General features: G+C 25.6%; 52 protein-coding genes and 4 tRNA genes (2 of these 56 only partly in view). 37 read left to right on the top strand and 19 right to left on the bottom strand.

The window, feature by feature from the left end; translation table 11 throughout:
* The 15 genes from H0H71_RS03060 to H0H71_RS02990 form a co-directional block, all read left to right on the top strand.
* Positions 1-957 carry the 3' portion of a mechanosensitive ion channel family protein gene (locus tag H0H71_RS03060; protein WP_185856058.1) on the top strand. The gene continues 288 nt to the left of window position 1, outside the view, so only the last 957 of its 1,245 coding nucleotides appear in the window; the start codon falls outside the window, past its left edge; it ends in the stop codon at positions 955-957.
* A gap of 41 nt (positions 958-998) precedes the next feature.
* Positions 999-1,724: a pyridoxine 5'-phosphate synthase gene (locus H0H71_RS03055; protein ID WP_185856057.1), complete on the top strand. Its 726-nt coding sequence runs from the start codon at positions 999-1,001 to the stop codon at positions 1,722-1,724.
* Between the two features lie 29 nt (positions 1,725-1,753).
* Positions 1,754-2,536 carry an alpha/beta fold hydrolase gene (locus H0H71_RS03050; RefSeq protein WP_185856056.1) on the top strand — a complete coding sequence of 261 codons (783 nt, stop codon included), beginning with the start codon at positions 1,754-1,756 and terminating at the stop codon, positions 2,534-2,536.
* Positions 2,537-2,623: 87 nt separating this feature from the next.
* Positions 2,624-4,882, top strand: coding sequence for an aconitate hydratase (locus tag H0H71_RS03045; RefSeq protein WP_185856055.1), 2,259 nt, complete (start codon positions 2,624-2,626; stop codon positions 4,880-4,882).
* A gap of 3 nt (positions 4,883-4,885) precedes the next feature.
* The gene (yidD, locus tag H0H71_RS03040) at positions 4,886-5,119 is read left to right on the top strand and encodes a membrane protein insertion efficiency factor YidD (RefSeq protein ID WP_185856054.1); all 234 of its coding nucleotides are present in this window, start codon (positions 4,886-4,888) and stop codon (positions 5,117-5,119) included.
* A 38-nt stretch (positions 5,120-5,157) separates the two neighbouring features.
* Complete coding sequence (gene lgt / locus H0H71_RS03035; protein WP_185856053.1) at positions 5,158-6,036, top strand: prolipoprotein diacylglyceryl transferase; 879 nt, start codon at positions 5,158-5,160, stop codon at positions 6,034-6,036.
* Complete coding sequence (locus H0H71_RS03030; RefSeq protein WP_185856052.1) at positions 6,033-6,590, top strand: DUF192 domain-containing protein; 558 nt, start codon at positions 6,033-6,035, stop codon at positions 6,588-6,590. Before lgt ends, H0H71_RS03030 begins: the two co-directional genes overlap by 4 nt.
* A gap of 63 nt (positions 6,591-6,653) precedes the next feature.
* Positions 6,654-7,004, top strand: a complete 351-nt coding sequence (locus tag H0H71_RS03025) for a HesB/IscA family protein (RefSeq protein ID WP_185856051.1) — start codon at positions 6,654-6,656, stop codon at positions 7,002-7,004.
* The gene (sufB, locus tag H0H71_RS03020) at positions 7,001-8,425 is read left to right on the top strand and encodes a Fe-S cluster assembly protein SufB (protein ID WP_185856050.1); all 1,425 of its coding nucleotides are present in this window, start codon (positions 7,001-7,003) and stop codon (positions 8,423-8,425) included. Before H0H71_RS03025 ends, sufB begins: the two co-directional genes overlap by 4 nt.
* A gap of 8 nt (positions 8,426-8,433) precedes the next feature.
* Positions 8,434-9,180: a Fe-S cluster assembly ATPase SufC gene (sufC, locus tag H0H71_RS03015; RefSeq protein WP_185856049.1), complete on the top strand. Its 747-nt coding sequence runs from the start codon at positions 8,434-8,436 to the stop codon at positions 9,178-9,180.
* A gap of 28 nt (positions 9,181-9,208) precedes the next feature.
* A complete protein-coding gene (locus H0H71_RS03010; protein WP_185856048.1) occupies positions 9,209-10,549 on the top strand; it encodes a SufB/SufD family protein in 1,341 nt (446 codons plus the stop codon).
* Positions 10,550-10,569: 20 nt separating this feature from the next.
* A complete protein-coding gene (locus H0H71_RS03005; protein ID WP_185856047.1) occupies positions 10,570-11,808 on the top strand; it encodes an aminotransferase class V-fold PLP-dependent enzyme in 1,239 nt (412 codons plus the stop codon).
* Positions 11,809-11,818: 10 nt separating this feature from the next.
* Positions 11,819-12,139, top strand: coding sequence for a 50S ribosomal protein L21 (gene rplU, locus H0H71_RS03000; RefSeq protein WP_185856046.1), 321 nt, complete (start codon positions 11,819-11,821; stop codon positions 12,137-12,139).
* A 16-nt stretch (positions 12,140-12,155) separates the two neighbouring features.
* Positions 12,156-12,437 carry a 50S ribosomal protein L27 gene (gene rpmA / locus H0H71_RS02995; protein WP_185856045.1) on the top strand — a complete coding sequence of 94 codons (282 nt, stop codon included), beginning with the start codon at positions 12,156-12,158 and terminating at the stop codon, positions 12,435-12,437.
* A 15-nt stretch (positions 12,438-12,452) separates the two neighbouring features.
* Positions 12,453-12,527 (top strand) — tRNA-Arg (locus H0H71_RS02990).
* Between the two features lie 27 nt (positions 12,528-12,554).
* Here the strand turns inward: H0H71_RS02990 and H0H71_RS02985 are convergent.
* A tRNA-Ile gene (locus tag H0H71_RS02985) sits at positions 12,555-12,628 on the bottom strand.
* Between the two features lie 74 nt (positions 12,629-12,702).
* Here H0H71_RS02985 and H0H71_RS02980 point away from each other — a divergent pair.
* The gene (locus tag H0H71_RS02980) at positions 12,703-13,014 is read left to right on the top strand and encodes a ribosome-binding factor A (protein WP_185856044.1); all 312 of its coding nucleotides are present in this window, start codon (positions 12,703-12,705) and stop codon (positions 13,012-13,014) included.
* A gap of 47 nt (positions 13,015-13,061) precedes the next feature.
* Positions 13,062-14,291 carry an ABC transporter permease gene (locus H0H71_RS02975; RefSeq protein ID WP_185856043.1) on the top strand — a complete coding sequence of 410 codons (1,230 nt, stop codon included), beginning with the start codon at positions 13,062-13,064 and terminating at the stop codon, positions 14,289-14,291.
* Here the strand turns inward: H0H71_RS02975 and H0H71_RS02970 are convergent, their stop codons facing one another.
* The gene (locus H0H71_RS02970; protein ID WP_185856042.1) at positions 14,292-15,215 is read right to left on the bottom strand and encodes a ribonuclease Z; all 924 of its coding nucleotides are present in this window, start codon (positions 15,213-15,215) and stop codon (positions 14,292-14,294) included. It lies immediately after the preceding gene.
* 115 nt (positions 15,216-15,330) lie between these two features.
* The gene (locus tag H0H71_RS02965; protein ID WP_238784452.1) at positions 15,331-15,891 is read right to left on the bottom strand and encodes a CPBP family glutamic-type intramembrane protease; all 561 of its coding nucleotides are present in this window, start codon (positions 15,889-15,891) and stop codon (positions 15,331-15,333) included.
* Between the two features lie 669 nt (positions 15,892-16,560).
* Between H0H71_RS02965 and H0H71_RS02960 the strand changes: the two genes are divergently transcribed.
* The gene (locus H0H71_RS02960; protein WP_238784451.1) at positions 16,561-17,625 is read left to right on the top strand and encodes a M14 family zinc carboxypeptidase; all 1,065 of its coding nucleotides are present in this window, start codon (positions 16,561-16,563) and stop codon (positions 17,623-17,625) included.
* 7 nt (positions 17,626-17,632) lie between these two features.
* On the opposite strand, the gene rpmH is transcribed toward H0H71_RS02960, so the two are convergent.
* Entirely contained in the window at positions 17,633-17,782 is a 150-nt protein-coding gene (gene rpmH / locus H0H71_RS02955; protein WP_185856039.1) for a 50S ribosomal protein L34, read from the bottom strand.
* A 513-nt stretch (positions 17,783-18,295) separates the two neighbouring features.
* On the opposite strand from rpmH, the gene fabZ reads away from it, so the two are divergent.
* The 7 genes from fabZ to gap all read left to right on the top strand — a co-directional run bounded on the left by fabZ (position 18,296) and on the right by gap (position 24,231).
* Positions 18,296-19,609 carry a 3-hydroxyacyl-ACP dehydratase FabZ gene (fabZ, locus tag H0H71_RS02950; RefSeq protein WP_185856503.1) on the top strand — a complete coding sequence of 438 codons (1,314 nt, stop codon included), beginning with the start codon at positions 18,296-18,298 and terminating at the stop codon, positions 19,607-19,609.
* A gap of 202 nt (positions 19,610-19,811) precedes the next feature.
* Entirely contained in the window at positions 19,812-20,699 is an 888-nt protein-coding gene (gene sucD / locus H0H71_RS02945; RefSeq protein ID WP_185856038.1) for a succinate--CoA ligase subunit alpha, read from the top strand.
* Positions 20,700-20,703: 4 nt separating this feature from the next.
* Positions 20,704-20,883: a hypothetical protein gene (locus tag H0H71_RS03120; RefSeq protein WP_317168080.1), complete on the top strand. Its 180-nt coding sequence runs from the start codon at positions 20,704-20,706 to the stop codon at positions 20,881-20,883.
* Positions 20,884-20,897: 14 nt separating this feature from the next.
* A complete protein-coding gene (locus H0H71_RS02940) occupies positions 20,898-21,275 on the top strand; it encodes an aminoacyl-tRNA hydrolase (RefSeq protein WP_317168079.1) in 378 nt (125 codons plus the stop codon).
* A gap of 7 nt (positions 21,276-21,282) precedes the next feature.
* A tRNA-Arg gene (locus tag H0H71_RS02935) sits at positions 21,283-21,355 on the top strand.
* 22 nt (positions 21,356-21,377) lie between these two features.
* Positions 21,378-23,180 carry a translation elongation factor 4 gene (lepA, locus tag H0H71_RS02930; RefSeq protein WP_317168093.1) on the top strand — a complete coding sequence of 601 codons (1,803 nt, stop codon included), beginning with the start codon at positions 21,378-21,380 and terminating at the stop codon, positions 23,178-23,180.
* Positions 23,181-23,208: 28 nt separating this feature from the next.
* Complete coding sequence (gene gap / locus H0H71_RS02925) at positions 23,209-24,231, top strand: type I glyceraldehyde-3-phosphate dehydrogenase (RefSeq protein ID WP_185856036.1); 1,023 nt, start codon at positions 23,209-23,211, stop codon at positions 24,229-24,231.
* A gap of 47 nt (positions 24,232-24,278) precedes the next feature.
* On the opposite strand, the gene H0H71_RS02920 is transcribed toward gap, so the two are convergent.
* A complete protein-coding gene (locus tag H0H71_RS02920; protein ID WP_185856035.1) occupies positions 24,279-24,710 on the bottom strand; it encodes a type I restriction enzyme HsdR N-terminal domain-containing protein in 432 nt (143 codons plus the stop codon).
* A gap of 78 nt (positions 24,711-24,788) precedes the next feature.
* On the opposite strand from H0H71_RS02920, the gene trxB reads away from it, so the two are divergent.
* Together trxB and H0H71_RS02910 are read left to right on the top strand one after the other, a co-directional pair.
* Complete coding sequence (trxB, locus tag H0H71_RS02915) at positions 24,789-25,730, top strand: thioredoxin-disulfide reductase (RefSeq protein ID WP_185856034.1); 942 nt, start codon at positions 24,789-24,791, stop codon at positions 25,728-25,730.
* 40 nt (positions 25,731-25,770) lie between these two features.
* Complete coding sequence (locus tag H0H71_RS02910) at positions 25,771-27,222, top strand: glycine--tRNA ligase (RefSeq protein ID WP_185856033.1); 1,452 nt, start codon at positions 25,771-25,773, stop codon at positions 27,220-27,222.
* On the opposite strand, the gene pheT is transcribed toward H0H71_RS02910, so the two are convergent.
* The 3 genes from pheT to H0H71_RS02895 all read right to left on the bottom strand — a co-directional run bounded on the left by pheT (position 27,214) and on the right by H0H71_RS02895 (position 30,602).
* On the bottom strand, positions 27,214-29,331 hold the full coding sequence (gene pheT, locus H0H71_RS02905; protein ID WP_185856032.1) for a phenylalanine--tRNA ligase subunit beta: 2,118 nt from the start codon (positions 29,329-29,331) through the stop codon (positions 27,214-27,216). The two genes, H0H71_RS02910 and pheT, sit on opposite strands and share 9 nt — an antisense overlap.
* A gap of 7 nt (positions 29,332-29,338) precedes the next feature.
* The gene (locus tag H0H71_RS02900) at positions 29,339-30,502 is read right to left on the bottom strand and encodes a DNA polymerase III subunit beta (RefSeq protein WP_185856031.1); all 1,164 of its coding nucleotides are present in this window, start codon (positions 30,500-30,502) and stop codon (positions 29,339-29,341) included.
* A gap of 26 nt (positions 30,503-30,528) precedes the next feature.
* Positions 30,529-30,602, bottom strand: a tRNA-Met gene (locus H0H71_RS02895).
* Positions 30,603-30,662: 60 nt separating this feature from the next.
* Here H0H71_RS02895 and pdxH point away from each other — a divergent pair.
* Entirely contained in the window at positions 30,663-31,316 is a 654-nt protein-coding gene (gene pdxH / locus H0H71_RS02890) for a pyridoxamine 5'-phosphate oxidase (protein ID WP_185856030.1), read from the top strand.
* Positions 31,317-31,514: 198 nt separating this feature from the next.
* Here the strand turns inward: pdxH and H0H71_RS02885 are convergent, their stop codons facing one another.
* A complete protein-coding gene (locus H0H71_RS02885; protein WP_185856029.1) occupies positions 31,515-31,781 on the bottom strand; it encodes an HU family DNA-binding protein in 267 nt (88 codons plus the stop codon).
* 208 nt (positions 31,782-31,989) lie between these two features.
* Positions 31,990-32,961, bottom strand: coding sequence for a methionyl-tRNA formyltransferase (gene fmt / locus H0H71_RS02880; protein ID WP_185856028.1), 972 nt, complete (start codon positions 32,959-32,961; stop codon positions 31,990-31,992).
* Between the two features lie 147 nt (positions 32,962-33,108).
* On the opposite strand from fmt, the gene H0H71_RS02875 reads away from it, so the two are divergent.
* From H0H71_RS02875 to H0H71_RS02865, 3 genes are read left to right on the top strand one after another with little or no spacing between them, the layout of a single operon-like run.
* Positions 33,109-33,342, top strand: coding sequence for a DUF2795 domain-containing protein (locus H0H71_RS02875; RefSeq protein ID WP_012821710.1), 234 nt, complete (start codon positions 33,109-33,111; stop codon positions 33,340-33,342).
* A gap of 53 nt (positions 33,343-33,395) precedes the next feature.
* Positions 33,396-36,698, top strand: coding sequence for a preprotein translocase subunit SecA (gene secA / locus H0H71_RS02870; protein WP_185856027.1), 3,303 nt, complete (start codon positions 33,396-33,398; stop codon positions 36,696-36,698).
* A 42-nt stretch (positions 36,699-36,740) separates the two neighbouring features.
* The gene (locus H0H71_RS02865) at positions 36,741-37,325 is read left to right on the top strand and encodes a SanA/YdcF family protein (RefSeq protein WP_317168092.1); all 585 of its coding nucleotides are present in this window, start codon (positions 36,741-36,743) and stop codon (positions 37,323-37,325) included.
* Position 37,326: 1 nt separating this feature from the next.
* On the opposite strand, the gene menD is transcribed toward H0H71_RS02865, so the two are convergent.
* The 6 genes from menD to prfB are packed head-to-tail and all read right to left on the bottom strand — an operon-like array spanning position 37,327 to position 43,950.
* Positions 37,327-39,081: a 2-succinyl-5-enolpyruvyl-6-hydroxy-3-cyclohexene-1-carboxylic-acid synthase gene (menD, locus tag H0H71_RS02860; RefSeq protein WP_185856026.1), complete on the bottom strand. Its 1,755-nt coding sequence runs from the start codon at positions 39,079-39,081 to the stop codon at positions 37,327-37,329.
* An 18-nt stretch (positions 39,082-39,099) separates the two neighbouring features.
* Entirely contained in the window at positions 39,100-39,837 is a 738-nt protein-coding gene (locus H0H71_RS02855) for a beta-ketoacyl-ACP reductase (protein ID WP_185856025.1), read from the bottom strand.
* Entirely contained in the window at positions 39,837-40,574 is a 738-nt protein-coding gene (cmk, locus tag H0H71_RS02850; protein ID WP_185856024.1) for a (d)CMP kinase, read from the bottom strand. The genes H0H71_RS02855 and cmk overlap by 1 nt, the downstream gene beginning before the upstream one ends.
* Positions 40,571-41,437: an agmatinase gene (speB, locus tag H0H71_RS02845; protein ID WP_185856023.1), complete on the bottom strand. Its 867-nt coding sequence runs from the start codon at positions 41,435-41,437 to the stop codon at positions 40,571-40,573. The genes cmk and speB overlap by 4 nt, the downstream gene beginning before the upstream one ends.
* A gap of 15 nt (positions 41,438-41,452) precedes the next feature.
* Positions 41,453-42,844, bottom strand: coding sequence for a type III PLP-dependent enzyme domain-containing protein (locus H0H71_RS02840; protein ID WP_185856022.1), 1,392 nt, complete (start codon positions 42,842-42,844; stop codon positions 41,453-41,455).
* A 20-nt stretch (positions 42,845-42,864) separates the two neighbouring features.
* Positions 42,865-43,950, bottom strand: a complete 1,086-nt coding sequence (gene prfB, locus H0H71_RS02835) for a peptide chain release factor 2 (protein ID WP_185856021.1) — start codon at positions 43,948-43,950, stop codon at positions 42,865-42,867.
* A gap of 283 nt (positions 43,951-44,233) precedes the next feature.
* On the opposite strand from prfB, the gene clpB reads away from it, so the two are divergent.
* Positions 44,234-46,888, top strand: coding sequence for an ATP-dependent chaperone ClpB (clpB, locus tag H0H71_RS02830; RefSeq protein ID WP_185856020.1), 2,655 nt, complete (start codon positions 44,234-44,236; stop codon positions 46,886-46,888).
* A 2-nt stretch (positions 46,889-46,890) separates the two neighbouring features.
* A complete protein-coding gene (era, locus tag H0H71_RS02825; RefSeq protein WP_185856501.1) occupies positions 46,891-47,814 on the top strand; it encodes a GTPase Era in 924 nt (307 codons plus the stop codon).
* On the opposite strand, the gene tyrS is transcribed toward era, so the two are convergent.
* Together tyrS and H0H71_RS02815 are read right to left on the bottom strand one after the other, a co-directional pair.
* Complete coding sequence (gene tyrS / locus H0H71_RS02820; RefSeq protein WP_185856019.1) at positions 47,811-49,088, bottom strand: tyrosine--tRNA ligase; 1,278 nt, start codon at positions 49,086-49,088, stop codon at positions 47,811-47,813. The two genes, era and tyrS, sit on opposite strands and share 4 nt — an antisense overlap.
* Before the next feature lie 444 nt (positions 49,089-49,532).
* On the bottom strand, positions 49,533-51,098 hold the full coding sequence (locus tag H0H71_RS02815; protein WP_185856018.1) for a hypothetical protein: 1,566 nt from the start codon (positions 51,096-51,098) through the stop codon (positions 49,533-49,535).
* Between the two features lie 144 nt (positions 51,099-51,242).
* Between H0H71_RS02815 and H0H71_RS02810 the strand changes: the two genes are divergently transcribed.
* The 4 genes from H0H71_RS02810 to leuB are packed head-to-tail and all read left to right on the top strand — an operon-like array spanning position 51,243 to position 55,482.
* Entirely contained in the window at positions 51,243-52,436 is a 1,194-nt protein-coding gene (locus H0H71_RS02810; RefSeq protein WP_185856017.1) for a 2-isopropylmalate synthase, read from the top strand.
* Between the two features lie 11 nt (positions 52,437-52,447).
* A complete protein-coding gene (gene leuC / locus H0H71_RS02805; protein ID WP_185856016.1) occupies positions 52,448-53,821 on the top strand; it encodes a 3-isopropylmalate dehydratase large subunit in 1,374 nt (457 codons plus the stop codon).
* The gene (leuD, locus tag H0H71_RS02800) at positions 53,818-54,423 is read left to right on the top strand and encodes a 3-isopropylmalate dehydratase small subunit (RefSeq protein ID WP_185856015.1); all 606 of its coding nucleotides are present in this window, start codon (positions 53,818-53,820) and stop codon (positions 54,421-54,423) included. The genes leuC and leuD overlap by 4 nt, the downstream gene beginning before the upstream one ends.
* Before the next feature lie 3 nt (positions 54,424-54,426).
* Positions 54,427-55,482, top strand: coding sequence for a 3-isopropylmalate dehydrogenase (gene leuB / locus H0H71_RS02795; RefSeq protein ID WP_185856014.1), 1,056 nt, complete (start codon positions 54,427-54,429; stop codon positions 55,480-55,482).
* A 38-nt stretch (positions 55,483-55,520) separates the two neighbouring features.
* Here leuB and H0H71_RS02790 read toward each other — a convergent pair whose 3' ends face one another.
* Positions 55,521-57,671 carry the 3' portion of a PD-(D/E)XK nuclease family protein gene (locus H0H71_RS02790; RefSeq protein WP_238784450.1) on the bottom strand. The gene runs 294 nt beyond the window's last position, so only the last 2,151 of its 2,445 coding nucleotides appear in the window; its start codon lies off the right edge, out of view; it ends in the stop codon at positions 55,521-55,523.

The raw sequence follows: 57,671 nt of genomic DNA, 5'->3' as shown, positions 1-57,671 counted from the left end.
AGAGATCATCACACAACTATTCTGTATTTGGAAAAGGTATTTAATATTTTATTTGTTCTGATTGTTTTACAATTTTTAATTAGAGTTATTAACTCAATTATGAGTATTTCTACTAGTGAAAATAATCATCAAACAATTGCAGTTCGTTCTTTTTCTCAATTATTAAAAATTGTTTCTAGTATATTTTGCGTTTTAATTATTATTTCTATTTTAACAAAAAATGATCTTCTTTCTGTTATCACTAGTTTAGGAGCTATTACTGCTATTGTGATTTTAGTTTTTAGGGATACAATACTAGGATTTGTATCTGGAGTACAAATGGCTTCTACAAAAATGATAAAAGTAGGTGATTGGATAGGAATTTCTAAATACAGTATAGAAGGAACCGTTATAGAAATTAATTTAATTTCCGCAAAAATAGAAAATTTTGATAAAACTATTACAAGTATTCCTACTTATGATTTAATATCCACTGCTGTTACAAATTTTGAAGTGATGCGTCAAAAAAATATACGTAGAATCAAAAGATCTATTTTATTTAATATTCAATCTTTTCATTTTTGTAATTCATCTAAATTAGAAAAATTTCAACATTTTTATTTAATAAAAAATTACATTCAAAAAAAACAAAAAGAAATAGATCTTTTTAATCAAAAGAAAAACATAGACGTAAGTATGGATATTAATGGAAGAAGGTTGACTAATATTGGTCTTTTCCGTCAATATGCATTAGAGTATTTACATCAACATCCTAGAATATCTCAATCAGAAACTTTGATGGTTAGACATTTAGAACCGACTCCTTACGGACTTCCTATAGAATTATATTGTTTTACAAAAACTTCTGAATCTGTCAAATATGAACAAATACAAGCTAGTGTTTTTGATCATTTGTTAACAGCAGCAAAAGAATTTAACTTAAAAGTAACACAGGTGACTACAAACGTTTCTCATTGATTGATTGATTGGAAAGTTCAAAAAATATATAAAAAAAATAAATGATAAAATTGAGCGTTAATTTAAATAAAATCGCAACATTGAGAAATGCAAGAGGAGGAAATATTCCCAATCTTTTGCAAGTAGCAATAGATGTACAAAAATTTGGGGCACATGGTATTACAGTCCACCCACGTCCTGATGAAAGACATATTACATATCAAGATGTTTATGATTTAAATTCTATCATTACGAAAGAATTAAATATTGAAGGAAAACCTATTAAAAAATTCATGAAATTAGTATTAGATATATGTCCTGATCAAGTTACTTTAGTTCCTGATTCTAAAAACGTTATAACTTCCAATTCAGGATGGAATACGATGTTTTATCAGAATTTATTAACTGAAAAAATTTCTCAATTGAAAGATCATGGAATTAGAACTTCTATTTTTCTAGATCCAAATCCAGAATTAGTTCCATATGCTGCAAAAACAGGTGCTGATCGAATAGAGTTATATACGGGATCTTTTGCTATAGGATATAATAAAAAAAAATGGGATTGTATTAATCCTTATATTTTAACTGCCAAAGCAGCTCTTAAGAATCATATGTTAGTAAACGCTGGGCATGATTTAAATTTAGATAATGTTTCTTTTTTAATTCAGAAAATTCCAAATCTTGTTGAAGTATCCATTGGCCACTCTTTAATTAGTGATTCGTTATATATGGGATTAGAAAACGCAATTCAAACTTATTTAAAAAAAATTCTATCATCATATCTATGATGATTTTACAGTATAAAAAAAAACCTATTATGATTTTACATTCGAAAATTTTAGGGAATGGATTTCCTCTATTAGTTTTTCATGGTTTATTTGGAAATGGAGAAAACTGGATGTCCTTTGCAAAGGAATTTTATAAATATTGTCAAGTTCATTTATTGGATATTAGAAATCATGGAAAAAGTTTTTCTTCAAAAGAAATGGATTATGAACTTATATCAAAGGATATCCTTGAATACATAAATCATCATGATTTATCACATCCTATATTAATCGGTCATTCTATGGGTGGAAGAGCGGTTATGAAATTTTCTATGAAATATCCATTAATTCCTAAAAAGATTATTATTGTGGATATCACTCATAAAGCTTATTCTCCTGAAATAGGTCACAAAAATAAAAATATTATTCAAATATTAAAAAACGTTAATTTTGATATTATTCAAACAAGAAAAGATCTTGACATTTTTCTCAAACCGTTGATTCATAACAAAGAAAAAAGAATTTTTTTTTCAAAGTGTACTTATAGAAAAAAAAATGGAAAACTAGCATTTCGTTTTTCTTTGTTTGAAATTGAAAAAAATTACGATTCATTAATTCATGAAGAAATCAAACAAAATGGAGTTTATAATGGCCCCGCACTTTTTTTACGGGGAGAAAATTCCAATTTTATTCTTTCTCAAGATTATATATCAATTAAAAAATTATTTCCAAATTCAAAAATTGTCACTATTAAAAAAGCAAAACACTGGATTCATGTAGAAAATCCAATAGATTTTTATAAAGAAGTTTCTAATTTTTTATCTATTTTTTAATTTTATTAATGAAATATTTTTTTTCAAAAATCATTGTCTAAGTTTCTAACTTTATTAACTTTAGAAATCATTTTATTTTTTATTATTATGATCTTTGATTTTGACATAATCCGAAATTTTTATTCAAATTTGAAATGTAAACTTGGTAAAGTTAGAAATAGGATAGCTTATCCAATGACTTATTCTGAAAAGGTGTTGTTTTCTCATTTATTAATAGAAGAAAATACGAATTATATCCGACATGAATCCTATTTAAATTTTTTTCCCGATCGTTTAGCTATGCAAGATGCTACTGCTCAAATGACGTTACTTCAATTTATGCAAACTGGAATACAAAAAACAGAAATTCCTACTACTGTTCATTGTGATCATTTAATAAAAGCTGAAAACGGGTTTGATCTAGACTTAGAAAAGTCTATTCAAGAAAATCAAGAAATTTATAGTTTTTTAAAATCTGCATCTAATAAATATGGAATTGGATTTTGGAAACCGGGATCAGGAATTATTCATCAAGTAATTTTGGAAAATTATGCATTTCCAGGTGGGATGATAATTGGAACGGATTCTCATACTCCTAATTCTGGTGGACTGGGGATGTTAGGGATAGGAATAGGAGGAGCAGATGCTGTAGAAGTAATGTCTGGATCCTTTTTAGAATTAAAACTTCCTAAAATTATTGGAGTTGATTTAAAAGGAAAATTAAGTGGATGGGCTTCTCCAAAGGATATTATATTAAAGTTATCTGGAATTCTGGGAGTAACAGGCGCAACAAATTCTATTATTGAGTATTTTGGAGATGGGGTAGAAAGTATTTCCTGCACAGGAAAGGCTACTATATGCAATATGGGAGCAGAAATAGGTGCAACATCTTCATTATTTCCATATGATATAAAAATGAAAGATTTTTTATATAGAAGCGGAAGAAATAAGATAGCTAAAATAGCTGATGAAATGAAAGATTTTTTGAAGGCAGATAAAGAAGTTTATCAAAATCCATGTGTTTATTATGATAAAGTTATAAGAATAGATTTAACTTCATTAGAACCACATATTAATGGACCTTTTACACCTGATCGTTCCATTCCAATTTCTAATATGAAAGAAGAAGTTTACAAGAACAATTGGCCTTCTAAAATAGAAGTTGGACTTATTGGTTCTTGTGCTAACTCTTCATATGAAGATATATCAAAAGTTGTATCTATAATTGAACAAGCAAAAAAAAAAAAATTAAAGATTGTTTCTGAATTTTTAATTACACCAGGATCCAATAGGATCTATCAGATTTTAGAAAAACAGGGGTTAATCTCTATTTTTCATAGTATTGGAGCGAAAGTTTTTTCTAATGCATGTGGACCTTGTATTGGCCAATGGAAGAGAAAAGGAAGTCATAATAATCTAAGAAATACAATTATTCATTCTTTTAATAGAAATTTTTCATCTCGAAATGATGGAAATCCTAAAACGCATGCTTTTATAGCTTCTCCTGAAATTGTTACAGCTTTTATTTTTTCCGGATATTTGACCTTTGATCCCAGAAAGGATTTCATAAAAAATGAAATGGGGGAATATGTTAAATTTGATGAACCTATATCTACAAATATGCCTCTTTTTAAGAGTCCTAAAAATATGGTATTAGAATATGAACCACCTCAAAAAAACAATGTAGAAAATATTAAAATTGATTTTAATTCAGATCGTTTACAAATTTTATCACCATTTCCATGTTGGGATGGTGATAATTTGTTAAATCTAAAACTTTTAATTAAAATAAAAGGAAAATGCACCACTGATCATATCTCCATGGCAGGTCCATGGTTAAAATATAGAGGACATATTGAAAATATTTCTGAAAACTTATTAATTGGTGCTGTAAATTCTTTTAATGAAAAAACTAATAGAATAAAAAATGTTATAACTGGAAATTATGGTCTAGTTCCTGAAATCGCAAAATTTTATAAGTTAAAAAAAATCTCCACTTTAATTGTGGGGGATGAAAATTATGGAGAAGGATCTTCAAGGGAACATGCAGCTATGGAACCTCGTTTTTTAGGAGTTCGTGTCATTCTTGTAAAATCTTTTTCTAGAATACATGAAATCAATTTAAAAAGACAAGGAATTTTAGCTTTAACTTTTTTTGATCCTTTAGATTATAAAAAAATTCAAGAAGAGGATACTTTTCATTTTTATATAAAGGATTTTCGGCCTAAAAAAAATATTAATGTAAAATTAATTCATAAAAACGGAGTTCAAGAGAACATAATAGTTAAACATTCTTATAATGGAAAACAAATTCAATGGTTCAGGGCAGGTTCTTTTTTAAATTTTCTGAAAAGTATTTCACAATAAATAATGAAAATAAAAGTAATTTTTTTTATTAAAAATTTTCTATTAAAAAGTATAAAGTTTTATCAAATAGGAATATCTCCATGGATAGGAAAAAACTGTAGATATTTTCCAACTTGTTCAGATTATATGATTCAAGCTTTGAAAAAATATAGTATTTTTTTGGCTTTATTCATTGTTTTTAAAAGAATTATTCGATGTCAACCATGGGGCAAATCAGGATATGATCCTATCAAATAAATTATATATAAAACTATAAAACCATAAGATAACAGGAAATGTTAGAATATATCAATTGGAATCCGATAACTAAATTTTCTTTTTGGGAAGGAGTATTTTCTATTCATATTTATAGTCTCATGTTTGTTTTTTCTTTTATAACTGGATGGTATGTTATGACCTATATTTATAGGATTGATCATGTAAATCAAAAATATTTAGATCCTTTATTGGTATATACTGTTTTAGGAACTTTTATAGGGGCTAGATTAGGACAAGTTTTTTTTTATGACTTTTTATACTTTTCAGATAATCATTGGATAGAAGCTTTTTTTCCTATAGTAGAAAATCCTAAAAAAAGTTTTTTATTAGGAATGATAAAAGGTTATGAATTTGTTGGATATAGAGGATTGTCTAGTCATGGAGCAACTATAGGAATTAGTTTATCTAGTTTTCTCTATAGCAGAAAGATACTAAAAAGAAATTTTTTTTGGTTATGTGATCGATTATGTATTATATCGGCATTATCTTCAGTTTTTATAAGAATAGGAAATTTTTTCAACTCTGAAATTGTAGGGACTCCATCTAATTTACCTTGGGCAGTAAAATTTGTACAAATGGATACAGAATATGGAGAAATAATTCCTAGACATCCCACACAAATATATGAATCTATCAGTTATTTATTCATTTTTTTATTCTTATGGTTCTTCTATAGAAAAAGAAATACAAAAAAACCAACAGGATATATATCAGGAGTGTTTTTTATTTTTCTTTGGGGGGCTCGTTTTCTTTTAGAATTTCTAAAAGAACCACAAGGAGATGAGATGATTCATCTATTGTTTATGAACACGGGACAGTGTTTAAGTATTCCGTATATTATTTTTGGAGTTTTTATACTTTTTTTTTCTCAAAAAAAGAAATCTTTTTTTTCATGAAAAAAGTCTGTTTATCTTTTTTATTCTTTCTCATCTTTCTCATTTTTGTCTCTTCTGAAAGAGAAGAAAATGATTTTATTTTATCAGATTTATCAGAAAGTATATCAGATCAGTTAGAAATTGAATTTATTAAACATGGAGAACTATATATAAAAAATGAAAATTTTTTCAAAAAAATTGACATAGAATTTGCAAGTAGTGATATAGAAAAAAAAAATGGATTGACATATAGATCCTTTTTAAAAGAAGATAGAGGAATGTTGTTTCTTTTAAAGGATAGAGAGGAATCTCTACAAATGAAAATGAATATGAAAAATATGAGAATTCCTTTAGATATTCTTTATATAGATGATTCGAATACAGTTGTCTTTATAGATAAATATGTTCATCCAATGATGAATAATAATAAAGAAGAAGTAGACTATTATTTTCCAAATAATAATATAAGATATGTTTTGGAAATAAATGCGGGGATGTCAGACAAATGGGGAGTTAAAAAAGGAATCACTAAAATAATTTATGTATTGAAAAAGGATTTTATTTTTAATGAATAAAAAAAAAGATATTGAAATTCTTTTTTTTACTTATTTTTATTAATAATTAAATTATTAAATATTATGGTTTTTATATCTGATCAAGCTAAAAAAAAATTGATTTCTCTTATGAAAGAAGAAGGTATTTCTAATGATGTTTCTTTTGTTAGATTTGGGGTAAAAAGTGGTGGATGTTCTGGATTATCTTATGAACTTACTTTTGATAAAAAACAAAAAAAAGAAGACAAACTGTTTCAACACGAAAATATGAAAATACTAATAGATCAAAATAGTATTCCTTATTTGTCAGAAACTACGTTAGAATATTCAGGCGGACTCAATGGAAAAGGATTTTATTTTAAAAATCCTAATGCAAAACATACTTGTGGGTGTGGAAAAAGTTTTTCATCATCATATCATAACAAAACTGAATGAAAAAAAATAAAAAAATACTAGAAAATTTTACTAATTCTGAATATAAATATGGATTTTATACCCCAATAAAATCTGACAGAATTCCGTTTGGATTAAATGAAAAAGTTATTCAAAAAATATCAGAAAAAAAAAACGAACCAATATGGATGTTAAATTGGAGGATGGAATCTTATGCTATATGGAAAAAAATGTCTCATCCAAAATGGGCAAATATAATATTTAAAGTTCCTGATTTTCAAAAAATCAGTTACTATTCTGCACCTAAAAAAAAACTGGACGAAAAAAATACAGAATTGTTAAACACATTTAAAAAATTAGGTGTTTCTATAGAAGAGAAATCTTTTTCTGGAATTGCAACAGATATTGTTTTAGATTCTGTTTCTTTAATAACTACATTTCAGAAAAAATTGAAAGATCAGGGAATTATATTTTGTTCTATCAATGAGGCTTTAATCCAATATCCAGATCTTGTAAAAAGATACTTAGGTTCAGTTGTTTCAAAAAAAGATAATTTTTATGCAGCTTTAAATTCAGCTGTATTTTCAGATGGATCATTTTGTTACATTCCAAAAGGAATTCGGTGTCCTATGGAGTTGTCAACATATTTTCGTATTAACGAAAATAGAACCGGACAATTTGAAAGAACTTTAATTATTGCAGATAAAGGTTCTTATGTCAGCTATTTAGAAGGGTGTACGGCACCACAAAGAAAAGAAAATCAATTGCATGCAGCTGTAGTAGAAATTGTTGCTTTAGAAAATTCTGAAATAAAATATTCTACGGTACAAAATTGGTACCCCGGAAACAAAAAAGGCGAAGGAGGAATTTTTAATTTTGTTACAAAACGTGGATTATGTAAAAATAATGCTAAAATATCTTGGATTCAAGTGGAAACTGGATCTTCAATTACTTGGAAATATCCGTCTTGTATTCTACAAGGAGATTTTTCTAGAGGAGAATTTTATTCTTTGGCATTAACTAAAGATTTTCAACAAGCGGATACAGGAACTAAGATGATTCATCTAGGAAAGCAAACTAAGAGTGTAATTATATCAAAAGGAATATCTACTGGAAAAGCTCAAAATAATTATAGAGGATTAGTAAAAATTTCATCTAGAGCTGTAAAATCACGTAATTTTTCTCAATGTGATTCTTTATTGATAGGAAATCAATGTGGAGCTCATACTTTTCCTTATATCAGTGTTTATAATTCTAATTCTCAAGTAGAACATGAAGCAACTACTTCAAAAATTGGAGAAAACCAAATTTTTTATTGTAATCAACGGGGGATTGATACAGAAAAAGCTGTTTCTCTTATTGTAAATGGTTTTAGTAATGAAATATTAAAAAAATTACCTATGGAATTTGCTGTGGAAGCTCAAAAACTTTTGGAAATTTCTTTGGAGGGATCTGTTGGTTGAATCTCATTATGTTGATTATTAACAATTTACATGTTTCTATAGAAGGAAAAGAAATTTTGAAAGGAATAAATTTGGAAATCCATTCGGGGGAGATTCATGTCATTATGGGGCCAAATGGATCTGGTAAAAGCACACTTGCTTACGTTATTTCTGGAAAAAAAGAATATAATATCACTAAAGGAAATCTTTTTTTTATGAAAAAAGATTTAAAAAATTTTTCTACAGAAGAACGTGCACATTTAGGCATTTTTCTTTCTTTTCAACATCCAGTAGAAATACCTGGTATTTCTGTGATTAACTTTATTAAAACTGCAATTAATGAATCTCGTAAAGCTAGAGGAATGGAAAAAATGTCTGCTAAAGAAATACTTATTAAAAGTAAAGAAAAATCTGTTCTTTTAAATATAGAAAAAGATTTTCTTTATCGTTCTTTAAACGAGGGATTTTCAGGAGGAGAGAAAAAACGTAATGAAATATTTCAAATGGCAATGTTAGATCCTTTATTATCCATTTTGGATGAAATTGATTCAGGATTGGATATAGATGCATTACGTATTGTTGCAAAAGGAATTAATTGTTTAAAAAAAGAGACAAATTCTATTTTAATTATTACTCATTATAAAAGATTGTTAGATTATCTACTTTCAGATTATATTATACACATTTTATATGATGGAAAAATAGTTCAATCAGGAAACAAAGAGTTATCTGAAAAATTGGAAAAAGAAGGATATGATTGGATCAAAAAAAAGTGAAAGTAAAAATTTTAATCGTTTTTAATTAATGTTAAAAGATAAAATTATTTCCAGTTTTTCAGATTTTGATAAAGATTTTTATGAAAAAAGTCCATACAGATCCATGTTACGACGTGAATCAATTGATCTATTTAGAAAAATGGGGTTTCCATCATCTACTGATGAAAATTGGAGATATACGAATATTAATTCTGTTTTTAATCAATACAAGAATGAGAATATTTTTTTTTCAGAAAAAATTATCGATTTAGAAGATTTTAATATTGAAAAATACCTTTATCTAAATGAAGAAGATTCTTTTCTCATTATTTTTGTAAATGGACAATATAAATATAATTCATTTTTTCTTGAAAAAGAAACGTTTAATACTACTAAGAAAAAGGGTCTTATTATATCAAATATAGCTTCACAAGAAGAAGAAAAAATTAATAATTTCTATGGAAAATTATCATATAAATATGATGCTTTTAATACATTAAATACAATTTTTTCAAAAGACGGTGTTTATATTTATATTCCTGATAATGTTTTTTTGAAAAAAACTATAGAAATATTACACATTTTTACAGAAACAAAAACGAAATCAAAAGTAATGTTTCATCATGCAAGAAACTTGATTATAGTAGGAAAATATTCTTCTGTGAGAATAGTAGAACATCATAAATGTTTAAAAAAACATTTAGGATTCATTAATTCAGTTAGTGAAATTTATGCTTTTCATAATAGTAATATAGAATATTATAAAATTCAAGATGATTTAGAAGAAGATTCTTCTATTATGATAGATAACACTTTTTTAAAACAGAAACTCAATAGTAAATGTTCCGTTTATACTTTTTCTTTTCAAGGAAAATTTATTAGAAACAATTTAAACTTATATTCTCATGGAGAATTTTCTTCTTCCCATTTGTATGGAGTTTCTCTTTTATCAGGAACCCAATTGGTAGATCATCATACTTTAGTAGATCATTTATATTCTAATTCTATTAGTTTTCAATTGTACAAAAATATTTTATGTGAAAAGTCTATAGGAATTTTTGATGGAAAAATTGTTGTTGATAAATGGATAAAAGGAATCAATGCATTTCAGAGAAATAATAATATTCTTCTTTCCGATGAATCTTGTATATACACTAATCCTCAATTAAAAATTTTTTCTGATTATGTAAAATGTTCACATGGTTGTACTGTTGGAAATCTTAATGAATCTGATTTATTTTATTTTCAATCAAGAGGTATTTCAGAAACAGAAAGTAGAGTTTTATTATTGTTCTCTTTTTTAGAAGAAGTGTTGAGGACTATTAATATTTTAAAATTGAAAAATTTATTATATAGAAAAATAAAGAGAAAATTAGGTATATATTTGTAATTGATTTTTGATTGCATAATATGCTTTCACAAGAAAGAATTCAAAAAATTAGAGATCAATTTCCAATTTTAAATCAAAAAGTTTATTCAAAGCCTTTGGTTTATATAGATAATGCAGCGACTACTCAGAAACCTTTACAAGTAATTTTGGCTTCTAATAATTATTATTCCACAATGAATTCTAATATTCATCGGGGATATCATTTTTTAAGTCAAAAATCCACTACATATGTAGAAAAAGTAAGAAAAAAAATTCAAAAATTTATTCATGCAAAATATCCATCAGAAATTATCTTTACTAAAGGAACTACAGAATCTATTAATTTAGTAGCATCTAGTATAACTTCTTCAATAAAAAAAGGAGATGAAATAATTATTTCTTATCTTGAACATCATTCTAATATTGTCCCTTGGCAAATTCTTTGTGAAAGAAAAGAAGCGGCATTAAAAGTTATTCCCATTAATAAAGATGGATTTTTGAAATTTGAAAATTTTGAACTTTTAATTTCAGAAAAAACAAAAATTGTAGCAATTAATCATATATCTAATGTTTTAGGAATCATCAATTCTGTGAAAAAAATTATTGATAAATCCCATGAGTATGGGGCTTTAGTTTTGATTGATGGAGCACAAGCTATTTCCAATTTATGTTTGAATGTACAAAATCTAAATACTGATTTTTATGTTTTTTCTGCACATAAAATGTATGGTCCTACTGGAATTGGAGTTTTATATGGGAAAGAAAAGATATTAGAGAAACTTTCTCCTTATCAAGTAGGTGGAGAAATGATTAAGAAAGTAAGTTTTAAAAAAACTACTTATTCAGAGTTACCATTTAAATTTGAAGCTGGAACTCCAAATATAGAAGGAATTATTGTATGGGGGGCAGCTATAGATTTTGTGGAAAAAATAGGGATAAAGAATATTAAATCTTATAAAAAAGAGCTTTTAATTTACGCTACAAAACGTTTAAATACTATAGACGGAATTCAATTATATGGAAATAATGATCCTAAAAATAAATCTGGTATTATTTCGTTTAATTTAAGTAAATTGCATTGTTTCGATGTGGGAAGTATTTTAGATCGTTTTGGTATTGCTGTTAGAACGGGCCATCTTTGCGCTCATCCTTTAATGAGTTTTTTTAATGTTACAGGAATGATTCGTGTGAGTTTTTCTGTGTATAATACTTTTAAAGAAATAGATTACCTGTTTGATAGTCTTTTGAAAACAAAGAAATTTCTGTTAAAATCTCAATAAAGAAATTGTTATGGTATATGCTATTGTTTTTTTTCTAGGAAAACAATTAAAACTTATTGAAAATAAATATGTTTATGTCCCTCATCTTCATGAAGATTTAGGAAAAAATATTTTTTTAAATAAAGTTTTTTTATTTTATAAAAATGGTTATTCTCAAATAGGAACTCCTTTTTTGAAAAATATAAATGTCCAAGTAGAAATTCTACAACATTTAAAGGGAAATAAGATAATTATTTTTAAAAAAAAAAGAAGAAAAGGATATAAAATAAAGAATGGATTTAGACCTTTGTTTACAAAAATTAAAGTAATTTCTTTTTTGCAAAAAGAATAAAAAAAAATAATAGTAAATGGCTCATAAAAAAGGTTCAGGAAGTTCTAGGAATGGAAGAGATTCAAAAGGAAGAAGATTAGGAATAAAAATATATGGAAATCAATATGTAAAATCTGGAGAAATAATACTTCGTCAACGGGGGACAAAACATCATCCTGGAAAAAACGTAGAAATGGGAAAAGATCATACTTTATATTCTGTAAAAAATGGGTTTGTTCTTTTCAAAAAAAAAAGAAAAAACAGATCATTTGTATCCGTTACATCAGAAAATAAAAAGAAAAGATCTAATATAAAATGATTTTTTTTATTATTAGACTGGGTAGTTCAAATAGGATAGAGCGACAGTTTCCTAAACTGTAAGTTGTGGGTTCGAGTCCCTCCCCGGTCTCTGTCTGTAGTCTCTAATCTTATACAATGGTCTCAGCTGGATTTGAACCAGCGACCCCCTGATTATGAGTCAGATGCTCTAACCAACTGAGCTATGAGACCTTATAAATAAATACAATGTTACAACAATATTTGACCTATTACAAATTTTTTGAAATAAAATATAATAAATAGGGATGAATACTATTCAAAAAAAAAAATTCTCCTCTATATTTTACGTAGAAATTGCAGAAATTTTGCAAAAGGAATTTAATAGTACTTCCAATACTATAAATAAAGAAGGTATTTTAGTGACTTTAATTAAAGTTTCTGTTTCTTCTGATATGAGTTTAATAATAGTATATTTATCTATTTATCCTTTTTTAGATAGAAAAATTTTAAAAAAAATTCGTTTAAAATCTGGATTTTATAGAAAACTACTTTCCAAAAGACTTAGATATTGTGTGAAGAAAATTCCAGAATTAGATTTTCGTGTTATAAATTTTTAGATTTTATAATCAATATATGAAAAAATAAAAAAAACTTTATCTGATTTTTGAAAACTTCTTTTGATATAGCGATACGCTATTTTTTTTCTAAAAAAAAAGTGAATGTTGTAAACATAATTCTTTTTTTATCTACTGTCTCTCTCAGTGTATCTACATTTGTTTTATCTATAATTTTATCTGTCTTTTCGGGATTAGAAGATTTGAATAAAAAATTTTATCAGACTCATTATTCTGATATTACTATATCTTCTTTTCATGGAAAAGAAATTGATATGAATGAAAATTTTTTAAGGAAAAAAATGAAATCTGTGAAAGGGATTATGTCATTTTCTAAAACTATAGAAAAAAAAGTTTTTTTCCATTACAAAAATACTGTATTTTTTTTTCCTTTAAAAGGTGTAGATAATGAATATGAAAAAGTTATGAAAAATTTTAAGATATTTTTTTTGGAAAAAAAAAATAGAAAAACGACAGAAGAAAAAAATAAAATAAATCTATATATAGGTCTTTCTTCACCTATCATTCATTATTTTCCATTCTTTTTTTTTAGAGAAAGAGAAAAACAGTTTTTTCCTTCTGTAACAATTCAACTTCTTACTTTTATAAAAAAAAGTCATAAAATTTCAATTCCATTTTTTATACAAAAAAAGGCAATAATAAAAGGATTTTTTCAATTCAATCAAAATACTGATAAGAAATATTTATTTTGTAATTTATCTGATATTCAGAATATAATAAATAAAAATGTATTTCACACATTGGAGATAAAAATTTGTCAAAATGAAAATATTTCTACAATAAAAAAAATTCTGAAAAAGAAATTTGGATCTCAATTTATGATAAAAACACGTGAAGAAGAAGAAAAAGCTTTTTATAAAGTCGTTAATTCCGAAAAATTATTCATTTATTTTCTATTCAGTTTAATTACATTAATTACTGGATTCAATTTAATTAGTGCGATTTATATACTAAAATTAGATAAGGAAAATCAACTTTTTGTACTATGGAGTTTGGGGTATTCTTTATCTAAAATAAAAAGAATTTTTTTATCTATAGGAATTCTTATTACTATTTTTGGATGGATGTTTGGAATATTTATATCCTATATTGTTTCTTTTTTACAAAAAAAATATCATTTACTGAAAATTGTAGAGGATATTCCTTTTCCAGTTAAATTCACAATAGAAAATTTTTGTGTCATAACATGTGTTATTTTTACAGTGGGAGTTATTGTATCTTTTTTTTCCTGTAGAAAAATAGGAATTAGAATTATTTAGTTAATAATCTAAATAATATGTTTTCAAAGGTTCCGATGCTTCTACATTAAAAAATATTTCTTTTGCTTCTTTTTCAAATGCTTTAATGTTTGGAAATCTATTAGAAAAATGTCCTAAAAGTAATTTTTTAACTTTAGCTTTTTTTGCTATACAAGCGGCTTCATTTGCTGTAGAATGCCCTGTATTAATTGCTCTATTTTTTTCTTCTTTTAAAAAAGTAGACTCATGATATAATAAATCTACTGATTTGATATGTTCTATAATAGGAGAATGATAAGAAGTATCTGAACAAAAAGCATAAGATAATATTTTAGGAGGATCAAATGTTAATTGATAATTAGGAATAATTTTTCCTTTTTTTGTCATAAAGTCTTTTCCGAGTTTTAGATTTTTATAATCTACAATTTTTATATCAGGAATTTTTTTTATTTCTTTCATATTTAATTTTCTATTGCTTGGTTTTTCTTTAAAAAGAAACCCATTTGTATAAATTCTATGTTTTAATGGAATAGTGTATACTTCTATTTTTTCATTTTCCATAATTTTTTCCAATTTTTTAGAAGACAATTCTATATGATCAATACAATATTTAAGTCTGGTGTAAGACCATTTAAAATGAGTATCAATAATTTCTTTTAATCCTTTTGGAGCGTATATATTTACTGATTTCTCTCTCCCTAATAAATGAAAAGTAGATAACAATCCTATGAGCCCAAAAAAATGATCTCCATGAAGATGAGATATGAATATATGTGCTATTTTATTAAATTTTATTTTTGCTTTTCTTAATTGGACTTGAGTTCCTTCTCCACAATCAATAAGAAAAGAATCCCCTTTCATCTCTAGTATTTGAGCGGTTGGATAAAATTTATCTGTTGGAATTGAAGAATGACAGCCCAATATAGTTAATGAAGGTTTTTTCATCTAAAAATTTTCTTAGAGAAGAGAATCTTCAATCCTCCTATTTTAGAATTAGAAATAATGTTTCTCTTTGTATTCTTTTTTGTATTTGTAAAAGAATGATAACATGTCTTATCTCTTATCTTATGTTTTTCTTATTTTCTTCTTTTTTTTTAAAAAAAAGAAAAACACAACCAGATGGAATAACTAAACAACTAGTTATTAACAAAATAAACAAAAAATTAAAATTTTCCTGTTCTGAAAAAATTTTTTCAAGTTTCATGTTCATGAAAAAAAACATAGAAAAGACAGCAATAGCATTATTAAATACATGTAATAATATGCAATCTATTATGGAATTTGTAATAAAATAAACGAATCCTATGAAACTTCCAATGAGCATCCCACCTATGAATTGCCAAGGATTCATATGAGTTAATCCAAATAAAAAAGAGGAAAATAGAATCGCTTTTATTGGATGTATTTTATTTTTTAACATTCCATTTAAAATAATTCCTCTAAAAAGAACCTCTTCACATATAGGGGCTAGCAAAACAGTAGTAGAAAAAAAGGAGATTGTATTTTTAGATTCTTCTTTCAAAAAATCCTCCATTTCCTTATACATATTTCCTAATAGAGGTCCTTCTTTTGGAAGAAATGAAGTGATGCAGTCATTCAGTATTATCACGACAAACATCATACAAAAAATTATAATATAAGTATACCAGGGAGAAATTTTGAATGACAATTCAATGGATAGATTTTTTTTTTGAGCTTGATGAGATATGAATATGAATAAAAATATAAAAGGAATAGTATATGATATAGAAAATATCATATTTTCAGGTAAATTGATTGCGATCAACAATTTTCTGAAAATTACATGAAATAAATTTAAAGTAGTAAAAGCTAAAATCAATAGAAATGACTCAATATAATTTATTTTAAAATAATTCTTCATAATAAAAAAATAAAAATTCGTTCGTTATAGTAAGATCTTATTTTTTTTTAGTTTTAAAAAAAAAAGAAAACATTTTTATACTAGCTTTATTAGAGAAATAATGTAGGAATACTTCTATCCGATGATGTATTTATGTATCAATTTAGTGAAATTGACAATTCATTTTATACATAAAATTTTTGTTTAGTCAATCTATCTATTTTTTTATGTTAATCATTTTTCACTTATATTTTTGTAATAAGTGAAAGATAAAACAATTTTTTTTAAAAAAAATTGTTTTATCTATTAAATTATAAAAATGTAATGTTAAATTTTGATCTCTATTCTTTAGAGAAAGATTATGATACATATTTTAGGGATAAAAGTTTAAATAATTCTAGAATTTTAAGGTATTCTCAACTCTTAAGAATGATAAGAAAATATAAAAATATATGTTCTATTATTCCAGTAGGATTTTCTATAGAAGGGAGAAAAATTTTTAAAATTAAATGGGGGGAAGGAAAGATAAAAGTTTTTATTTGGTCTCAAATGCATGGAAATGAAACAACTGGAACAAGATCAATGTTTGATCTATTTCATTTTTTCTTTAAAAAAGAAAATCATGATTTAGTTAAATTATTAAGAAAAAATTTAACTATTTTCTTTATTCCTATGTTAAATCCTGATGGATCCGAAAAATTTCAAAGACGGAATTCTGTTAATATTGATTTAAATAGAGATGTTATTCGTTTACAATCTCCAGAAATTAGAATTTTGTTATATGAAATTGAAAAAAGTTATCCTCATATTTTATTTAATCTACATGATCAAAGAAGTATTTATAATATTGGAGATAAATTTTTTAATCCAGCCCTTTTATCTTTTTTATCCCCTTCTGTAAAAGGAATTGTTAAAGTAACTTCAGAAAGAAAAAAAGCTATGGGATTGATCTCTTCTATTGCAAAAAAAATGAAAAAAGTATTACCTAAAATAGGTTCAATAGGAAGATATTCTGATGCACCATTTCCTACAGCTACTGGAGATAATTTGCAGAAAAATGGTTATCCTTGTATTCTTCTTGAGGCGGGGGTTTATCCTAATGACCAGCAAAAAGAAATTATCAGAAAATATAACGCATTATCTATTCTTACAGGATTTTATTTCCTTTCTACTAAAGAAAAATATCTTGAAAAAAATTATAAATCTTATTTTCATATTCCTGAAAATAAAAAAAATCTATTTGATAAGATTTATAGAGAAGTTCAAATTCAGAAAGGAAATAAAAAGTTCTTAGTTGATTTAGGAATAATGAAATATGAAGAATTTGATCCTGTAAAAAAAAATATTCATTTGATTCCTAAAATAGTTGACATAGGAGATTTGTCTAATTTTTTTGCATATGAAGAAATTATTGCTAACGGAAAAAAATTTTTTAGTCAAGAAGGAAAATATTTTCCTGAAATTGGAGACAAAGAATTATTTAAAATTATTTAAATATAATTCATTTTTTATAGTTAGAAACCGTTAATTTATTTCTTCCTTTTTTTCTTCTTCTAGATATAATTCTACGACCACTTTTTGTGCTCATACGTTTTAAAAAACCATGAACGTTTACTTTTTTTCTATTGGAAGGTTGATAAGTTCTTTTCATTATTTAGGAGATTATTATAATTGTATATATTATTATATATGGTTGATTCTTCTTCTATTCTTCTAATTAAGTTTATTTTTAATTTAATTAAGATGAAATAAAGTTTATTTATTAATAAGTTAAGTAATAATAATAATGTAATAACTTCTTATTCTTACCTGTTTTTTTTGATCTAGTATAGATCTCGATTCCGCTTCAATAAATACACATTATTCGGATTCAAATGAATTATGAATTAAATAAACAAACAGGAAAGCAATAAAAGAATTAAAAAACCAAGAATAAAACCTGTTAAAAAAAAAATGAAACGTCTCGAAAAACTCATAGTATTAGGAAACTTAGTGTAAATTCTAAATTACGTAAAGTTTTTTTATTTTTTTTATACGATTTATCCTATTTTTATGCATTAAATTTTAATGGATTTTAATAGTTAGTTTTTAGAGAGAGAAAGAGTAGAGCACGAAAAGAGTGAGTGGAGGGAGGGGATTGATAGAATCAATTAAACAAGAATTTATGCTTGAAAAGCAAAAAACCATTACAACACAAATATCCTTGCAAGGAATCGGATTATATACTAAAAAAAACGTTACTATTACTTTTAAACCAGCGCCAGTAGATACTGGATTTATTTTTGTAAGAACAGATATAAAAGAAAAACCTTCTACAAAAGCACATATTTCATTAATATTAGTCAATGAAGAAGAAACTGAGAAGGGAATTATTTTAGAAAATAATGGGTTAAGAATCTATACGAGTGAACATGTCCTTGCTGCTCTTTCAGGAATGGATTTAGATAACGTAATTGTAGAATTAAACAACATAGAATTTCCTATAATGGATGGATCTTCCAGATGTTTTGTAGAAGCTATTGAGAAAGTGGGAATTGTAGAACAACACGCTGAAAGGGAATATTACTCAGTAAATAAAATAATGTCATATTCAGATCCAAAAACAGGAGGAGAAATTTTAGTTTTACCTTCTAAAAAATTTGAATTAGCAACTATAGTTGATTTTGATTCAAAATTGATTCATTCACAAAATGCTGTTTTAAAACATTTTAAACAATTTAAACAAAAAATAGCAAATTCAAAAATTTTTTGTTCTCTTTTTAAAAAGGATAAGAAAAACATAGGGGGACATCATATATTTTCGTTTTTTTCTCCTTTTTGTTTTTGTGAGTATAATAATAACAATGAAGTAGCTAAACACTATCTTTTAGACATTATGGGATATTTAACTTTAACAGGAATAAAAATAAAAGGAAAAATAATTGCTTATAATCCATCTCATCATATCAATATACAGTTTGTAAAGAAATTGCAAAAAGAAATTCAAAAATTGAAAAATGTTCCTGAATTTGATTTAACAAAAGAGCCTATTTTTGATATTAAGAATATTATGAGAATTTTACCTCATAAACCTCCATTTCTATTAGTAGATAAAATTATGGAACTAACTGAAAATAGAGTAATAGGTGTAAAAAATGTTACTATGAATGAGCCTTTTTTTATGGGCCATTTTCCTAATGAACCAATTATGCCTGGAGTATTACAAATAGAAGCTATAGCGCAGGTAGGTGGAATTTTGGCATTAAAAAAAATGAAAAATCCAGAATTTTATTCTACCTATTTTTTGAAAATAGATAAAGTGAAATTTAAAAAAAAAGTAGTTCCTGGAGATTTGATAGTATTTCAAGTAGATTTGCTAGAACCTATAAAAAGAGGAATAGTCCATATGAAAGGGAAAGGGTACGTAAATAAAAAACTAGTCATGGAAGCAGAAGTAATAGCGAAATTGGTAAATAAAAAATTGATGAATTCTGAATGAATTAAAAAAATAGAATGAAATCGAATGAATGTTAAACAAACAAACTATCAGTTTGTTGATGATTCATAATAATCATATATAATACTGGTAATGGAAAATACAATACACACAATACATTAAAATAAATACTGAAAATAAATTTTCTCTAGGACGGTAGAGAAAAGATTAGTAAAAAAAATAAAGATTAAATTGTTAATATAATATGAGTATTTTAATAGATGAAACCATTAAAGTTATTGTACAAGGATTAACTGGAAAAGAAGGATTATTTCATACTGAACAAATGATGAATTATGGAACCTCTATAGTAGGAGGAGTAACACCTGGAAAGGGAGGAAAAGTTTTTTTGGGAATTCCTATTTTTAATACTATGTATGAAGCAGTTAATAATACAGGAGGAAATGTAAGTGTTATTTTTGTTCCTTCTTTATTTGCTTCAGATGCTATTCTAGAAGCAATTAGCACAAATATTGAAATTATTGTATGTATTACTGAAGGAATTCCTGTTTCAGACATGATTTTAGTAAAACATTTTTTAAAAGGAAAGAAATCACGTTTGATTGGTCCAAACTGTCCGGGGATTATTTCTTCTGAAAAAGCAAAAGTAGGGATTATGCCCAATTTAGTTTTCAATAAAAAAGGAAAAGTAGGAATTGTATCTAGATCTGGAACACTGACTTATGAAGCAGCAGATCAAATAGTAAAAGAAGGATACGGAATCTCCACTGCTATTGGAATAGGAGGGGATAGTATTATTGGAATGAATATAAAAGAAATTTTAGAAATATTTTTTAAAGATATTGAAACAGAATGTATTGTAATGATTGGAGAAATAGGTGGAAAATTAGAAATTGAGGCTTCAGAATGGATAAAAAAATCAAAAAATAAAAAACCAATAATAGGATTTATAGCAGGTCAAACTGCTCCAAAAGGACGTATAATGGGTCATGCTGGAGCTATTATAGGAAACGAAATAGAAACGGCACAAGTAAAAATGAATATCATGGAAAAATGTGGAATACATGTAGTAAAATCACCAGCAGATATAGGAATGAAAGTGAATGAAGTCTTTCATTCAGAATATATATAAAAAAATGGAAAAATTTTTAATAGTTGGATTAGGAAATCCTGGATTTGTATATGAGAAAACAAGACACAATTTAGGATTTTTAATTTTAGATCAAATTGCAAAAAAATATTCTTTTTCTTTTTTAGAAAAAAAATTGGGTTTTGTCTCAAAATTAAATTTTGAAAAAAAAAACTTTTTTTTTTAAAACCTTTAACTTATGTGAATTGTTCCGGAATTTCTGTTAAATATTGGATAAATAAAGAGAAAATTGATTATAAAAATATTCTTATCATATCTGATGATATTTATCTTCATTTTGGAAATCTTAGATTAAGAGGAAAAGGAGGAGATGGAGGTCATAATGGATTGAAAAACATTGAAAAAGAGTTAGGAACATCACATTATGCTCGTCTTCGTTTTGGAATAAAGAATAATAATTTTTCTTCAAAAGTTAATTATGTGTTAGAAAACTGGGATAAAGAAGAATATAAAAAATTATCCCAAAAATTATTTTCAATAGGTATTGATATAATATTTTCATTTATTGAAAATGGATTACAAAAAACTATGAATTTATTCAATAAAAAATTAATTTAAAAAATTAGACCTTGTAGTTTAATTGGATAGAATATAGGATTCCGATTCCTATGATATGGGTTCAAATCCCTTCAAGGTCATTAAATTTATATAGGTATTATGATTCATCAGATTCGTAATTTTTGTATCATTGCACATATAGATCATGGAAAAAGCACTTTAGCAGATCGTTTATTGGAATTCACAAAAACTGTTTCCATAAAAGAATACAATAAAAATCAACTACTTGACAATATGGATTTAGAAAGAGAACGTGGAATTACTATTAAAAGCCATGCAGTTCAAATGGAATATAAATATAAAAATCAAACATATATATTAAATTTAATTGATACTCCGGGACATGTTGATTTTTCTTATGAAGTCTCACGTTCTATTTCTGCATGTGAAGGGGCATTACTTGTTGTTGACTGTACTAAAAGCGTTCAAGCACAAACTGTCTCCAATCTTTCTTTAGCATTAAAAAAAAATCTTGTAGTTATCCCCATTTTAAATAAAATAGATCTGTCTGATTCAAGATCAGAGTTTGTAATAGAAGAAATTACAGAATTGATTGGATGTGATCCTGAAGAGATTATTTCTGTCAGTGCAAAAAATGGATTAGGAATTAAAAATGTTTTAGATCAAATTGTGACAAAAATTCCTCATCCAAATGGAAATTCAAAATCTCCTCTTCAAGCGTTAATATTTGATTCTTTGTATAATCCATTTACAGGAGTAGAAGCCTATTTTATAGTAAAGAATGGATGTATTCAAAAAGGACAAAAATTACGATTTATGTCTACAGGAAAAATTTATTGTGCTTATGAAATAGGCACTCTAAAATTAAAACATGTTTCTAAAAATAAAGTAGAAACAGGAGATGTAGGATATGTTGTTTCTGGAATAAAGAATCCTTACGAAGTAAAAGTGGGAGATACTATAACTGATTCTAAAAACCCAGCTTTAAAGGAAATAAGTGGATTCGAAGAATCTAAACCTATGGTTTTTGCAAGTATTTATCCAGTCAATTCTGACAAATATGAAGAATTGCGTTCATCTATGGGAAAATTGCAATTGAATGATTCTTCTTTGACTTTTACCTCTGAATCTTCTCCTGCTTTAGGATTCGGATTTCATTGTGGTTTTTTAGGCTTACTTCATATGGAAGTTGTTAGAGATCGTCTTGATCGTGAATATGGAATTTCTATTATTATCACTATTCCTAATGTTTCTTACAGGATTTTTATGAAAAAAAAAACATCTCAAGTAATAGAAGTAAATAACCCTTCAGATTTTCCAGAAACTGAAAAAATACAAAAAATAGAAGAACCTTATGTTTTTGTTTCCATTCTTACGAAAAAAGAATTTTTAGGAAAAGTTATCAATCTGTGTATTGGAAAACGTGGTAAAATGGTTGGAGATCAACACTACTTAACTTCAGAAAGAGTTAAGATTACATTTGAAATGCCTTTATCTGAAATAATATTTGATTTTTATAATAAATTAAAAACCATATCTAGTGGATATGCATCTTTTGATTATAATTTTTTAGGTTATAGAAATTCAAACTTAAAAAAAATAAATGTATTAATTAACCATAAAAATATAGAACCTTTATCTCTTTTAGTTCATAAAAACAATGCTTTTTTTATGGCAAAAAAAATATGTAAAAAATTATCTCTTTTAATTCCAAAACATCAATTTTGTATCCCAATTCAGGTTTCTATTTCTGGAAAAATTGTTGCAAGAGAAACAATTCAAGCCTTAAGAAAAAATGTAACCGAAAAATGTTATGGAGGAGATATTTCTAGAAAACGAAAACTTTTGAAAAAACAAAAAAAAGGAAAGAAAAAAATGCGTCAAATAGGAAAAGTTGAAATTCCTTCATCTGCTTTTATGACTTTTTTAAAAGTTAAAAATTAATTTTATAATAAAACATAAATTATTAATTATGTCAAAAATTAAAATAGGAATCAATGGTCTTGGAAGAATAGGGAAATTAGTTTTAATGTCTGCTTTAAAGAGAAATAATATGGAAGTTGTATGTATAAATGATTTAGTCAATTCAGACTATTTAGCATATATATTAAAATATGATTCTGTACATGGGGGATTCAAAGGAGATCTTCATATAGAAGAAAATTATTTAATTTTAAATGGAAACCGTATCAAAGTTAGTAACGAAAAAGATCCAAAAAATTTAAAATGGGGTGATTTAGATGTCAATTATGTTGTAGAGTCAACTGGAATTTTTTTAACAAAAAATTTAGCTGGGGGGCATTTACAGTCAGGAGCAAAAAAGGTTATATTATCTTCTCCTCCAAAAGATGAAGAGGATATTCCAATGTATGTTATGGGGGTTAATCATAACACTATGAAATCTCATCAAATGATTGTATCTAATGCTTCTTGTACAACGAATTGTTTAGCTCCGATAATTAAAGTATTGAATGATAATTTTGGAGTATTAGAAGGATTGATGACTACTATACATGCTTCTACTGCTACTCAAAAAGTAGTAGATTCTGTTTCTATAAGAGATTGGAAATCTGGAAGATCTTCATTAAATAATATTATTCCTTCATCTACAGGTGCTGCGAAAGCAGTTGGAAAAATTATTCCAAGTTTAAATGGTAAGTTGACTGGTATGGCTTTTAGAGTCCCGATTTCTGATGTTTCTGTATTAGATTTAACTGTTTGTTTAAAAAATAGTACCAATTATAATCAGGTTAAATTCTATATGAAGAAATCATCTGAAACTACATTAAAAGGTATTTTAGGATATACGGAAGATGAAGTAGTATCTACTGACTTTATAGGAGATCAAAGAATCTCTATTTTTGATGCAAATTCTAGCATTATGTTAAGTCCTACTTTTATAAAAATAGTTTCATGGTATGATAATGAAGTTGCTTATTCAACTAAGTTGATAGATCTCATTGATTACATGCATCATTCATTTATGAATATATGATGGATAATCATATGAATTAAATTCATTTCGTCATTTATTTATTTTTTTTATGGAATATGATTTAAAAATAAAAATTTTTTAGTGTATTTATCTACTTGAAAAATAAAGCTTTTAATTCCATTACTTACCATTAAATAGGGAGCTTTTATTTTTTTATTATAATAAGAAATTTGATTGAAAGTTTTTTGTGTTATAGAAATATTTGGTGCTTTACATTCAATTAATATGTATGGTCTTTCTTTTAAGTGCACTAAAAGATCTAATCGTTTATTTAATTTGTTTATTTGAAAAGGAATTTCTACTTTTAAATTTGAATTTTTGTAATTTTTCACTTTTTTCAATAGAAAAATTATATATTGTCGGATGACTTCTTCTTGAGTTAAGGTATAAAATTTTTTTCTAATTACGCAATAAATATAAGTTTTATTTTTTACTTTTTTTAAATGTAAATAATTAAGAAAAAAATAGAAAAATGACATAAGATATATAAAATATATTTAAATTTTTGATGCTGAAATTTTGTTTTTTTTTATATATAAGAAAAGAGTTGTTTTATTATGTCAAAAGAAAAAATAGTTAATTGCGTAATTATAGGATCTGGACCTTCCGGATATTCTGCTGCTATATATGCTGCTCGTGCAGATTTAAATCCTATTCTTTTTGCAGGATCGCAACCCGGAGGTCAATTAATGTTCACTACAAATGTAGATAATTATCTTGGATTTCCTATAGGAATTAGTGGAAAGAATTTCATGGAAAACTGTAAAAAACAAGCAAAACGATTTAATACTGTAATTTTATATAAGAATGTTAGTGAAGTTCATTTTTCAAGTAAAAAAGGAGGCACGCATCGTATTAATATAGAAAATAGTAGTAGTCTAGAAAGTAAAGGGATTATCATAGCTACAGGTTCTCGTCCTAAATTTTTGGGGATTGAAAAAGAAAAAAAATTTATGGGTTTAGGAGTTTCTTTTTGTGCCACTTGTGATGGTTTTTTTCATAAAGGAAAAGATGTCGCGGTGGTAGGTGGAGGGGATACTGCTTTGGAAGAAGCTAGTTATTTATCAAAAATTTGTAAAAATGTATATTTATTAGTAAGAAAAAATTCATTTAAAGCTTCTAAACTTTTACAAAACAGAGTTTTAAAAAAAAAAAATATAACTATATTGTTTAGTACTAAAATTTTAGAAATTATTGGAGATAATTTTTTAGAAGGAATAAAAATAATTCATAATACTAATAAAACTATTCAGAAACTTTTGATTAGTGGATTATTTATAGCCATAGGGAATTGTCCTAATACGGAGATTTTTCAAAAAAAACTTTCTTTAGATGAAAGAGGATATATTCTTGTAAAAAGGGGGAGTACTCATACTAATATACCAGGAGTATTTGCATCAGGAGATGTACAAGATCCTATTTATCGTCAAGCTATTACTTCTGCTGGTAGTGGATGTATGGCCGCTTTAGATTTAGAAAGGTATCTATCTGATATTTAATAAATATTAATTTTTAATCAATTAATAAAATATTTATTTCATGAAAGAAAACGAGCATTTTTTTCATTTTTTGATTTCTCATGCAAAAACTTATGGATTTGTTTTTCCATCTAGTGAAATTTATGGAGGATTGAATGCCGTTTATGATTATGGGCAATATGGAGTAGAATTAAAAAATAATATTAAAGAATATTGGTGGAAATCTATGACTCAAATACATGAAAATATAATAGGACTGGAGACCTCTATTCTTATGCATTCTAATGTTTGGAAATCTTCTGGACATGTTGATAAATTTAATGAATTTTTGATTGACAACAAGGATTCTAAAAAAAAATACAATCCTGAATCATTAATTAGAGAATATGTGAATAGAGAAAGAGAAATGGATTCTAATAAAAGAAAAGAAATATTATCTCGTTTGGATCAATCTTTAAAAAAGAATGATTTTTTAGATATTCGTGTTTTAATTGATGAATTAAACATTTCTGATCCTGTATGTGGTTCTAAAAATTGGACGAATATTCGTCCTTTTAATATGATGTTTAAAGTTAAACAAGAAAAAGGTGATTTATTTCTTCGTCCGGAAACTGCTCAAGGAATATTTTCTAATTTTTTGAATGTAAAAAAATCTAATAGAATGAAAATTCCATTTGGAATTGCTCAAATCGGAAAATCATTTCGGAACGAAATGATTGCAAGACAGTTTCTTTTTCGTATGCGTGAATTTGAACAAATGGAAATGCAATTTTTTGTTCTTCCTGAAGAAGAAATAAAATGGTATGAGTATTGGAAAGAAGTTCGTTTGAAATGGCATTTAGAGTTAAATTTAGGAAATGAAAAATATAAATTACGTGATCAAGATAAAGATCAATTAGCTCATTATGCTAGTATTGGTTCTGATATAGAATTTAATTTTCCTTTTGGTTTTAGAGAAATAGAAGGCATTCATTCCAGAAGAGATTTTGATTTAAGAAATCATGAGATGCTTTCCAATAAAAAACTAAGAATTTTTTTTGGAAAGAATCAATCGGAAAACTACATTCCTTATGTAATAGAAACATCTTTAGGGGTAGATCGTCTTTTTTTAGCTATATTTTCTTCTTCTCTTAAAAAGGAAAAATTAAAAAAAACTGAGGATCACCGTCTTGTTTTAAAAATACCTCCTTATTTATCTCCTGTAAAAGCGGCTATATTTCCATTGGTTCAAAAAGATGGGTTACCAGAAATTGCAGAAAAAATATTTCATGAAATAAAAATTGATCATAAATTAATTTATGATCAAAAAAAATCTATTGGAAAACTTTATCGTAGACAAGATGCTATTGGAACTCCTCTTTGCTTTACTGTAGATTATGATACGTTAAGAACAAATACAGTAACCATGAGATATAGAGATACTATGATACAAAAAAGAGTTCATATTAAGAAAATATCAAAAATAATAGAACAGGAAACTGGACTTAGAAAAATTTTAAAAAAATTATATTAATTTATTCTCTTCTCTAATTGTTGCTCCTAGTTTATTTTTTAGAAATATTTCTATTTCTTTCATGACTTCATGAATGAAAACATCGGTTAATGTTTTTTTATTACTTTCGAAAAAAAAACTGAATGTATAGGATTTTTTTGATTTTGGAAAATTGATTCCTTCATATAAATCATATATTTTAATTTTTTTAATTATTCCTTTTTCTTTTTCTTTAATTATTCGATAAACCTTTTCAAAAGAAATAGTTTTGTCTATTAATACTGATAAATCTCGTTTTGAAGTAGGATATTTTGAACATGGTACATAAATAACTTTTTTTTTTTGAATAATAGAAATGAAATATTCCCAATCAATTTCTGCATAAAATATTTCTATTTTTTTAGAAATAGAAAAATATTCTTTTTTTATTTTTCCTAAAATAACAATATTTTTTTCTTTGTATTGAATTGATATACTATTTTCTAAAAAAGGATGTGTAGATAATATTTGGGAGTAATTAGAAATTCCACTTAATTGAAAAATTTGTTCTATAATTCCTTTCAAATAAAAAAAAGAGGAATTTTTTACATCTGTTATGAAACTTTTTTCTTTTTCATTTTCAGAAACAGAAATACTTAAAAAAGTTTTTTCTAAAAATTTTTTATTTTTTTGAAAATAAATTTTTCCAATCTCAAAAAATTTTGTATCTACATTTCTCCTGTTTTGATTATATTTTATACAATCTATCATTCCAAATAGAAGATTAGTACGCATTGAATTATAGAATTTGTTTATAGGATTCATGATATCAATTTCTTTTCTGTTCAGAAAAGAATTGAATAAACAAGAGAATTTACTTTTATTATTCATAGAATGATTTATAATCTCTTGAAATCCATAATAAACCAATTTTTTTGAAATAACTTTTTGTATTTTTTCTTTTGTTTTGTGAAAAAAATTAGGCAAGGGAGATATTCTTATATTATTATCAGAAATTTTTATTTTATTTACACCATAAATACGTAATATTTCTTCTATTAAATCTATTTCTCTTTGAACATCAATTCTATAATTAGGTACAAGAACTAATAAATATTTATCACACTCGAAAATAACAACTATTTCAAGTAAAAATAAAATTTTTTTAATTTTTTTGTTTGAAATGGATTGTCCTAGAATTTCTTTAATTTTTTTATAACGAAGTTTTATTTTGAAAGGAAATATTGGGTGAGAATAAATATCTATTATATCGGAACAAATTTTACAATTTGTAATTTTTTTTATGAGTACCGCAGTTCTTTGTAATGCATATACCGTCTGATCAGGATCTACTCCTCTTTCAAATCTAAATTTTGCATCTGTTTTAATCAAATGTCTTCTTCCAATAGAACGAATAATTATTGGATCAAAATAAGCGCTTCCTAGGAAAATATTTTTAGTTTTTATATTAATATTTGAGTTTTTACTATTTATCATTCCGGCTATTGATAAAGGTTTTATAGTATCATAAATCATTAAATCTTTTTTATTTAATTTTCTTGTTACATTATCAATAGATTCGAAAATTGTATGATTTTTTGCATTTTTTATTATAATTTTATTTCCCTCTATTTGATCCAGATCGAAAACATGTATAGGTTGTCCTAATTCATGCATTACGAAGTTTGTGACATCTATTATATTATTGATAGGTTTAATTCCAACTGATTTTAATCTAAAATTTAACCATCTTGGAGAGATATCTATTTTTATTTTAGAAATAACTAACCCAGAATATCTGATACATTTTTTCTTTTCTTCAATAAAAATTTGAAAACAATGTTTCTCTTTATCAAAAAGAATATCTTTTTTATAATGTATTATTGGTTTTGATAAATGTACTTTTTTATACCCTCGAAATGTTAAAACTGCGTATAAATCTCTAGCTATTCCATAATGACTCATAGCATCAGAACGATTAGGTGTGATTTCTATGTCTAGTATATAATCTTCTACATGATTTTCTATCAATGTTTTTTTTATACTTCTTACTGGTAATCCAATATCAGTAAGAAAATTAGAAATTTTTTCTATGCTAATAAGATTATTGATAGAGAGATATTTTTTTATCCAATTATATGAGATTTTCATATTATTATCATATTATAACTGACATAATTAATATCAAAATGGATTCTTTTTTTTTCTTATTATTTTTTTGAATTGGCTTCAAAATACCAACTTTACTCAAAGTATACAATTCAAATCTAACAAAATCTTCTTTTAAAAAGGATAATATTTCAATTAAAAATTGAGAATTAAAGCCCATATTTATTTCTTTTTTTTTGAAATCATTATGAATGAATTCGTATTGAATTTTTAAAGTACTCGAAGAATTTTTTCCATAAATTTTTATTTTGTTATTATCATTAAAATAAAAACGAATGATACTTGTTTTGTTTTTATCATCTAAAATAGATATTCTTTTAATGGAATTAAGAAACAAAATACGATTTATAATAAATGAAATATCATATTTTTTTTTAGGAAAAACAGAATTATAATCTGGATATTTTTCGTTTATGAACGAACATGAAAAAGTTTTCTTTTTAAAAGAAAATTTTATGTTAATTTTATTGTTAGATTTTTTATACTCAATAGTAGTAACTCTATTTTTTTCATTGGTTAAAATTTTTTTCAAAGTTTTTAGATCTATTTTTGAAATAGTAAAGTCAAAAAACTGATCTAAATCTAATTTTATAGAGTATTTTACTAAATAATAAGTATTCGTAGATACGAAAGTAAATCCAATTGAAGAAAATTCAAAAAAAACTCCATTCAGAATAGGTCTTAATTCTTCTGTATTTTCAATTACATACAAAGTATTCTCTATGCTATTCAAAAGTATGTTTGAAAATACAGTAATTTTTTTACTATATAATATTTTTTTGTAAAAATGAGTAAAATTTTTTTTTTTAAAAAAAATAGGAAGATCGTAATCTCCTTGTTCCGAGTAAATCCTTAGTATTTTTTTTTCTTTTTTTAACTTTATAAAAAGAATTTCATCTAAAAATGTAGTCAAAAGATCTATTATCAATTTAGAACTAACAATTACTTGTTCTTTTGAATACTTTTTCGAAAATACTACTTGTATTTCTGTAGTAATTATAACCTCATCCGTTGAGAATGTGATAATTAATTTTTTTTCTAAAATATTAAGAAAAAAATATTCATAATTTTTTTCATTTTGGTAAATGATTGTTATTTTCTGTAAATCCTGTAACTCTTGCAAAAGAGAAAATCTAGAAATAGAAAAATGCATGTTTTATTTTTATCTGAAGATAAAAATAGCGTGAGGGGGAATTGAACCCCCGACCTCTGGGTTATGAATCCAACGCTCTAACCAACTGAGCTATCACGCCTTAAAAGTTATATATAAGTAAATAAAGGTAGTATATTTTTATATTAAAAAAAGAAATATTATGATTTTTGATTTAAGTCATTATAGAAAAAATTATAAAAAAGGTTCTTTGTTAGAATCTGATGTTCCTTTGGAGCCTTTAAAATTATTTCATTTTTGGTTTCAAGAAGAAAAGAATTTTCATAAAATTGATGAAGAACCAAATGCAATGTCTATTTCCACTATAGGAGAAGATGGAGTTCCAGAAACAAGAATTGTTCTATTGAAAATGTATTCTGAAAAAGGTTTTGTTTTTTATACTAATTATCTTAGCTTAAAAGGAAGATCTATTAAAAATAATCCAAAAGCTTGTCTTTCTTTTTATTGGCCCAATACAGAAAGACAAGTCCTTATTAAAGGAAATGTTTTAAAACTATCAATAAAAAAATCAGATGAATATTTTTATAAAAGACCTAAAGAAAATCAAATAGGATGTTGGGCCTCAAGACAAAGTACTATAATTCCATCCAAAAAATATTTATTTAATGAATATCAAAAATGGAACAATTTTTTTCAAAAAAATAGAATTAAAAGACCTTTTTATTGGGGGGGATATATTGTAAAACCATATAAAATGGAATTTTGGAAAGGACAACCCAATAGACTTCATGACAGATTAATTTACAACTATTTTAAAGAAGAAAAAGATTGGAAATTATGTAGATTATCGCCCTAACTCACAAAAAAAAACAAACAAATACAAAAAGTTCTTATTAGGTAAATAAGTTTTCTTTCTTTTCTTATTTATTATGATATGAATTGAGTGAGAATACTTATTCTATTTGTTTGAATCTCTTTTCTTCTTCTATTTTTATTTTATTTTCTTTTTACTTACTTTTTTTTGAAAAAAAAAAGAAGAAAATAAAAAATTTTATTACAATTTTGTTAGTTCTGCTCCTATTTTAAATTTAGCCACTTTTTTTCCTGGAATGTGAATTTTTTTTCCAGTTCTTGGATTAATTCCATTTCTTGGATTTCTCTCTACAACAGAAAAGGTTCCAAATCCTACTAATGTAACTTTATCTCCTTTTTTTAGAGAATCTATGACTGTATCAATAAATGCATCTGTCACATTTTTGGCTTTTATTTTTGTGATCCCAGTTTTTTCGGCTATTGAATTAACCAATTCTGTTTTATTCATTATTATTTATTATTTTTTTAGTTTTTTTTTCGTTTCATTATTATTTAGTATCTAGTATCATTCTATCAATCAAGACTATTATTAGAATACAAGTGTCTTATCTTAGCAAAGATATAATTATATCTATTAGATAAAAAAGATTTTATCAAGATTTATTTCTTTTCTTTGAAAGAAAAAAAAACACTTTCTACATGTGTAGAAAAAATTCTTATTGAACAAAAATATTTTTTCTTATTTTTATTCCGTTAATTAGATTTTTTATATTCATTTTTTTCTTACCTTCCATTTGACATTCAATAACAGATATGAATCCTTCTTTGACTGAAATTTTCATTTTGTACAATGAAATAATTACTAGTCCAATTGGAAAAAAATGTTTTTTTCGTATTTTTTTAACAACAAAAATTTTGAATCTAAAAAATCTTTTTTTATTGAGAAATAATATAGTCCATGCAGTTGGAACAGGACTAAGACCTCTAATTTTATTATAAATAGTTTCTATGGAATTTTCATTCCAATGAATTCTACAACTTTGAGTAGATATTTTTGGAGCATTTTTTAATGGGGAAGAACTCCTATCCTCTTGGGGAAGAGGTATTATTTTTTTTTCCAAAATTCCCTCTAATGTTTCTAATATTATTGATCCGCTCATTTTTTTCAATCTATTCTCCAGTTCTCCAGCTGTTTCTTCTTCTCCTATTTTAACTTCTTTTTGCAAAAGAATATTTCCAGAATCTATTTTATTAGAAATAAAAAAAGTGGTTAATCCAGTTTTTTTTTCTCCATTTATAATTGTCCAATTGATAGGAGAAAATCCTCTATATTGTGGTAGAAGAGATGCGTGTAAATTAAAAGTCCCCATTTTAGGAGATCCCCATACTTTTTTAGGTAAAATTCTAAAAGAAACAACAATTTGTATGTCTGCGTTCCAAATTTTTAAATTTTTAAAAAAAGAAGAATCTAGTAAATTTTTTGGTTGTAAAAGAGGAATATGATTTTCTAATGCGTATTTTTTTATAGGATTCATTATAATAGTACGTGATGCATTTCTTCTGTAAATAAGATTATCAGGATTTGTAATTATTCCTACTATGTTATACTTATTAATGAATAATTCTTTTAAAGAAAAAAGAGAAAACTGAGTTCCTCCTATAAACACAATTCTAGGTAATTTTCTCATATTTCTGAAATAGATTAGATTAGATAATAATAAATAATTAATATCAAATTATTTGTAATTTAAATTCACTAATTTTATCTTGTAATTCTATAATAAGTTCATTTTTTCAAATTGAATTCAGTCAGTAGAACAATCAACATCAAATATATGTATTGGACTTTAGAATTAGCTTCTCATTTAGAAGATGCCCCTTGGCCTGCAACAAAAGAGGAATTAATTGATTTTGCTATTCGTACTGGGGCACCATTAGAAGTAGTGGAAAACCTCCAACAATTAGAAAACGGAGAAGGAGAAGTTTTTGAATCAATAGAAGATATATGGGCAGATTATCCACGTGATGATGAAGATTTTTATTGGAATAGAGATGAATATGAACTTTAATTTACATTTTTAAAGAATATGTTTTTTAATAATAAAGTTTTACATTTATTCTAATGAATTTTTTTAGAAATCTTTTAAGAACGTTTTTAGGGAATAAGAATGAAAAAGACCTTCAAGAGGTCAGAAAAATTTTAATTCATATTAAAGAAGAAGAGAAAAAAATATCGTTATTATCTGATGATGAATTAAGAAAAAAAACTCAAGAATTTAAAATACTCATAAAAACGTCTACAAAAAAATTTCATGAAGAAGAAAAATCTATTCTAAAAGAAATACAAAACAAATCTTGTACTCTCAACTCTTTAGAAGAAAAGTATTTGACTATAGAAAAAATACGAGAAGAATGTTATCAAGAAGAACAAAAAATATTAACAAATATTTTATCGAAATCTTTTGCAGTTATTAAGGAAACTGCTAAACGTTTTAAAGAAAAAAAAGAACTTATAGTAAAATCTACATTTTTTGATGAAGAAATTTCAAAAGAAAAACCTTATGTTTTCTTGCATAAGAATATGGCAATTTGGAAAAATCAATGGGATGCTTATGGAAAATCCATTATTTGGGATATGGTCCATTATGACGTTCAATTAATGGGTGGAGTAGTTCTTCATCAAGGTAAGATAGCTGAAATGGCAACAGGAGAAGGAAAAACTTTCGTTGCAACTTTATCCGCTTATTTGAATGCTCTTTCTGGAAGAGGAGTCCATATTGTTACGGTAAATAATTATTTGTCTAAAAGAGATACTGGTTGGATGGCCCCATTAATGGAATTTCATGGATTAAAAGTAGATTGTATTGATTATTACTTATCTTCTAATATATATTTTCGTAAAAAAGCTTATCAAGCAGATATAACTTACGGAACCAATAATGAATTTGGTTTTGATTATTTACGTGACAATATGGCAAGTTCTAAAGATGAACTGGTTCAAAGAGAGTTAAATTACGCTATAATAGATGAAATCGATTCTGTATTAATAGATGAAGCTCGGACTCCCTTAATTATTTCAGGACCGGTTCATCCTGATAAAGATAATAAAGATGAGTTTAGATTATTGAAAGATAAAATAGAAGAAATTGTTAATCAACAAAATAAAGAAATAAATAATTTTTTTCATGAATCTAAAAGTTTAATAAAATCTGGAGATAAAAAATTGGGGGGATTTAAACTTTTTCAAGCATATCGTGGATTACCAAAAAAAAAGTCTTTAATTAAATTCTTAAGTGAAGAGAATATTCGTTTAATTTTACAAAAAGTGGAGAGTCAATATTTACAAGATAATGGAAGGGATATGCATAAAGTTGATAAGGATCTTTATTTTGTTATAGATGAAAAAAATAATACTGTAGAATTAACAGACAAAGGAATTGAATTTCTATCTAAAAATGTGGATGACGTCAGTTTTTTTGTATTGCCTGATATAAATGTAGAAATAACTGAATTAGAGAAAAAAAATTTACCAAAAGAAAAAGAAATTAAAGAAAAAGAAAAAATATTAAAAAATTTTACTGTTAAATCTCTACGTATACATATTGTTAATCAGCTGCTTAAAGCTTATACTCTTTTTGAAAAAGATGTAGATTATGTAATGTTAGAAGGAAAAGTAAAAATAGTAGACCCACAAACGGGTCGTATTATGGAAGGAAGACGTTATTCTGATGGACTTCATCAAGCTATTGAAGCAAAAGAACATGTCAACATAGAATCTTCCAGCCAAACTTTTGCTGCAATCACTTTACAAAATTATTTTAGAATGTACAAGAAGATATCTGGAATGACTGGAACAGCTGAAACAGAATCCGGAGAATTTTGGCATATTTATAAATTAGATGTAGTAGTAATTCCTACTCATAAACTCATACAAAGGAAAGATTTGCAAGATCTTGTTTTTAAAACACAACGTGAAAAATATAACGCCATTATAGAAAAAATAATTCATTTTTCTAAAAATGAAAAACGCCCAGTTCTTGTTGGAACTACTTCTGTTGAAGTTTCTGAATTCCTTAGTAGAGCATTGAAATTTAGAAAAATTTCACATAATGTTTTAAATGCTAAGTTACATGATAAAGAAGCGGAAATAATAGCAAAAGCAGGTTTTCCTGAAGCTGTTACTATAGCAACAAATATGGCGGGTCGTGGTACGGATATAAAACTCTCTCAAGAAGTAATAAAATATGGTGGATTAGCAGTTTTAGGAACTGAAAGACATGATTCTAGAAGAGTCGATAATCAATTAAGAGGACGTTCGGGACGTCAAGGAGATCCAGGAACTTCTCAATTTTATGTTTCTTTAGAAGATAATTTAATTCGTTTATTTATAGATTCTGAAAGACTATCAAAATTAATGGATAGATTAGGACATAGAGAAGGAGATATTATAGAACATCCTTTGTTAACAAAGTCTATAGAAAGAGCACAAAAAAAAATAGAGGATAATAATTTTAGTGTACGAAAACGATTACTGGATTATGATGATGTAATTAATAAACAACGAGAATTTATCTATAAAAAACGTAAAAATGCATTGTGTAGTGAAAATGAATTAAATTTAGACATATCTAATATGATTTATCTCTTATTAGACGTCATGATCTTAAATCATAAATATTTAGATTTTAAAAATTTTGAATTTGAATTTTTTCAAACTTTTGGAATTCATTTTCCTCTACAAGAAAGGGAATTTTTTTCATATAAAGAACATGATTGTATCAATAGACTTCATGATCATATCATAGATTTTTATGAAAAGAAAAAAGAAAAAATACTTTCTAAAAATTTTCTTCCTATTATTTCTAATCTATCTAATTTTTTTGAAGAAAATCAGGATAATTATAAAATACAGATTGTTTTTACAGACGGTAAAAATACTATTAATTCAGTTTCAAGTTTTAAGGAAATTTATGATACTGAAGGAAGATCTTTATTATCTATGTTTGAAAAAAAAACTATATTGTGTTTTCTAGATGAAAAATGGAAAGAACATTTGAGAGAAATGGATAGTTTGCGATCTTCAGTTCAAAATGCTGTTTTTGAACAAAAAGATCCTTTAATAGTTTATAAGCAAAATGCTTTTAATTTATTTCAGGAAAAAGTTTATGAAATAAATAAAAAAGTGATCTCTTTTTTGCTTGTGGCAACTGTCATTAAAAGCGATATTTTATGGAGTCTTTCAAATTCAAAAAATTATGATTTTTTGAATTTGAAAGGAAAAAATGGAAAAAAGTTAGGGAGAAATAATCGAATTAATATTCGTCATTTAGTTACTGGAGAAAAGAAAAATATAAAATTAAAACAAGTAGAATTTTTTTTGGAAAAGGGAGAATGGATTATTGAAGATGACACTTTAGTTGGTTAAATAAATATCTTACTAATCAATAGTATTGATTAGTAATTAGAAATAAAACGTATATTTTTTTTTATTATTGTTTCATTTTTTATTATTCTTTGTTATTTTGGAATTAGTTTATGGGCTATAAGAAAAAGTTATGATCATGTTAATGAAATTCCATATAATACATTTGGAGTAGTATTAGGAACTTCTAAATATTTACATGGAGGAGGAATTAACGCTTATTTTAAATACAGAATAGATGCAGCTTATTTTCTTTTTTTTCATAAGAAAATTAGTTATATAATTGTTAGTGGAGATAACAGAGAAAGACATTATAACGAACCCAAAATGATGAAGAAAGAATTAGTGAAAAAAGGAGTTCCTTCATATTTTATATATGAAGATTTTTCAGGAATTAGTACATTACATTCTGTAATAAGAGTTTATAAAATTTTTAATCAAAAAAAATTTACTATTATATCTCAAAAATTTCATAATGAAAGAGCTATTTTTATAGGAAATTGTTTAGGTTTAGATGTCATAGGATTTAACGCAAAGAGTTTATCTTTTGATTCTAAAATACAGATTAGAGAAACACTTGCTAGAATTAAAGCTGTTTGGGATGTTGTTTTTACTTTTTTTTTTAAATAGTTTAGTGGAATAAATATTTTTTTAATGTTTCTGCATTATTAGATTTTTTAGTATTTATTTCTAACAAACGAGGAATATCTGACTTTTTCCAAAAATAAAATAGACTTTTTATCAAAGTAGATTTCTCTGATACTTTTTCATATTTCCAATGATGCATTTCGCAAATATTTTCTGCAGTAAAAGAATGTTTCGTTTCAAAAAAATCAAATTTTTTTTCAGGTATATTCATTTTTTTATTCAAAAAAAATCTAAAAATATTTCCTCCTCCATTATTAATAAGTATGATTCGAAAATTATTTGGAATATAATTATTCCATAAAGCATTACTATCGTAAAAAAAACTTATATCTCCAATAATTAGTGTAACCCTTTTTTTGCTACAAACGGATGCTCCTATAGCTGTTGAGACACACCCGTCTATTCCAGAAGTCCCCCGGTTACAATAAGACTGAACAGAATCTTTTTTTTTATTAAAAAGTTGATAGTATCGTATAATAGTACTGTTTCCTAATTGTAAAATGGAATTATTAGGAATGGATTTGAATATAAAAAATAGTACTTGAATGTCTGAAAAACTTTTTTCTTTTTTCAAAAAAAAATTCTGTTTTTTTATTTTAAATTTTCTTAAGATTTCCCACTGAGATCTATAATAAGATTTACAAGATTTAGATGAATTATTAGGATTAAAATTAGGTTTTTTATTTATTATTCTTCTGTTACTATTAGTTTTTTTTGAGTAGTAGAAAAATGATTGAAAAAAAGTTTCCGGTTTAATAGGCCAATAGGTTGTTAACCTGTAATAAGTATCTGGATAATGATTTTGATTATTTTCTACTCCTATATGCCAATGATACATTGGGGGATATTTTCTGAGATAAAATTTTATCTTTTTGGATAGAATGTTTATTCCAACAGTTAATAAAATATTAGGTTTTAATTGAATCCATTCTTTAGATTTTATATTAAAAATAAGTTGGTCTATAGATGAAAAGAAAAATTTACCATGTATGTGAGATGTAGTTTCTGTGAAAATAACTATGGAAGGATCCATACTTAAATTTATTAAAATTTTTTTCATGTTTTTTTCTGGATGAAATAATCCTAGTAAAATCATTTTTTTTTTAGATTTTTTCCATATTTCTCTTTCTTTTTTATATTGATTCTCATCAATATAATTTTTTACTGGAATCGTTTTTATGATTTTAGGTTTTACTTGTAAGTAATCTGTTGTTTCATAAAGAGGTTCTGAAAAAGGAATATTAATATGTATAGGTTTTTTTTTCAAAATGCATTGATTAATAGATTCATTGATTAACCTTTCATTATACCATAATCCTAATTTAGATTCATCTTCCGTTAATTGAATGGATGTTGCAACATGATTTTTAAAAATATTTTCCTGATGAATAGTTTGTCCTTCAAAGACATCTATAATTTCTTTAGGTCTATCTGCAGTAAGACAAATAAGAGGAATATTTTGATAAAAAGCTTCAGTAATTGCAGGATAATAGTTAACGACTGCGGATCCAGAAGTGCAACTAAGAACTACAGGTTTTTTTATCTGTTGTGAAATACCTAAAGCGAAAAAACCAGCACAACGTTCATCTACAATACTATAAGTATGAAAAGACATATGTTGTGTAAAATGTATAATGATAGGAGCATTTCTAGATCCTGGAGAGATTATTATATCTAAAATAGATTTCGCGATTAGAATTTCTCCTAAACTTTGAACCACTTTTTTATTTGAAAACATAATAATATTCAGGTTTTTTTAAATTAATCCTCCGTTTACATTTAATACTTCTCCAGTAATATAATTAGAAAGATCAGATGCAAGAAATAAACTACAGTTTGCTACATCTTGAGGAATTCCGGGTCTTTTTAACGGAATACTTTGAATCCAATTTTCCTTTATTTTTGACTGAAAATGAGAATTCATTCTTGTAAAAATGTATCCAGGTGCTATGACGTTACAACGAATATTTTTTTTACCGAATTCTTTCGCTATTGATTTAGTAAATCCAATAATTCCAGCTTTAGATGCGGCATAGTTAGATTGCCCCGAATTTCCTATAACTCCTATAACAGAACTCATATTAATAATACTTCCATTTTTTTGTTTCATCATAGAAAATTTAATTACATATTTTGTGAGATAAAAAATAGAATAAACATTAGTTCGAATAACATAATCCCAATCTATTTCAGACATTCTTAACAATAAGTTATCTCTTATGATTCCAGCGTTATTTACTAATATATCTATACATCCAAATTTTTCAAAAACTTGTTTTACAAAATTTTTAGAAGAATTAAAATCTGTGAGATCTATTTTGTGTGCTTCAACAGAATTTCCCAATTCATTGGATAATTCTTGAGCGTTTTTTTTTGAATAAAAAAATGTAAAAATAACATGTGCTCCATGTTTTACAAATGTTTTCACAATAGATCTTCCAATATCTCCTGATCCTCCTGTTACTATTGCTATTTTTCCATTTAAAAGTTTCATTAAATGATTTTTTTTATTTTTTTTCTATTATTTTTGATATTTTCTATCACTTTCAGGACAAGTGTCAATTGTTTTTCGGGACTTAAAAATGTATTATCTATTTCTATGGAATCTAAAGATTTTTTAAGCGGAGAAATTTTTCTAGAAGTATCCATTCTATCTCTATAGAGAATATTTTTTTTTATTTCTTCATAAGAATAAGAATTTAATCCACCTCTTTTTTGAATTTCTTGAAATCTTCTATAAGAACGAATTTCTATAGATCCTGTCATAAAAATTTTTAATTCTGATTGAGGGTAAACAATATTTCCTATATCTCTTCCATCTATAACAATTCCTTTATTAGAAACGTTTCTAATAAATTTTTTAATAATCGTTGTTAATATGTCACGTATTTTTGGAATTCTAGCTATTAAACTAACTTTATTTGTCACTCTTTTGGAACGAATTTCATGTAAAACATTTTTTTTGTTTAAAAAAAAATCTGTTTTATTTAATATTTTATTCCATTTAAATTGGAAATTTATTTCTTTCAAAATAGGAATAAAATTTGTGCTATTCCACAAGTCACTATTGAAAACATTTTTTTGAATAGCTAATAACGCCACGCTTCTATACATTGCACCAGTATCTATATAATTGAATTTTAATTCTTTAGATATTTTTTGCGCAAGAGTACTTTTTCCAGAAGAGGAATATCCATCTATAGCTATAATTGTTTTTTTATTTTGATTCATGACTGAGTTAATTCATATTTATATGACAGAAGTTTATAATAGAGTTTTACTACTAGAAAATCTGTAGAATATTCTTTTTTGTTTGGCAATAATTCTACAATATCAAAACCTATAACTTGTTTTTTTTTGAATAACATCTTTAAAAATTTTAAAGTTTTATACCAAGACATCCCTCCTGGTTCTGGTGTTCCTGTAGAGGGGGCGATACTTGGATCAAAAACATCTATATCTATACTTAGAAATACATTTTTAGACAATTTTTGAACTGCTTTTTTCATCCATAAATCATTTTGATAAATATCATGTATATAAAATATATTTCCATCTTGGATATACTGTTTTTCCAGTATATCCATACTACGAATTCCAATTTGAATAACAGGATATTTTTTTGATGCTTCATGCATAGAACAAGCATGATTATAAGGATCTCCATGATATATAGGACGTAAATCTGTATGTGCGTCCATATGAAGAATACTTAGATTAGTATAGATTTCTCCAAACGCACGAATACTCCCTATTGAAATAGAATGGACACCCCCTATTAATGTGACAAACTTATTTTTTAAAAGATATTTTTTTGTAATTTTGTATACTTTTTCTATCATTTCTTTTGAAGAAATTGAAAAATTTTCAATTTGTGTTGGAACAATAAAAATTCCTCTTTTGTATACTTCAGAATTAGTTTCAATATCATATAATTCCATATGTTCTGCTGCAGATAAAAAATATTTGGGGCCTTTTCTAGCTCCCTTTTTCCATGTTCCTGTATAATCATATGGAACAGGAATAAGTACTATTTTAGAATTTTTAAGTAGAGCATATTTTTTAGGAATTCCTGCAAAAGTTTTTGCCTTCATACATATAAAATTTTTTTAATAACCTAATATTTTTAAGATTTCTTCTGGACTTTGTGAGTTTCTAAATATTCTATATACAAAGTTTTTCTTCTCGTTATGATCTATTAAAATATGAATAGGTTGAGGAATTAAACAATGATGTACCCCTCCATATCCACTAATTGTATCTTGATATGCTCCAGTATTGAAAAAACCAATATAAAGTGGAATATTTTCACGAAAACAAGGAAGATAAATAGCATTCATATGTTGTTCTGAATTATAATAATCATCACTATCACATGTTAATCCTCCTAAAAATACTCTTTCATATGAATCGTTCCAACGGTTGATAGCCATCATGATAAACCTACTACTGATTGCCCAAGTATCTGGAAGAGTTGTCATAAATGAACTATCTATCATATTCCATTTTTCTCTGTCATTCTGACGTTTTTGATTAAGTATTTTATAGAGGATACCGCCACTCTCTCCTACTGTGTAAGCTCCAAATTCTGTATATATATGTGGTTCTAAAATATCTTCTTTTTGACAAAACTTTTTTATTTGATAAATAATTTCATTAGTCATATATTCATAGTCGTATTTGAAAGACATAGATGTTTTGATAGGAAACCCCCCGCCTATGTTTAGGATATCTAATTCTGGAGCAATTTTCTTAAGTCTAGCATAAATGTGTAAACATTTAAAAAGTTCGTTCCAATAATAGGACGTATCTTTAATCCCTGTGTTAATGAAAAAATGTAACATTTTCAATTCTACTTTTGGATTATTTTTTATTTTGTTTAAGTAAAAAACAATAATATCTTTATATCCAATTCCTAGACGAGAAGTATAAAATTCAAATTTTGGTTCTTCTTCTGATGCGATTCGAATTCCTAATTTAAATGGAGAATTTATAAATAGACTTAATTTTTCCAGTTCATCGGAATTATCTAATATAGGAATAGTATTACAAAATCCATTATTAATCAATTCTGATATATTTTCTATGTAATTGTGAGTTTTAAATCCATTACAAATAACTTCAATATTCTTGTTTGTTTTTCCTTTTTTATAAAGATTTTTAACAATTTCTATATCATAAGCGTATGAAGTTTCAATACTAATATTATTTTTCAATACTTCTTCTAAGATAAAAGAAAAATGAGAACTTTTTGTACAATAACAATAAGTATATTTGTTATTATATTGATTGGAATGAATAGCTTTTTCAAACCATTTTCTAGCCTTTCGTATATTTTGTGATATTTTTGGCAAATAAGTAAACTTGAGTGGAGTTCCATATCTTTGAATTAGATTCATTAACGGAATTCCATGAAATTCTAACAGATTATTTTTAATAGTAAATTCCTCAGTGGGGAACCCAAAAGTTTGATCTATAAGATCAGAATAGCGAATTTTCATTGAAATTGAAATAGAAAAAATTATTTTTTTTTATTGTAGATCAAAAATTTTTTTAAAAAAACATCTATTTCTCCATTCATAACAGAATGGATTTGATTAGTTTCATAACCTGTTCGTAAATCCTTGACTAATTTATAAGGATGCATGATATAATTTCGTATTTGAGAACCCCATTCTATTTTTTTTTTTTCGGATTCTATTTTGTTTTTTTTTTCATTTTTTTTAATGATTTCTATTTCAAATAATCTAGATTTTAAAAGTTGTAAGGCTTTTTGTCTATTTTGTATTTGTGAACGATATTCTGTATTTTCTATAATCATTCCTGTGGGAATATGACGTAATCTAACTCCTGTTTCTACCTTATTTACATTCTGTCCTCCTGATCCTCCAGAACGAAAAGTTTCCCATTGGATATCAGAAAGTTTTACATCAATTTCTATATTTTGATCTACTAATGGATAAACATAAACAGAAGAAAAAGAAGTATGTCTTCTTGAATTATTATCAAATGGTGAAATACGAATTAATCTATGGACTCCGTTTTCTCCTTTAAGAGATCCAAAAGCATACAATCCATTTAATTCTAAAGTGACTGATTTCATTCCTGTAACATCTCCAGGAATATGATGAATCTTTTTAACAGAATATTGATTTTTTTCTGCCCACATTATATACATTCTCATTAACATAGATGTCCAATCACAACTTTCAGTCCCACCTGCTCCAGAAGAAATTTGTAATACTGCATTAAAAATATCTTCTTCTTCCGAAAGAAGATTTTTAAATTCTATATTTGATAATAATTTTTTTGTTTTATGAAATTGAATATAAAGTTCTTTTTCAATATTTTCTTCTTTAGAAAGAGAAAAAATAATTTCTAATTCTTCCAATGCACTTTTTAATTCAAAAAAATCCTCCATACATGTTTTCATAGCATGAAACCGTTTAATCTCTCTTTTAGATTTTTTGTAATTTTTCCAAAAATTAGGATTAAAAATTTTCTTTTGCTCTTCATTAAGAAGAATTTTAATTTTCTTAATATTAAGAACATCATAAATTTTATTCACTTTTTTTGAAAGAGATTGTATTTCTTCTTTTTTTATCATTTTCTATATATCTGAGAGTAAGTCAGTAATACTACTTTATCATATTTTCTTGAAATAAGTAAGAAAAAAATGGTGCACTTCTTCTATTTCTTTCTTCTCTTCTATTGAATCATGATTGTTAAAATGAAAAAAAGAAACTCATACATATTCCTAATTCTGTTAAAAAAATTTGATATATAAAAAAAATGGAACTTATTAGACTTATTAATAATGAGAATTTAATCAAACATAGTATTTTCATTTTTTACAAAAACTAGTATTATTCTGAAATAAAAATTTCATTATGAATTCTAACAAATTTACTTTAAAATCTCAAAAAATTATACAAGAAGCGCAACAAATTGCGTTAAAAAATAATCAACAATCTATTGAAAATGCACATATTTTAAAATCTCTATTAAAAAAAGAGGAAAATCTTATTCCTTTTTTTTTAGAAAAATTAAATGTAAATCATAAAATAATAATGATAGGAGTAGATCGTATTATCACTACTTATCCTAGAGTGTTAAGAAGTAGTAGTAGCAGCGGATCCCCAATTATTCAACATTTAAGTCATCATGTCTTACAAATGTTTAATAGAGCAGAAACTTATTCTAAAGAATTGAAAGATAAATTCATTTCTATTGAACATATTTTTTACTCTATTTTCATGAGTTCCGATGATGCCACTTCTCAATTGTTAAGAGATCAAGGAATTACGGAAAATAGTATAAAAAGAATCATAGAGGATATAAGAAAAAAAAGCGGAAATGTTATTTCACAAACTTCTGAAAATACTTATAATTCTTTAGAAAAATATGCAAAAAATCTTAATGAATGGGCTAATAAAGGAAAATTAGACCCTGTTATTGGACGTGATGAAGAAATACGTAGAGTTTTACAAATATTATCTAGAAGAACAAAAAATAATCCAATTTTAATTGGAGAACCTGGAGTTGGAAAAACAGCTATTGCTGAAGGATTAGCTCATCGGATTATCAGTGGAGATATTCCAGATAATTTAAAAAATAAACAAGTTTATTCTTTAGATATGGCGTCTCTTATTGCAGGAGCTAAATACAAAGGAGAATTTGAAGAACGTCTTAAAGGAGTTGTCAAAGAAGTTACCTATTCAGATGGAGATGTCATTTTATTTATTGATGAGATCCACACCTTGGTAAGTGCAGGAGGAGGTGAGGGGGCTATAGATGCGGCAAATATTTTAAAACCGGCATTAGCAAGAGGAGAACTTCGGGCTATAGGAGCTACTACTTTAAATGAATATCAAAAATATTTTAAAGTTGATAAAGCTTTAGAAAGAAGATTTCAACAAGTCTATGTTGATGAACCATCTGTTACAGATGCTATTTCAATATTACGTGGAATAAAAGAAAAATATGAAAGCCATCATAAAGTAAGAATTAAGGATGAATCTATCATTTCTGCGGTAGAATTATCTCAACGTTATATTAACGAAAGATTTTTACCTGATAAAGCTATTGATCTGATTGACGAAGCAGCATCGAAACTAAGAATGGAAATTAATTCTAAACCTGAAGAACTAGATGTTCTACATAGAAAAATAATGCAAATGGAAATCCAAATAGAAGCTATAAAAAGAGAAAATGATGAAAAACAATTAGTTTTTTTAAAAAAAGAATTATCCAAATTGAATGAGGAAAGAAATAAATTACAAAATCAATGGCAAAATGAAAAAGATTTAGTAGAAGGAATACAAAAATCCAAGGAAAAAATAGAAAATTTTAAGTTTGAAGCAGAACAAGCGGAAAGATTAGGAGATTATGGAAAAGTTGCTGAGTTAAGATATGGAAAAATTAAAGAAGAAGAAAATAAAGTAAAATTATTTGAAAAAAAATTAAAGAAACAAAATGAAACTGGAAAAAAAATGATACAAGAAGAAGTCTCTAGAGAAGACATTGCACAAGTTATCTCTAAGTGGACTGGAATTCCAATTACTAAAATGTTGCAAAATGAAAAAGAAAAGTTGTTATTTTTAGAAAAAAAATTACATCAAAGAGTTATCGGTCAAAAGAAAGCTATAAAATCTGTAGCAAATGCAATACGGCGTTCTAGAGCTGGGCTACAAGATGAAAAAAAACCTATAGGATCTTTTCTTTTTATGGGTGGGACAGGAGTCGGAAAAACAGAATTAGCTAAGACATTAGCTGAGTATCTTTTTGATAATGAAAATAATATGGTTCGTATTGATATGAGTGAATATCAAGAAAGCCATTCAGTAAGTAGATTAATTGGGGCCCCTCCTGGTTATGTTGGATATGATGAAAGTGGACAATTGACAGAATCTATCCGTCGTCGTCCTTATAGTGTTATTTTATTAGATGAGATAGAAAAAGCTCATTCAGATATATTTAATATCCTTTTACAAGTGTTAGATGATGGAAGATTAACAGATAATAAAGGACGTACAGTGAACTTTACAAATACAATTATTATAATGACTTCCAATATAGGTGCGGATCTCATACAAGAAAAATTTAATCAAGAAATTTATTTTTCTTCTACTAATGAAATGGCTCCTATCAAAAAGTCTTTAATAGATTTATTAAAAAATATTGTAAGACCCGAGTTTATTAATCGAATTGATGAGATAATTTTATTTGAACCTCTTTCTAGAAAAGAGATTAAAAAAATTGTAAAATTACAAATAGAAAAATTAGGACTTTTATTATCAAAAAAGAATATTTGTATAGAAGCTACAAATGAATCAATAGAATATCTTTCTGAAAAAGGATACGATCCTCAATTTGGTGCGAGACCATTAAAAAGAGTGATTCAACATGATATTTTAAATAATCTTTCTAAAAAAATATTACAAGGAAAAATCCATGATAATACTAAGATACTAGTAGATTTTTTTAAAGAAAAAGGAATTGTATTTAGACAATCAGAAATTGTAAAAATAAAAAACAATATTTAGTGATTATTCATAAATCCGGTTTTGTTAATATTATAGGATTTCCGAATGTAGGAAAGTCTACATTAATAAACTCTCTTGTAGGAGAAAAGATTTCTATTATTACGAATAGACCACAAACAACTCGTCATAGAATATTAGGAATCATAGAAAAATCTAATTATCAGATTATTTTTTCTGATACACCAGGAATTATTTTACAAATAACTTCTCTTTCTCTTATGCAAAAGATGATGATGCAATATGTTGAAAAATCTTTAGAAGACGCTGATATAGTTTTATTTATGACAGATATAGGAATAAGTACAGTTCAATTGAATCTATTTCAAAAATGTTTTTCTGTTACATTGAATTCAATTCAAAAAAAGAATATTCCTGTTATTATTTTAATCAATAAAATAGATAGAATCGGAGTAAAATATACTAGTGACAAATTATTTTCTGATACAATAGATTTTTGGCATAAATTTCTTCCCTATTCTGAAATATTACCTATTTCTGCGTTAAAAAAGATGAATCAGGATTTACTGATGAATAAAATTTTAGAATTGTTATCTGAACATCCTCCTTATTATCCTAAAGGAATTTTAAGTGATAGAACAGAACGATTTTTTGTTAATGAAATTATTAGAGAAAAGATATTTTTTTTATATAAAAAAGAAATTCCTTATTCCGTTGAAATTATTACAGAAATATTTAAAGAAGATGAGATTTGTATCAATATATTTTCTTCTATATATGTAGAACGAGATTCTCAAAAAGGAATTCTAATTGGAAAAAAAGGAAAAACCATAAAAAGATTAGAATTTTTTTCCGTAAGGGAAATAGAATCTTTTTTCAACAAGAAAAAAGTATTTTTAAAACTAAATGTAAAAGTATGTAAAAATTGGAAATCCAATTACAAAAAATTGAAAAATTTTGGATATTAATTATTAATTTTTACCATAAAAAATTCTTTTTTTCCAAATTGAAGTAAGATATATTTTTTATATATTACATTTTCTTGATTGAGCAAGATATTTTTTTTGATAGATATTTTATTTATACAAATTGAATTTGCATTTAAAGCACGATTAGATTCATTTTTAGATGAGAAAAAACTACTCCTCTTCAAAAAATCTAATAAATAAATCCCTTTTTCAAACTCTTTTTTGGGAAAAATAATGTGGGGAATATTTTTATATATAGAAAATAAAGTTTTTTCATCTAAAGATTGTAATTGAATATTTGTATTAAATAAAATATTAGAAATATTTCTAACTTCTTCATAAGTTTCATTTCCGTGAACCCATTTTGTCATTTCATACGCTAATTTTTTTTGTAATAATCTCTTTTCTGGATTATTTCTATGTTCTAAAATTAATGAATAAATTTTTTCTTTAGAAAAGAAAGTATAAAACTTGATAAATTTTTCAATTTCAATATCAGAAACATTCATCCAAAATTGGTAAAATTTATATGGAGAAGTTCGATTTTTATCTAACCAGATATTTTCTCCTTTTTCACTTTTACCAAATTTTTTTCCATTAGGTTTTGTTATTAAAGGAAAAGTCATTCCATATGCTTTTTTTCCAGTTTTTTTTCTAATAAGCTCTATTCCCGTTGTAATATTCCCCCATTGGTCTGATCCTCCAATTTGGAGAAAGCAATTTTTTTCTTTATTCAAGTATAGAAAATCATATCCTTGTATAAGAGAATAAGAAAATTCAGTAAAAGATATTCCGTTTTTTTTCTTATTGTAAAAACGTTTTTTTACAGAATCTTTAGATATCATGTACTTTAGAGTAAAGTATTTTCCTATATCACGAATAAATTTTAAAAAAGGAATATTTTTTATCCAAATGAAATTATTTAATAATTCTGTTTTTTCTGAATGATAATCTAACAAATTAGAAATTTGTTCCTTTATAGATTCTATATTTTTTTGCAAAGTTTTTTTGCTTAAAAAAATCCTATTCTGATATTTATCAGATGGATCTCCTATAAGCCCCGTAGCTCCTCCAATTAATACCAAGGATTTATGCCCCATTTTTTGAAAATGAATTAATATAACAATAGGAAGTAAACTTCCCAAATGTAAAGAATCAGATGTTGGATCAAAACCAATATATATAGTTGTACGTTTTTTTAGTTGTTCTTCTAAACCAGGAACTTTATTTTGTATTAAACCTCTCCAGGTGAGTTCATAAATAATGTTTTGCATATTCAAATTCAAAGAATAACATTTTTTATTATTATACTGTTTTTTTATTATATTTTAGTTAGTATGTTTATGATAAAAAATATAAAAGAATATAAACTGATAATAATTTTTTTTTCTGTATTTATAATACATTTGATTTATAATTTTTTCTCTGAAAAAGATTTTCTATTTTTTTTGTATATAGATATATATTTGTTGATAATCAGTATTTTTTTTTTATTTTTTTATTTGTTTACTATTTCTAAAAAACCGAATTTAACTATTCCTAGTTACATAATAGGTGTAACTCTGCAGTTTTTTTTTAGTATTTTTGCAATGATTTATTTAATCATAAAGTATGATACTTCGAATGTTTTTTCGGAGGTTATTAATTTTGTTTTTTCATATTTTTTTCTTCTTTTTTTTAAAGTCATATTTTTATATGATAAAAAATAATTCAATTCATTAATTAATGATTGAATGATTGATTGAAAATTTTTCTTTTATAATCATTTCAATAGATTTGTTTTCTATTTTGGAATTTAACCAAGAAATGATGTCCAAATACAAAAATGTTCTTTTTTCATAAGGATGATCAGAATATTTAATTAGTTTATCTCTTAATTTTTTAAACTGTCCTTTCATTTGATGTGGATAAAGGGATCCTAGATTTTTGAAAAAATGAATAATCTTTTTTTGTACAATATATAAATCATCCATTTGAATAAAAAATCTATATGCAGATTGTATTTTACGATCCATGTTTTCATCCAATCCGCTTTCGTAACAAGCAATTAAATGTAAAAGTCTGGCAAAACATTGTAAATCTTGTCTTATATTTTTTTCTTTATTTTCCATAATTTTTAATAAATATCTAATAGTATTTTTATTATCTCCACTTCCAAAATATAAACAAGCTATTTTGTAATAAAGAACCATGATATAATGAGAATTTAAACGGGGATAAATTTTCTTCAAATCTTTGAACAAAGAAGGAATAATATTTTTTACTCCTTCCGAAAATGTTCCTTCCATATAATGTTTATTAATACGATTAGTATATTTATACATAAAAATTAATACTCTAGTATTTCCGTTTAAAACAATATCTCCATTTTGAACTTCTTTTTCAAATTGTTCTAAAACATTTTTGAATTTAGAATAATGATTCAAATAAAATAAAGTGTCTAGTAAATAATGATATCCTTTTAAATAGCTTATAGGAGAAACTTTCTTTTTTTTTACATGATTTTGAAATAACTCTATCCATTTACAAGATGATCTATAACACATTATAAAATCTTGTCTAATGTAATGGTACCATACTTGAGCTTGATATAAAAATAATTTTTCATAAAAACTAAGTTTATCAATGTCAAATTTCGGAAGATTTGTTCGAAAATATGTTTCTATAAATATTTTGTCTTTTTCATTTCTTACGTATCCTACTTTTAAATATAATCCGTATAATTCTAATGAAAGACTAGATAAATCGTTATTACATTGTACTCTTTCAATCAATTCTTTAGATTCCAAGGATAATTCTCCAGACCTAGAATGAATACTTCTAGTGATATGTTGAGATTCTATCATTTTCTCAAATTCTACTAATTCTAATAAGATTGTATTTGATTCATTCGATCTGGCTATAACTTTTGCTTTCTTTAAGAATTTTAAACTTTGTATATAATGCCCTTTATTATATAATATTTTAGCAAAATCTAAAAATTCATGTATTTGTATATCAGGATTTTCAACAGTAGTAATATGTTGTAGCAATCTAAGACTAATTAAAATTTGTTTATACAAATGAGCTTTCATATTGGATAATTGAATTTTACTGATAGATGTATTTTCCAATATTTTTTTCTCTTGGTAAGAATTCATTTTACTCATTATTTCGAAAAGTTTTATAAACTTCGCATCTTTGTTTTTTTTTATACGTGTTGAATAAAGTTTAAAGTTTCTTTTTTCTGATTTTGACAGAGATTGAATTAATAGGAAAAGAGAATCTAATTTATTATTTAACATTGTAATTTTTTACTTATATTTTGTTCTGAAAAACAGAAGTATATAAAATAATTGTAATCATTATCCATTGTAAATAGAAAAATTATTTTCTATTATTTTTTTTTGGAAGAAATAGTTTTGAGATGGAATTAAAATAATCCAAGTATGGAAAAGAAAAGAATTCATATTTTTGACACAACGTTGCGTGATGGAGAACAAGTTCCAGGATGTAAACTAAATACTCAAGAAAAAGTAAAAATAGCTAAACAACTAGAATGTTTGAAAGTAGATGTTATTGAAGCCGGATTTCCAGTTTCCAGTCCCGGTGATTACCAGTCAGTTCAAGAGATTTGTAAATCTATTTCAGATCCTATTATTTGTGCATTATCTAGAGCTGTTGAAAAAGATATAGAAATAGCAGGAAGTGCTTTAAAAAATGCAAAAAGATCCAGAATTCACACTGGAATTGGGACTTCTGATTGTCATATTCGTTACAAATTTAATAGTACTCCAGAAAAAATTATAGAGAGAGCTATACAAGCTGTGAAATATGCCAAAAAATTTGTGGAGGATGTAGAATTTTATGCAGAGGATGCAGGGCGTACTAGGAACGATTTTTTAGCAAGAGTTTGTGAATCAGTAATTAAACATGGAGTTACAGTTATTAATATTCCTGACACTATAGGATATTGCTTACCAGAAGAATATGGTAAAAAAATTAGATATCTCAAAGAAAATGTTAAAGGAATTCATAAAATTATATTATCTACTCATTGTCATAATGATTTGGGATTAGCTACTGCTAATTCTTTATCCGGAATAATTAATGGAGCAAAACAGGTAGAATGTACTATTAATGGAATTGGGGAGAGAGCGGGAAACACTTCATTAGAGGAAATTGTTATGATAATCAAACAAAATTCTCATTTGAATTTATTTACAAATGTCAAAACAAAGATGATTTCTTCAACGAGTCATTTAGTCTCCGAATGTACGGGAATGAAAGTACAAGCTAATAAAGCAATTGTAGGAATTAATGCTTTTTCTCATTCATCAGGTATTCATCAAGATGGGATAATAAAAAAAAGGGAAACTTATGAGAGTATTAATCCAGAAGATGTGGGAATTGATAAATTTTCAATCGTTTTAACAGCTAGGAGTGGAAGATCTGCTTTGGCTTATCGTTATAAAAAATTGGGATATTTTTTTAATAAAAATTCTTTAGATTTAGTTTATTCTATTTTTTTAAGATATGCTGATAAGAAAAAAGAAATTTCTGATAAAGAATTAAAAATTATTTTGGAAGAATCCAATCTTATGAATGATAATAAGAAGAAGAAATTGATTACAATAGATTAGAATAATTCAACATGTCTAAATCATTATTTGATAAAATTTGGGAATCACATACAGTAAAAACATTGGAAAATGGTGTAGATGTCCTTTATATTGATAGACATTATATTCATGAAGTTACGAGTCCCCAAGCTTTTTTAGAATTGAAAAAAAGAGGTTTTTCTGTTTTTAGACCAAAACAAATCATAGCTACTGCGGATCATAATGTTCCTACAATAAATCAACATTTACCTATTTTAGACCCTTTATCTAGGAAACAAATAAATTTTTTAACAAAAAATTGTAAAGAATTTGGAATCAAATTATATGAACTTGGAGATAAGAATCATGGTATTGTTCATATTATTGGACCAGAACTAGGGTTAACTTTGCCCGGGATGACTATCGTTTGTGGAGATAGTCATACATCTACTCATGGTGCTTTTGGAAGTATTGCTTTTGGAATTGGAACTAGTCAAGTTTCTATGGTAATGGCAAGTCAATGTTTATTACTCTCTAAACCTAAACAAATGAAAATTCAATTAGAGGGAAATTTGAAAAAGGGTGTGACCCCGAAAGATATTATTTTGTATATAATTTCAAAACTAGGAGTAGATGTAGGAATAGGACATTTTGTAGAGTATACTGGAGTTACTATTAAAAATATGAGTATGGAAGGAAGAATGACTATTTGTAATATGAGCATTGAAATGGGGGCAAAAGGAGGATTAATAGCTCCGGATGAAGTTACTTTTGATTACATAAAAAAATGTAATAGGAAGTTTGATAATAAAAAATATATGGAATATTTGGAAACTTTTGAAACAGATAAAAATACAGTTTTTGATAAAGAATATATTCTGAATGCAGAAGATATAGATCCAATGATTACTTATGGAACTACACCAGGAATGTGTATGAAAATTTCTGAACGTATTCCAAAATCACTTTCTGATGATGATAAAAGATCTTTAAATTATATGGGATTTTCTCCGGGAGAATCTTTAATAGGAAAAATTATTCATTATATTTTTATAGGAAGTTGCACGAATTCTAGAATAGAAGATTTAAGATTAGTGTCTTCCATAGTGAAAGGAAAAAAAAAAGCTGCTCATGTGATCAGAGTAATGGTGGTTCCCGGATCACAAAAAGTCGTTCGACAGGCAAAAGAAGAAGGGTTAGACAAAATTTTAATAAATGCTGGATTTGAATTCCGTCAACCTGGATGTTCTTCGTGTTTAGGGATGAATGAAGATAAAATACCTGGAGGAGAATATTGTGTTTCTACATCCAATAGAAATTTTGAAGGAAGACAGGGCCCTGGAGTTAAAACTTTACTTGTAAGTCCTTTGACTGCTTCTATTATTGCTATAGAAGGAAAAATTGTAGATGTAAAAAAATATATATGAAAAAATTTACTGTTTTAACTAGCAAAGTCATTCCTTTATCCATGGTTGACATAGATACTGATCAAATTCTTCCCGCTCGTTTTTTAAAAGAAACAAAACGTGAAGAATGTGTTAAAAATATTTTTAGAGATTGGCGTTATGAAAAAGATGGATCTTTAAAGAAAGATTTCATTCTAAATAATTCTATTTTTTCTGGAAAAATCCTTTTATCAGGAAGAAATTTTGGATGTGGATCTAGTCGAGAACATGCAGTATGGGCTATTTATGATTATGGATTTAAAGTAGTTATATCTAGTTTTTTTGCTGATATTTTTAAAGAAAATGCATTAAACAATGGATTGTTAACTGTAGAAGTTTCCGAATTGTTCTTGAAAAAATTGTTTGATATAATTGAAAATAAACCACATACAAATATTCAAGTTAATTTAATAAAACAAATTGTAAAAATAGTAGAAACAGGAGAGTTTGAAAAATTTTATATCCATCCATACAAAAAGAATTGTTTTCTCAATGGATATGATGATATAGATTTTTTAGTTTCTATTAAAACAGATATAGTGGCTTTTGAAAAAAACAGAAAATCGGTTTTTAATATTGTTTAAAATATGAGAAAGAATGTAGTTGTCATAGAAGGTGATGGAGTTGGTCCTGAAGTGATAAAACAAGCAATTAAAGCTTTAAATTCTATTGGAAAAAAATTTTTTCATAATTTTATTTATCAAAAACTTTTAGCAGGATCTAAAGCCATAGAGACATTGGGGAATCCAATGCCAAAAGAAACTATAGATAGTTGTTTAAAATCAGATGCCGTTTTATTCGGAGCTATAGGGAATTCCAAATACGAGCATTATCCAATAGGAATGAGACCAGAAGATGGGTTGTTAAAACTTAGAAAAAAAATGGAGTTATATTGTAATATACGTCCTATAATTACTTATCCAAAAATAAATAAACTATTTCTAAAAAAACAACAATTGGATAATATTAACTTTTTAATATTTAGAGAATTAACTGGAGGAATTTATTTTGGAAAAAAAGGAAGATCTAAAAATGGAAAAGCAGCTTATGATTGTTGTGTGTATTCTAGAAAAGAAATTCAAAGAATTGGAAAAATGGCTTTTCAGTCAGCACTTTCTCGTAAAAAAAAAATTACTTTAGTGGATAAATCTAATGTTTTAGAAACTTCTAGATTATGGCGTGAAGTTATTAAAGAGATGGCATCAGATTATCCTGATGTCTTGTTGGAATTTTTATATATAGATAATGCTGCTATGCAAATTATTATGAATCCTAAAAAATTTGATATTATTCTAACAGATAATATGTTTGGAGACATTCTTTCAGATGAAGCAAGTGTTCTTACTGGTTCTTTAGGATTGCTACCATCAGCTTCTATTGGAAAAAAAAAATCTTTATTTGAGCCAGTTCATGGATCCTATCCTCAGGCTGAAGGAAAAAATATAGCAAACCCATTAGGATGTATTCTATCTGCATCTATGATGTTAGAACATTTTGGAATGTATAAAGAAAAAATTTTTTTAGAAGAAGCAGTGAAAAGTTCTATAAAAGAAAAAATTTGTACCCCAGATATTATAAGTAATTCTTCAGTGAAAACTGAAGATGTTGGGGATTATATAGAAAAATATATTAAAAATCACTAATTAGATTGTTAATACTAATTCTTATTTTCTTATTTTTTCTATTTTTTTTCTAGAATAGGAATTTTTGGATCTAAAATTTCAGAAATTCTATTCACTAAATGTGGAAGAAAGTTTTCTACATAATTTTTATAAGAAAAATTCATTTTTTCTTGATGAAAAAAATTGATAGGAGTTATAACAATAGAATTTTCTCCCCCTTTTTTTTTAGGGGAAACAATTCCAATAATTGGTGGGGTTTTTTTATCTCCTAAAAATTTAGAATATTTTAACCATAAATAAACGTAAATCAGCAACTGCATTATATTTCCATAGATTGGATTATGAAATAGATCTGCAATTTTATTTTGATAAATATGAATTTCTTTGTTATTAAATTTAGGCATTATTTTTCCTATTTTATAATCAATGATACGTGTGACTCCATCATATTCGTCTATACGGTCTATAATTCCATAGAGATTGACTTTTTTTATAAGATCTAATCTTGTTGAGATACTAAATTCTAATTCTCTAATGAGAATTTGATGCCCTTGATCAACAAGTTTTTCATCCCATGAGATAAAATTCTTTATGTAAGTTTTTACTATTGAAAAAATTAACATTTTTTTTCCTTCCAGAGAAAAATTTGAATTTGAAGTATTTTCAAAAAATAATTTTTTTGTAATAGATTCATAATTTTTTTTTATATTACTTATCCAACTTAGAGTTAAAAATTGACCTTTTATAGGAAAATATAATCCTTTCAATATTTTATGAATTATTTTTCCTACTTCCTGTTTGAAAGAAATTGGTTCTATATTTTTTAATCCAATAATTTTTTTATAGTAAAATAGAAGTGGATTACAATTATAGAGGTGTAGAGAAGAAGGAGAGATTCCACGATTAGAAAGTTCATATAATCGTTTTATCATAGATTCCGTTTTTTTGATAACAATAGGAGATTTTTTTGAAATAAAAAATGGAATATTTTCTTTTTTTTCAGTTTTAGTTGAAAAATCAGAATTCATTTCTATTTGATGAATAAAACGACTTTTTTCTCCAGAATTCAGTTCATCTGGTTGATTTTTGTAAATCAAATAAACATTTTTTGATTTTTTTAAAATATTTATGAAATGGTGGAAATAGGCTTCTTCATTTTCTTTATTAGAAATAGGAATACTGAATTTTCTACGAATATCAAAAGGAATAAAAGTGTTGTATTTTTTTTTATCTTTGTATGGCGGTATATTTCCTTCGTTTACGGATGTTATGATTGTTATTTCAAAATTTTCAAAATCCAACATATTATCATCCATAAATCCTGTAACAGGTAATCCATTTGGATGATGTTTTTTATATTGTATTTTTTCTGTTTTTATAAATTGTTGATATATATTAAACACATCTTTTATTCCAAAAAAATTACATTTTTTTTTTCTGACAAGTATTTTGAGTTTTTTCATATAAACTTCTAGTCTTGAAAGGAATTCTAATTCTAAAAAATGTTTTTCTGTTTCTAGAGAAAAAAAGGTTTTTAATTGTTTGATGAAAAAAATAGTTCCAGTAATACATTTTTTAGTATTATTAGTTTGTATTTTCAAAATAATTTCTAAATCGTTATTAGATAAATATTTATTAATCATATCTTCAGGTATGAAGTCTGAATCTTCAGTATCCAAATTTTCTATAAACAATGATAATTTTTTTTTTTTGAAAAAAATTTTTCTGATACATGTATCAGAAAATATTCTTATTAGGTCTTTTTTATAAAATTTTTTAAATTTTTCCTTTTTTAATAAAAATTGAAAAAAAGAATCAAAAGTAGAATGAATCGGAAAGTATTTGAATGGATAATTCATGATAGATAAATTAATTCCTGTAATCTTTTTTAGAGAATGAAACAAAGGAGTAGACAAATAATTATCTCCTAATAAGAGAACTATTTGATGGGGGCTTTTTCCATTTTGAATAAGTTTATATACTATCTGTTTGACAATGTATACTTGTTCTATTTCTTTAGAGACACTAATTGTTTTGATACAACGATTAATATTATTTTCTATTGAAATTTTTTTTTCTTTCTTCAGAAATAAATCAGAATAATTTTTTAATAAAATCTCTTTTTTGGAAAAAAAATATATAAGAATAGATTCCGATTCCTGATTCAACTGAATTATTTTATTCATGAATTTTCTTTCATATTCAATGAA

Origin of the sequence: Blattabacterium cuenoti (assembly GCF_014251375.1) — a bacterium.
Taxonomy (GTDB): Bacteria; Bacteroidota; Bacteroidia; order Flavobacteriales; family Blattabacteriaceae; genus Blattabacterium; species Blattabacterium cuenoti_K.
Note: the sequence above shows the minus strand (reverse complement) of the source record. Positions and strands in the feature narration are given on the sequence as shown.

Excerpts from the sequence above, each read along its gene's own strand:
- tyrS (WP_185856019.1), bottom strand. The coding sequence starts at position 49,088 with ATGCAAAACATTATTTATGAACTCACCTGGAGAGGTTTAATACAAAAT.
- clpB (WP_185856020.1), top strand. The coding sequence starts at position 44,234 with ATGAATTCTAACAAATTTACTTTAAAATCTCAAAAAATTATACAAGAA.
- leuD (WP_185856015.1), top strand. The coding sequence starts at position 53,818 with ATGAAAAAATTTACTGTTTTAACTAGCAAAGTCATTCCTTTATCCATG.
- pdxH (WP_185856030.1), top strand. The coding sequence starts at position 30,663 with ATGATTTTTGATTTAAGTCATTATAGAAAAAATTATAAAAAAGGTTCT.
- H0H71_RS02840 (WP_185856022.1), bottom strand. The coding sequence starts at position 42,844 with ATGAAAATTCGCTATTCTGATCTTATAGATCAAACTTTTGGGTTCCCC.
- H0H71_RS03050 (WP_185856056.1), top strand. The coding sequence starts at position 1,754 with ATGATTTTACATTCGAAAATTTTAGGGAATGGATTTCCTCTATTAGTT.
- H0H71_RS02965 (WP_238784452.1), bottom strand. The coding sequence starts at position 15,891 with ATGATGTTTGTCGTGATAATACTGAATGACTGCATCACTTCATTTCTT.
- secA (WP_185856027.1), top strand. The coding sequence starts at position 33,396 with ATGAATTTTTTTAGAAATCTTTTAAGAACGTTTTTAGGGAATAAGAAT.
- fmt (WP_185856028.1), bottom strand. The coding sequence starts at position 32,961 with ATGAGAAAATTACCTAGAATTGTGTTTATAGGAGGAACTCAGTTTTCT.
- fabZ (WP_185856503.1), top strand. The coding sequence starts at position 18,296 with ATGCTTGAAAAGCAAAAAACCATTACAACACAAATATCCTTGCAAGGA.
- prfB (WP_185856021.1), bottom strand. The coding sequence starts at position 43,950 with ATGATAAAAAAAGAAGAAATACAATCTCTTTCAAAAAAAGTGAATAAA.
- pheT (WP_185856032.1), bottom strand. The coding sequence starts at position 29,331 with ATGAAAATCTCATATAATTGGATAAAAAAATATCTCTCTATCAATAAT.
- leuC (WP_185856016.1), top strand. The coding sequence starts at position 52,448 with ATGTCTAAATCATTATTTGATAAAATTTGGGAATCACATACAGTAAAA.
- yidD (WP_185856054.1), top strand. The coding sequence starts at position 4,886 with ATGAAAATAAAAGTAATTTTTTTTATTAAAAATTTTCTATTAAAAAGT.
- H0H71_RS03005 (WP_185856047.1), top strand. The coding sequence starts at position 10,570 with ATGCTTTCACAAGAAAGAATTCAAAAAATTAGAGATCAATTTCCAATT.
- cmk (WP_185856024.1), bottom strand. The coding sequence starts at position 40,574 with ATGAATCAAAATAAAAAAACAATTATAGCTATAGATGGATATTCCTCT.
- H0H71_RS02885 (WP_185856029.1), bottom strand. The coding sequence starts at position 31,781 with ATGAATAAAACAGAATTGGTTAATTCAATAGCCGAAAAAACTGGGATC.
- H0H71_RS03030 (WP_185856052.1), top strand. The coding sequence starts at position 6,033 with ATGAAAAAAGTCTGTTTATCTTTTTTATTCTTTCTCATCTTTCTCATT.
- speB (WP_185856023.1), bottom strand. The coding sequence starts at position 41,437 with ATGAAGGCAAAAACTTTTGCAGGAATTCCTAAAAAATATGCTCTACTT.
- lgt (WP_185856053.1), top strand. The coding sequence starts at position 5,158 with ATGTTAGAATATATCAATTGGAATCCGATAACTAAATTTTCTTTTTGG.
- leuB (WP_185856014.1), top strand. The coding sequence starts at position 54,427 with ATGAGAAAGAATGTAGTTGTCATAGAAGGTGATGGAGTTGGTCCTGAA.
- H0H71_RS03120 (WP_317168080.1), top strand. The coding sequence starts at position 20,704 with ATGGAAAAATTTTTAATAGTTGGATTAGGAAATCCTGGATTTGTATAT.
- H0H71_RS02960 (WP_238784451.1), top strand. The coding sequence starts at position 16,561 with ATGATAAGAAAATATAAAAATATATGTTCTATTATTCCAGTAGGATTT.
- H0H71_RS02810 (WP_185856017.1), top strand. The coding sequence starts at position 51,243 with ATGGAAAAGAAAAGAATTCATATTTTTGACACAACGTTGCGTGATGGA.
- trxB (WP_185856034.1), top strand. The coding sequence starts at position 24,789 with ATGTCAAAAGAAAAAATAGTTAATTGCGTAATTATAGGATCTGGACCT.
- menD (WP_185856026.1), bottom strand. The coding sequence starts at position 39,081 with ATGTTTTCAAATAAAAAAGTGGTTCAAAGTTTAGGAGAAATTCTAATC.
- rpmA (WP_185856045.1), top strand. The coding sequence starts at position 12,156 with ATGGCTCATAAAAAAGGTTCAGGAAGTTCTAGGAATGGAAGAGATTCA.
- sufC (WP_185856049.1), top strand. The coding sequence starts at position 8,434 with ATGTTGATTATTAACAATTTACATGTTTCTATAGAAGGAAAAGAAATT.
- H0H71_RS02815 (WP_185856018.1), bottom strand. The coding sequence starts at position 51,098 with ATGTTAAATAATAAATTAGATTCTCTTTTCCTATTAATTCAATCTCTG.
- rpmH (WP_185856039.1), bottom strand. The coding sequence starts at position 17,782 with ATGAAAAGAACTTATCAACCTTCCAATAGAAAAAAAGTAAACGTTCAT.
- H0H71_RS03045 (WP_185856055.1), top strand. The coding sequence starts at position 2,624 with ATGATCTTTGATTTTGACATAATCCGAAATTTTTATTCAAATTTGAAA.
- H0H71_RS02970 (WP_185856042.1), bottom strand. The coding sequence starts at position 15,215 with ATGAAAAAACCTTCATTAACTATATTGGGCTGTCATTCTTCAATTCCA.
- H0H71_RS02910 (WP_185856033.1), top strand. The coding sequence starts at position 25,771 with ATGAAAGAAAACGAGCATTTTTTTCATTTTTTGATTTCTCATGCAAAA.
- sufB (WP_185856050.1), top strand. The coding sequence starts at position 7,001 with ATGAAAAAAAATAAAAAAATACTAGAAAATTTTACTAATTCTGAATAT.
- H0H71_RS02855 (WP_185856025.1), bottom strand. The coding sequence starts at position 39,837 with ATGAAACTTTTAAATGGAAAAATAGCAATAGTAACAGGAGGATCAGGA.
- H0H71_RS02875 (WP_012821710.1), top strand. The coding sequence starts at position 33,109 with ATGTATTGGACTTTAGAATTAGCTTCTCATTTAGAAGATGCCCCTTGG.
- sucD (WP_185856038.1), top strand. The coding sequence starts at position 19,812 with ATGAGTATTTTAATAGATGAAACCATTAAAGTTATTGTACAAGGATTA.
- H0H71_RS02900 (WP_185856031.1), bottom strand. The coding sequence starts at position 30,502 with ATGCATTTTTCTATTTCTAGATTTTCTCTTTTGCAAGAGTTACAGGAT.
- gap (WP_185856036.1), top strand. The coding sequence starts at position 23,209 with ATGTCAAAAATTAAAATAGGAATCAATGGTCTTGGAAGAATAGGGAAA.
- H0H71_RS02980 (WP_185856044.1), top strand. The coding sequence starts at position 12,703 with ATGAATACTATTCAAAAAAAAAAATTCTCCTCTATATTTTACGTAGAA.
- H0H71_RS03025 (WP_185856051.1), top strand. The coding sequence starts at position 6,654 with ATGGTTTTTATATCTGATCAAGCTAAAAAAAAATTGATTTCTCTTATG.
- H0H71_RS03010 (WP_185856048.1), top strand. The coding sequence starts at position 9,209 with ATGTTAAAAGATAAAATTATTTCCAGTTTTTCAGATTTTGATAAAGAT.
- rplU (WP_185856046.1), top strand. The coding sequence starts at position 11,819 with ATGGTATATGCTATTGTTTTTTTTCTAGGAAAACAATTAAAACTTATT.
- H0H71_RS03055 (WP_185856057.1), top strand. The coding sequence starts at position 999 with ATGATAAAATTGAGCGTTAATTTAAATAAAATCGCAACATTGAGAAAT.
- H0H71_RS02920 (WP_185856035.1), bottom strand. The coding sequence starts at position 24,710 with ATGTCATTTTTCTATTTTTTTCTTAATTATTTACATTTAAAAAAAGTA.